Origin of the sequence: Cohnella endophytica, from assembly GCF_003628305.1 — a bacterium.
Classification (GTDB): Bacteria; Bacillota; Bacilli; order Paenibacillales; family Paenibacillaceae; genus Cohnella; species Cohnella endophytica.
Genome location: NZ_RBZM01000002.1, coordinates 633822 through 691492, shown reverse-complemented (window position 1 = coordinate 691492; position 57671 = coordinate 633822). Strand labels below are relative to the sequence as shown.

Sequence of the window (57671 nt, the reverse complement as noted above, 5' to 3'; positions counted from 1 at the left end):
GCTATTATCACTCTTTTCCCTGCTTGCGATTGCGATAGGTTCGGTCTCTATTCATCCCGCCCATTCCCATGCGGCCGAGCCGACACCGATCAGCGAGGCCACGAACAGCATTTTTGGTCCCAACGTGTATGTCTTTGACCCTTCCATGCCGACTGCCGACATTCAGGCGGCTACCGATTCCGTATTCAACGCCCAGGAAAAGTCGGAATTCGGCAGCAATCGTTACGCGCTTTTGTTCAAACCGGGAACTTACGATAAGCTGAACGTTAAAGTCGGCTTTTACACGCAAGTATCCGGATTAGGACAGAACCCGGACGATGTCAAAATCAACGGCGGAGTCAACGCGGATGCCAAATGGGATAACGGCAACGCCACCAGGAATTTCTGGCGTTCGATCGAAAACCTGTCCGTCAATCCGCTAGACCTTACCAAAAACCCTCCTACTAAGACGGACGCGAAATTCGCGGTATCTCAAGCGGCGCCGATGCGCCGCGTCCATATCGGCGGGAATCTCCTTCTGTTCGATTTCGATCCTAATTGGAATGCCGGCTGGGCAAGCGGAGGTTACATTGCCGATTCGATTATTGACGGTCAAATTATTCCCGCCTCTCAGCAACAGTTTTTCTCCCGCAACGATAAATACGGATCTTGGTCGAACGGCGTGTGGAACATGATGTTCGTCGGGGATACGAATCCGCCGGCAGGGAAGTTTCCCGACTCGCCTTATACGGTAATCGACAAAACACCGGTCATGAAAGAAAAGCCTTACCTCTATATGAACGATTCCGGCGAATATCGCGTTTTCGTTCCGTCATTACAGAAGAATACGAAAGGGGTAAGTTGGGCGAACGGCTCAACGCCTGGCAACTCGATTTCGATCGATCAGTTCTACATCGCGAAGCCGAATGCATCGTCGGCTTCGGATATTAACAATGCTCTGAGCCAAGGAAAGAACGTGATTTTTACTCCGGGCATCTACCATACGAGCGATACGATTCGAATCACGAGACCCGACACGATCATCATGGGGCTCGGTTATGCCTCCATCGTGCCGGATAACGGGCAAACGGCAATGACGGTGGCCGATGTAGACGGCGTAAGCGTTTCGGGACTGCTTTTTATCGCCGGTCAGACGAAATCTTCGGCTTTACTGGAAGTCGGAACCGTGGGAAGTACGATCAATCATGCGGCAAATCCGATTCTTCTATCTGATCTTTTCTTCGGAATCGGCGGAATGGCAGCCGGAACTGCGGATGTCGGCCTGCAAATCAACAGCAACGACGTCATCGGGGACCATTTTTGGATTTGGCGAGCGGACCATGGCGCCGGGGCAGGCTGGAACAACAATATCAGTAAAAACGGGCTGGTCGTAAACGGAAACGACGTCACGATCTACGGCTTGTTTAACGAGCATCACGAGGAGTATCAGACGCTTTGGAACGGCAACGGCGGACGGTTGTATTTCTATCAATCGGAGATTCCTTACGATCCGCAGAGACAAGAGGACTGGATGAGCCACAACGGAACGGTTAATGGGTACGCTTCCTATAAGGTAGCAGACAACGTAACGACCCATGAAGCTTGGGCACTTGGCATTTATTCCTATTTTAGAGACGCGGCGGTCAAACTGAACAACGCCATTGAAGTCCCTAAAGTGGAAGGCGTGAAAATTCACCATATCACGACGATCTGGCTGAACGGAGTCGCCGGAAGCGAAATCACCCATATTATCAACGACGCCGGAGGAAAAGTTTATGCCAGCTCGCCGGCAAGCGCGATGCGGCAAACCCTTACGGACTACGTTTCCGGGGACAACGAACCGCCGACCGTACCTACGAATCTAACGGCAACGGCGGTGTCGAGCAAGCAAATCAATCTTACCTGGACCGAGTCAACGGACAACGTAGGCGTCGATGGTTACGATATTTACCGCAACGGTACGATGATCGGCGCTTCGAATACGGCTTCGTACAACGATTCGGGTCTTAAAGCGAGCACGACGTATACTTACACGGCCGTGGCGAGGGATTCTTCCGGCAATCGGTCCGCGCACAGCGATCCCGCTAGCGCAACGACGACTAAAGAATATATTTCGTATAACCAAAACAAATGGATGGTGGAAGCCCCGTTGCGCAGCACGGATGCCTATAAATTGATCGACGGCACTACGGGCACCGTTTGGCAGACGGGTACGCCGATGAAACCCGATGCGAACCAGTACTTTATCGTAGATATGAAGGAAGCCAAGAACGTCTCCAGAGTCGTCATCAATTCGCCGGGCACCGATTATGCTCGCGGTTATAAACTGTACGTTTCGAATGACGGCGCGAATTGGGGAGATCCGGTATTCTCCAACGATGCGAACAGTTCAGCTGTATTAACCTTGGATTTTGCCCAGACGATCAAGACCCGGTACATCAAAGTGCAGCAGACGGGAACATCGACGAGCTGGTGGACGGTCAGCGAATTCAATGTATCTACGGATACGGAAAAGTCGCTGGATCGGACCGGTTGGACGGCAACGACCAGTCCGGTTAACGACAATCCGGCCAACTTGTTCGACGGCAACATGTCCTCACGCTGGTCCGTGGGTACGCCGATGGTTCCTGGTCAATCCATCGTCGTCGACATGAAGAAAGTTCAATCCCTCAACAAGCTCGTGATGGATTCGGGCACCAGCGCCGACTATGCGCGCAGCTATGAAATCTATGTCTCGAACGACGGCGCGAATTGGGGCAGCGCGATCGTCAGCGATACGGCCGCGGGACCGTTTGTCGTCGCGGATTTCGCGGATCGGACCGCCCGATACATCAAGATCGTGCAGACAGGCACGAATTCGAGCTGGTGGTCGATTTACGAGATTTACGTCTACGCGGATAGCACAAGTTTGATACCGGTAACAAGTGTCGTCGTTTCCGGAGCGAACGGCGCGAGTACGATAACGACCAAGGGCGGAACATTGCAAATGTCCGCGGAAGTATTGCCGGACGACGCGGCCGATAAAACCGTGACCTGGTCCGTCGCGAACGCCGACGGTACGGCAACGGATTTGGCGACCATCGGCGCCGGAGGTTTGTTAACCGCCGCGAAGGACGGAACGGTGAAGGTCATTGCGACGGCCAACGACGGCTCCGGCGTGAAAGGTGAAGCCTTGATCGCCATCAGCGGACAAAACGTCAATGCGACCGTTGCCACGATAAACGGTCCCGACGCAGTCTATCGGCAACAGCCGTTCGACTTGACCGTTGGCGTAAGCAGCCTGCTCTCAAGCTTCACGACTCTGAACGTCGTCGTGAACTACGACCCGAACGTGCTGGAATTTAACACGATAACCGGCAGCAACGGCTCCCTCTCCTTGGCGGACGATGCTTTAAGCTCGCTGAGAAACCATTTCAACGTGCTGGGGACGGCGATCAAAGCCGATAAAGGGCAAATTCTGATCCTCATGGCCAGCGAGGGGAACGACTACGCGATTAGCACGGTCGGAGATCTGTTGACCGTACATGCCAAAACCAAAGCAGGGGCCGCGGCGGACGAAACGACGGTATCGTTATCCGACATCAAAGTATCCTTCGAGGGTTCCGGTACGCCGTTAGACGGAGTCTCTCTCCGCCTACAAATTAAAGAAGCGGATAAAGCGGAATTGAGCGCCGCGATTATCGCCGCCCAGAAGAAGCACGACGAAGCAACAGAAGGAAACAACATTGGCCAGTATCCGATCGGATCGAAAGCGATCTTGCAGACCGCCATTAACGACGCGAAAGCGGTGCGCGATAACGCGGCAGCTACCCAAGCGGAAGTCGCGAATGCACTCAGCGCGCTGAACACTGCGGTAACGGCGTTCATCAACTCGGTGCACACCGATCCGGGCGTCGTAGACAAAACGTCGCTGAGATCGGCGATCGCGGCCGCGCAAGCCAAGTACGACGCATCGGCCGAAGGGACCAAAATCGGTCAATATCCGGCGGCTGCGAAAGCGGCGCTGCAGGCGTCCATTACGAGCGCCAATGTGGTACTCGGCAGTTCGGCGGCAACGCAAACGCAAGTGAACGCGGCGACTGCGACCGTGAACACTGCACTGCAAACCTTCATGACGAAGATCGTGACTCTAGTTCCAGGCGAAACGAGCGTCACCATTAACGATCTGTCCGTCATCGCCAAGTATTACGGAACGAAGAAAACGGATGCGAACTGGAGCAAGATCGAAGCTGCCGACCTGTTCGACAGCGGCAAAATCGACATCCAAGTGCTCGCGGCCGTCGCAAGAATGATTCTCGACAATTGGCTTTCGGATAATTAATTTCGGTACCTTATCGACCTTAGGATCGACGCTCACGTACATGGACGGGGGGAAACCTCCTTCAATGACGTGAGCGTCTGTCCTTTAAACACGATTCTTTGTAGGCGCCGGATGCCGAATTCGATAGGTACAAATATTTTCGAAATCGGTCAAATCCGTTTCTTTCTTTTTCGAACGTAAAACGATGTAATTAAAGTGGCGTATAATCATCCTTTTTACTCTGAGAGGTGTTTGGATCATGAAACCTGCAAAAAACTACGACGATGCGATACACAATCAATCGTATGAAGCGCAATATTTGGCGAAAAGAATTACGAACGAAAGCATGATTTACGATGCGGGCCGAACGAAAGAATCTTTGAGCGGCTATTGGGGCTTCGGAATCGACCAATACGATACGTGCCTTCGGGCGAAATGGTTCGAAGAAAAGTACGTCGATCAAGACGGAAGGTATAATCCGATGGATTTCAGTTTCGACGAATGGGAGAAAATGCTTGTCCCTTCCAGCTGGAATACGCAAAAAGAAAAGTATTTCTTATATGAGGGCAGCGCGGTTTACACGAGGACATTCCTTTATAAAAATAACGGCGAAGAAAGAGTTTATTTGAAATTCGGCGCCGTCAATTACGATGCCAAAGTGTTCCTGAACAAAGAGTATCTCGGCTGCCACAAAGGCGGATCCACGCCGTTTTTCATGGAAGTCACGGAATTGCTGATGGAGCAAAACCGGATTCTCGTCGTCGCGAACAACACGCGCCATAAAGACAACGTTCCTACGGACAACACCGACTGGTTCAATTACGGCGGCATTTATCGGGACGTAGAACTGATTCGCTTGCCGAAGACGTTCATCAAGGACTTCACGATCGGTCTCGTACCGGACGGCGGCTTTAACAAAATCCGCGTCGAGGTGAAAACCGAAGGACCTGCGGCCAATGGCAGCGCATCGCTCACGATCGGCGAACTGGGCATCCGACAATCGATCGAGATCCGCGACGGCCAAGGCTCCGTCGTAATCGAGGTGCGGCCGGAGTTATGGAGCCCCGACAGCCCGAAACTGTACGAAACGAACATCGAGTACGGCGAAGATCTCATTCGCGAGAAAATCGGTTTCCGGGAAATCCGCGTCGACGGGCAAGAAATCGTTCTTAACGGGAAGCCGATTTTTCTTAAAGGCATCAGCGCGCACGAAGAAAGCGTGAAGAACGGGAAAGCCGTAACGGATGCCGAGATTGTCGAGAATTTCATGCTGGCAAAAGAAATGAACTGCAACTACATGCGCCTCGCCCACTATCCGCACACGGAGCGCGCGGCCCAAATCGCCGACGAAATGGGTATTCTTCTCTGGGAAGAAATCCCCGTTTATTGGTCGATTAATTTCAACAATCCGGAAACGTATCGGGACGCGGAAAACCAACTGACGGAGTTGATCCGCCGCGACCGCAACAGAGCGAGCGTCATCGTGTGGGCGGTCGGCAACGAAAACCCGGATACGGATGCTCGGGTTACGTTCATGAGTTCGTTGGCGCGCAAGGCGAAGGAGCTTGATCCGTCTCGTCTCGTGTCCGCGGCGTGCATGCTCGACCACGTTAACCACATCATTAACGACAGACTTGCGGATTCGTTGGACATCATCGGAGCGAACGAATATTACGGCTGGTACCAAACGAATTTCGACAACCTGGTCAAGCTGTTCGAGAACAGCAAGCCGACGAAGCCGGTCGTCATTACGGAATTCGGAGCCGATGCGAAAGCGGGGCATAGAGGAACCGTCGACGAAAAAGGAACGGAAGATTGCCAGGTCGATATTTACCGGAAGCAAGTCGCGGTGTTCAAGCGCATTCCGTACGTGAAAGGCACGAGCCCTTGGATCTTGTACGATTTCCGTTGCCCTCGCAGACTTCATCCGGTTACTCAAAACTACTACAACACGAAAGGTCTTCTCTCCGAGGATAAGTCGCGCAAGAAGCTGGCGTTCTACGTCATGCAGCAATTTTACAAGGATCTTCCCGATTGATCCGCTTTTTCCGTATGTGTACGAGCCACCAAAAAACACGCTAACACTGCGTGTTTTTTTTATTTCCATATATGGAATCAATCTTGGAGCAATCCGAAATGTTCCTCCTTGCGACGTACTCCAATGGATCCAATGCATGAATTTACCATTTTCGGGCAATCTACCGACATGGTTTGCGATCCAATAATCGGGGGGATAGCGATGGAGACGACCTTTTCTAGGCCCCAGATCGTGTTTCTGCTGCTCTTGTCGCTCGGCATCTCGAATCACGTGTTCATTATCCCTCATCTCATCCAAGCTGCGGGACGGGACGCCTGGATCAGCGTTTTGTTCGGGTACGCGGTTCTGATCGGTTGGAGTTTGATACTATTCCTAGTTCTTAAGTCAATGCGCGCTTCATCGTTTAATGATTGGCTTGACATGCGAATCGGTAAACCCTGGCGTTGGCTCGTGTGCGGCGCATTAGTCTTATACATCCTGATCTTAGGGATTTTGATCGTCTTCGATACGACACGAAACATAAACATTTATTTATTGCCCAGAACATCGAACGTCGTCGTCGTCCTTTGTTTCGTGCTCATTTCCTTCGGAGCGGCAAGAACGGGACTTAAAACGATCGTTCATATGTCTACCGTCTTATTGCCGATCGTATGGTTGCTCGGAATCGGAGTTTCCACTTTTACGATGAGCAGCAAGGATTACGGAATCCTACATCCCTTTTTCGCGGAAGGGATAGGACCGGACGTGCACGGAGGAGTCGTCGTGGTCGGCGGAAGTATCGAGTTGCTCGTATTGCTCCTGTTGCAGCCCAAAATGAGTAAACCGATGAATTACGGTACGATATTCATACTGCTCACGCTGCTGGTAGGTCTAATCATAGGGCCGACTTTAGGGTCTTTGTCCGCGTTCGGTCCTTCCGAAGCCGGCAATATGCGATTCCCGGCCTTCGAACAATGGAGACTGCTCATGCTCGGCGACTATATCTCGCATCTCGATTTTTTGGCGGCTTTCCAATTGATGGCCGGTAGCGTGACCAGAACCGCCCTGCTTATGTATTTGCTGTCCGAACTGATTCTCGGACGCTTCCCGAAATATCGCCAAATCGTAATCGGTTGCGGTACGGCGCTTGTCTCCGTCCCTTCGCTCTTACAGCTCAGCGACATCGCGATGCAGGCAGCGATCCACCACTATTTTTACATGATCTCGCTATTATTCGGTTGCGGGATATTGGCGGCTCTTTTTGCGTTTTCCTTTTTCCCGGTAAGGAAAGGAGGTTATTGAATACAAGATACGAAACGGCTCTGCCACCCAAGAGGGGACAGAGCCGTTTCGTTATTGCATTGACGACAAGCGATTACATACGGCCTTCAGTAAAGATTTGGAAGGTTATGCCGAACTTGTCCGTTACTTGGCCATATGCTGGGCTGAAAGAGGTTTCCGTAAGCGGCAAGACCACGTGCCCGTCTTGCTGCAAAGCCTCGAAAATTTGTTTCGCTTCGCTTGCGTCATTCGTCGAGATGCAGATCGTTACATTGCTTCCCTTTTGAATGGGCTGGCCCGGAAACGCATCCGAAAACATAAGGTCGGATTCTCCGATCTTAATCAAAGCGTGACCGATCAGTCCCTTGGCTTCGGGTGGCAACGGGAACTCGGGGTTTTCAGGCATCTCTCCGAATGTTTGGGAAAAGAGGACCTTGGCATCTAATGCCGATTCATAAAACCGGATCGCTTCGCTAGCAGTTCCTTCCATGACAAGATAAGGCGTCAAACGCGTTGTCATTTTAATTCATCTCCTCGGATTCACATTGATTAACACTAAAGGCAATTCGGATCGGTTTGCGGAGAACGTCCACATCCCAGTATTGCCCATGCGTCTATTATAAAATACCGAACGTTTGTTCGCAACTACATAATTAAATCATCGTTTAGGCCTTCGAAAGGTTTTCATACATGCTTTTACCATTTTTGGGCAATATACCGACAGGCTTTGCGATCCGATAATCGGGGGATAGCGTTGTTCCTAGGTTGGGGGAGGTAATTGAATGCAACTATCGCCGGAGGAAGCTGCGCTCTATGCGGAGCTTGAAGATCGTCTGAGTAAAGGGACATTGCAGAATGAGGAGTTGAAACGGGGGTTCTCGCGGCATGCGGATATTTTTTTTCCGCCGTTGCCGCAGCCGGAGTCTTCGGATAGGTTAACGGCTTTTTATTGCGAAAGCATGATCGATAAAAATCAATTGAACGGATATTTCGCCAGAGTGTGCCAATTTGCGTACGAAGGGGCGTCCAATTCCGAAGAGACTCCGGATCAATCGGATAGATTGCCGGTAATGAAGCTAAAAAAGACGATCGAAGACATGGCCGAAGCGCTGTTCGGCGGACAACTGATCCTGTATCTCGCCGGAAATACCGACTTCTGGGCAGTCGACATTTCCGATGTTCCGAAACGAGCGTTGCAAGAATCCAATACGGAAATATCGATAAAAGGACCTAAGGATGCGTTTACGGAAGAATTGTTCACGAATATGGGACTGATTCGGAAGCGTCTGCGTACCGGCTTGTTATTCAGTGAATTGTTCGTCATCGGCAGCTTAAGCAAAACCCGCGTATCGCTGCTCTATTTAAGCCACAAAGCGAATCCGGATATGATCGCCGAGGCACGCGAAAGATTGAATTCGTTACGAACGGAAAGCGTGCTGAGTAGCGGCCAGCTTGAACAATGGCTGTCGAATCGGACGTTTTCGCTGTTTCCTCTGATCGATTATATCGGTCGGCCCGACTATGTCATCGAAACGATGTTGCGCGGAAGATTCATCGTTCTAGTAGACGGATCTCCAATGGCCTTGATCGGGCCGAGTAATTTTACGGAATTGCTGAAGACGCCTGAGGACGTGCATTTTCCTTATTATTACGTAATGTTTCAACGGGCGCTTCGACTCATCGGCTTGTTTCTAAGCATATATTTGCCGGGCTTCTGGCTCGCGATCGCGACCGTGAATTTGGATCAAATTCCGTTGACGTTGTTGTCGACGGTCGTCGTTTCCCGAAACGGAGTTCCGTTCCCGATGATCCTTGAGTCGCTGTTACTGCTTTTTTTGTTCGAATTGCTTCGTGAAGCCGGAATTAGGCTGCCTAAAGCCGTAGGGCAGACGGTTGGGATCGTCGGCGGCCTGATCATCGGAGAATCCCTCATCCAGGCTGGCCTCGCTTCTCCCACGCTGCTCGTCGTTGTAGCTATATCGGCGGTAGCTACGTTTTCTTTGGTTAATCAGTCCTTATCGGGAACGGTTAGTCTTCTCCGAATATTCATCGTCTTGGCATCTGCTTTCCTCGGGATTTACGGATTCCTACTGGCCATGTTCGTCATCCTGATTTACTTGTGCCGGCTCGAAAGTTTCGGAGTGGCTTTTCTCGATCCGATCACCTCCTTACGATTTAAAGAGTGGCTGGCCGCGTTTTTGGTCAATCCGTTTAGAAGATCCCGTTTCTCGACTTCGATGATAAAAAAACCGAAAAAGTGAGAACGCCGATGCGCAAATCGTTAAGCATGCTTGGCTTGATCGTTGGGTGGCTTCTCGTGTCGGGTTGCGACAACGACATGAAAAACATTGAAAAATTGAGTTACGCGAACGCCGTAGGAGTCGATTTCAAAGACGGAAAGTATTACGGGTACATCCAGATGGCGGATTTCCAGAATGTCGCGAAAACATCGACCGGCACGAGGGGCCCTTCGAAAATATGGATCGGAGAAGGAAGCGGAGATACCTTTGAAGAAGCTTTGTTCCAAGTTTACGAAACAGCTCAAGAGCGAATCATTTGGGGGCATGTATCGGCATTAGTGATCAGCGAAAGCGCCATGAAGGAAGGCATAATCTCCATTTACGAAAGCTTCAGCCGTTATCACGAATTTCGCTTGACGCCCTGGGTATACGCTACGAGAGGATCGGTAAAGGATATTTTTTCCGTAACCGGATTTTTCGAACGGTCTCCGCTCGATACGATGCTTCACGAACCGGAAGCGATCCATTCCCAATCTTCTTTCGTCAGTCCGATTAAGCTTCATGAAGTGATCAGACAGATCAATGAACCGGGATTTACTTTGTGCATTCCGTCGCTCGCCGCTAACAAAACGCAGTGGTCGGAAAAAGAGAAGCCGGAGCTCAAATTGAAAATTAACGGCGCGATATTTCTCAAAAACGATTCGTTCAAAAGCTTCATTCCGTTGGAAGAACTATCCGGGCTTCGATGGGTTCAGAGCGGCATCGTACGCGCGGGAATTCCGGTGCCGGATCCCAAAGATCCGTCGGTGCAAATCGTTATCGATAATCCGAAATCCAAAGTGAAAACGATAAGCCGCGGGGATCGGCCGCAATTCGACATCAAAGTAAAAGCGACGGGAAGCGTCGTCTCACGGACCAAAAACGACTTGTTGGACTATCGGCAATTAACCGACGCGACGGCGAAGGCGATCGAAGACGAAATCCGCAAAGTGTTTCGGACAGGGATCGATCACAAGACGGATATCTTGAATCTGGAATATCAATTATTCCGATATCATTACGGTCTATGGAAGTCCATGTCCCCGGCAGAGGATCGGCTGTTGACCGACGATGCCATCCATGATATCCGGATAAAGCTCAACATCGTGCATACCAGTTCGGAAAAAAACAAAAAAAACATAGGAGCAGAATAAACGTAAAAACATGGAAGCCTGCCCTCCGTTCTTGCAAGATATCGGAGGGCAGGCTTCTTTTTGAGAGGAAATCGTAAAGTACTTGAATTATACTTAAGCGATAGAATACCAGCGCGGCATATTCATTTCCATGAAACGAGCATGGTGCGCGTCAAGGAGGGGACCTGATGGAACAATCGCCCATTCAACGGCTGGAATTGCTGCGCGAGATCGCCGAGACGATCAACGAAGCCTACGAGATGGAGCCAATGCTTGACAGCGTTTTGCAGAAGCTGCTTGCGTTGACGGGGCTGAAGACGGGGTGGATTTTCCTCTTGAAACCGGGAGACAGACACTACAAGTTCGCGGCGGAAAACCAGCTACCTTACGCGCTGCAAGTAACGGACAGAAAGCCGATGAAAAGCGGAAGTTGCTGGTGCATCGACCGCTTTCGGGACGGCCGGCTCCATCATGCCGTTAACATCCTGAATTGCAAGCGCATCGAAGACGCGATCCGTCTAAGGCGTGGCGATACGGACGGCATTACTCATCACGCTTCCATTCCGCTTCGCGCCGGCGAGGAATTGTTCGGCATTCTCAATGTCGCTTCTCCGGGCAAGACCCGCTTTACGGATGAAGAGCTTGCGCTCCTTCAAAGCATCGCTTATCAGATCGGCACGGCTTCGCATCGGATACAGCTATTCCGGATGGAAAGAAAAAGGGCCGACTTGTTGTCAAGACTAGGCACTGTAGCTCGTCATCTCGGTTCGACTAGGGCAAAGGAAAGCTTAGATGCGGAGATCGTTAGGCTTGCCGGAGAACAGATGGCTTGGCCAAGTCTGGCGCTTTACGTTCAACGATCCTCCGAGAGCTTTTTCCGGACGTCGTATGCCGAAGGAAAGATCGACGCACGAGGAGAAACCGATATCAACGCGCAGGAAGATCGGATTATTCGGACGCTCGCGGATCAACGGCCGGCGCTATGGCGGGACGTTCCTACGAGAGAAGAACGGGGCCGGGGCATGTGGCGAAGCGGTTGCGCGGCGCCCGTGCAGATGAACGGCAAGAATTGGGGCTTTCTCGTCGCGGGGAGCACGGAACCCGACGGCATGGACGAGATCGATCTGGAAGCGTTGGAAGCGCTGGCTTCGCACGTCGCGCTTGCCTTCGAAACGATTTCCCTGAACGAGAAAAGCCACGAGCTTACAAGATGGGAAGAGCGCAATCGGATCGCGCGCGATCTTCACGATTCGGTATCGCAAATGCTGTTCTCCCTGAGCTTGAACGCGAAAGGGCTGTCGCAAGCATTGCCCGACGTGACGGAAGCGACCAAAGAAGCGCTTGGACGAATTCAACGGCTCTCGCAATCCGCGATCGGAGAGATGCGGGCGATGATTCGCCAATTAAGGCCTGCTGGGCTGGAAGAAGGTTTGCTGACAGGCTTGCAGCGGTACGGCGAACAGATCGGATTGCGCGTTAAGTTGCGTTCCGGTGACCCGACCGAATTGTCGGAAAGACTGCAGAACGTTTTCTGGCGGATCGGTCAAGAAGCGTTAAACAACGTTAGCAAGCATGCGGGTACGGCCGAAGCGTCGATCTTGTTGTCGTATACCGAATGGGAAGCGTGTCTGACGATTTCCGATAACGGTCCGGGGATCGAATCGGATTCGTCGACGGGATCGAACAAATTCGGAATGGCGACGATGCGGGAGAGGGCCGAATCGGTAGGCGGCTCCGTAACGGTCAAGAGCAATGCGGCGAACGGTACACGAGTCGTCGTACGGCTACCGATATGATCGAAGAGGGGAAGGACATTAGAAACATGGCGAAATGGAGAATTTTATTGGCCGACGATCATGCGATCGTTCGTCAAGGCTTGAACTATTTTCTCGGCCTGCAGCATGATCTCGAGGTTGTCGGCGAAGCCTCCAACGGGGAAGAAGCCGTGAAGCTCGCGCAGGAGCTTAAACCCGATATCGTCCTGATGGACTTGATCATGCCGGTCATGAACGGAATCGAAGCGACCGTGCATCTGAGGCGCGACCATCCGAACTTGACGATTCTCGTTTTGACGACCTTCTCCGATAAAGATTCCGTCGTCTCGGCCATCAAGGCAGGGGCGAACGGCTATTTGTTGAAGGAGATCGATCCGGAACGGATCGCGGAGGCTATTCGTCAATCGGTTCAAGGCGTTCCCCAATTGGACCCCAAAGTCGCCAGTCAATTAATGTCCCACGTGGCCGCTCCGGCGACGACGGCTTCCGATTCGACGGAACGGCTCACCGAAAGGGAAAAGGAAGTGCTGCGCCTCATCGCGCAAGGAAATTCGAATAAGGAGCTAGCCGCCGCGTGCGGTATCACCGAGAAAACCGTGAAGACGCATGTGAGCAACATTTTGTCGAAGCTGGGTTTGGCCGATCGGACGCAAGCGGCGCTATACGCCGTCAAGAACGGTCTCGATTAAGGCGACCGCTTCGGCTTGTCTACGACTAAAGTCTTACGACCGATTAGCGAGGCGAAGTCCCTCCGATCTGCCGATGGACCGAACCGCCCTCCATGTTAAGCTAAAAGCAACAAATACAACAAGCTGGCTTAGGAGAGGGTTCGAGATGAAAATCGTATTGATCGCGGGGAGCAACCGCCGAAACGCGACAAGCACGCAATTGCTCAAATATATGGCGGATACGTTAGGAAGTCAGGGTGCGGATACAGCGCTCATCAACCTTTACGATCACCCGCTGCCGTTATACGCGCCGGACGACGAGACGTTGGATGAGAACGCGGCTTTCCTGATCCGTTCCGTCGACGAGGCGGATGCCATCGTGTTAGGGACGCCGGAATATCATGGTTCGATCTCGGGGGCGTTGAAGAATGCTTTGGATTACTTGGGATCGAATGAATTCCTCGGCAAACCGGTTCTTTCCGTCAGCTCGTCCGGAGGAGCGGTGGGGGTTAGCTCGTTGACGCATCTTCAAGCTATCGTCCGCAACCTCCACGGCCTCAACAGCCCGGAGTGGTTGTCGCTTGGCGGCAACGCGCGCCAATTCGCGGCCGACGGTTCCCCCGCGGATTCGGGCGTCAAGCAACGCGTCGCGCGCGCATTGGATACTCTGGTCTCTTTGACACGCGTGCTTCGACCGACGAGCAACGTCAAGTCGTCGGAGGTTCGCGTATGATCACCCGTTTTTCTCGACTTGTCTTAAATACGGTTTCCCTGCAAGGAACGAAGCAATTTTATGAAGAATTGCTCGGGTTCGAAGTCGCGTTCGAATCGGATGACGAGATTCGCTTCCGGCCGACGCCCGATTTCGAATTGGTTTTTCTGGAGAAGGAAGAGCCATTGACGCCTGCTCATATAGCCTTCGAGGTACCGTACTCCGCCTTCGATGAAGTCGTCGCGCTGATGCGGGAACGGGGCATCCCATTGTCGAAATGGCCGGACGGCAGAACGATGGACCGATACGAGACGGGTCAGAACGTCTACTTTCGCGACGATAACGGCAACTTGTTGGAGATGATCTCGCACCTCTACGTCAACGAAGACGGCTGGCAGAGCTCTGGCCCTCTGCAAATCATGTATGTTCGGGAAATCGGATTTCCCGTAGAGAACGTCGCCGCTTTTCGGGAGAGTTTGGTAGATTTGTTCGGAATGCGGTTGACTATGGTATCAGACGCGTTTACGTTTGCGATCGGAGGGACAGCCCATGCCGTTATCGCTTCCGTTCGCCGGAGATGGATCCCCATCTCCATGGTCGCATTGCCGCCGAAGATGGAAGTCGAATTCCAAGCGAGCGACTCCGCTTTCGTCGGTCGCGTTCGAGAGAAGCTTTCCGCGAGGGGGATTCCGTTCTCGTTCGAGGAGGGCGGCGCGCTTGCATTTACGCTGGAAGGCTATCCGATGCGTTTATTAATTGGAGGGCGTTATGAATAAGATTGCATTCGGGTACCTATAGCCAGGACACTTCGCAAAAAGTGTTCACGCTTAGGTACCTTTTTGTATCGAGCAGTCGAAGAGGTAAGTGGGCATTCGGTGGTTCGCCAACGTTTAGTATTTTACAAAAACAACATTAAGCTTTTACACACCATGAATTGAAACTATTGGAGGGCTTAAATAAAATGGAGATGTCAGACAGCTTAATAAAACATTAAATGGAGGGAAATTAATGTTGAAGAAAAAAGCGTTAAGTTTTTTGTCTGTATCGATGCTCGCCGCTACTTTGTTTAACAGCTCGGTCACGACAACGCATGCTGCCGTGAGCAATTCGGATCTGGCTGCGTATTGGGCCCCTCAGATCTATCAGGACGTGAACGCGGATCTAAACGTCAGGGCGGATTTTATTACCAGCTTCAATTACGACGGCGATTATCTGGCTCTTAACAATTGGGATAATCTCAATAATTACCAAGAGAAGGGTTATGTCTATTACAAAGTATCCGAAACGGTCACCCATTACTTCATAGAATACGACTTGTTTCATGCAAGAGACGATGCTTACACGAGACCGCTTGATGCGCATGAAAACGATCTGGAAGGATTATTCCTCGTAATCAGGAAGGATGGATCGACCTACGGGAAGTTTCAGTTGATGGAAACGATGGCTCACAATCAGTGGTATGACTATACCAACGATAAGAGCATTACATCTGGTTCGGACAATGTAGACGGCGGAGTCCTGTTTAATGGAAGCCATCCGAAGGTATTCTGCCAAGCTAACGGACAGAGCCCGAGCGGCGGTCACGGCGTGCACGCCTATGATGGGTCCAGCGCTCCCGGTGGCGACGGTATCGTATATGATTTCACGGGCACGGCCGAATTTCCGACCAACACTTCGGGAAGCTATGTAAACCATTACGGTTATGATCTGATCGAATGGGGCGACTTGTGGAACAGGAGAACCGATCCGAATATTTTCTCTTCATGGGGAACTTTTGCAGGCAACGATCATACGCCGAATTCAGCCAATGCACCATGGAACTGGGATGACAAAGATGACGGCCCGACGTTGCAAGGAATGAACTGGTCCGATCCGGCGCATCAGGTAGATGTACATCTGAATGGCCTCGGTACCTTTTCGCACAGTTATGTTAGCAATCCGTATTACTCACATAAGATCGTGCTTGTAAATACGCAGAGTATGGCCGATCGCGACCCTTTTGGAGGTAAAAGCGATATTTACATCAAGGCTTACGTAAATGGTCAAGGCCAGACGGACGCTAGGTTCTGGAAGAAAAACGATGCGCCTATGTATCAGAATTACAATATCGTATTTGGCGCAAACGACGCGGAATTCGGACCTAATTTCTCGGAAAGCTATAATACCGTATTCGTTGCCAAACCGTCCAATACGAATGTTGAAATCCACGTGTACGATTCGGACGGAACCTCGGGCGACGATGACATGGGCTATGTATCGGCAATAGTGGCTCCCGGTAGCTCGATGACATGGAACAATGTCGTGACCAGCAATGGTCAAGCGAAAGTTTCCGCTTACGTCGAAGCTAAGTAATTAACAACAACCGCGCCAATCCATTCTAACGATCAGGGGACTCTCATTTGAGGGTACCCTGATTTTATTGGCTTTGACGAAGCATTCTCGCATATCGGCAACCGTGCGCCAAGGTTGGCATAGCAGGCGTTTTTTTGTTAGTCTGAAAACAATGCCCCACCCGATACCTGAGAGGATAAATCCAATGGGAAAAAAGCTGCTGTATATCCGTATTAAGGAAGAGATCGAACGCAGAATTAATGCGGGTCTGATCGGCCCGGGAGAGAAGTTGCCTTCCGAACCCGAGTTGGCCAAGGAGTTCGACGTAAGTCGTCCGACGCTGAGAGAGTCTTTGAAAATGCTTCAAAGAGAAGGGACTTTGATAAGCAAGAACGGTGTGGGTACTTACGTAAACGATCGTTCCTCCTTGATCGTAAATCCTTTGAACAAGCTGCGAAGCCTCGGCGAAATGATTAAAGACGTCGGTTTCAAAGAAAGCGAGACGGACGTGAAAATATACACCCGAAATGCCGAGCCCGAATGGCTGGAGAAGCTTCGGACGGAAGATTCGGTTATTGTATTAGAACGAATCCGTACCGCCGACGATCATAAGGTGGCTTTTTATTACAATATTTTTCCGCGGGAGATCGGAGCAGAACATTTCGAAGATGGGTTTACCGGAGCTATTTTCGATTTCCTTCGAGTCAAGCTCGGCATCCGCATCTCCTACGCCGTGACGGAAATATGCGCTGTCGGGAACTCGGAAGAACGGGACCGCAAAGCAGTGGAAGTTCTTGGCGATGAACTCATCTTGCTGAAGCAGCTTCATTTCGATGAGGATGACAGGCCTGTGTTCTATTCCTTGGATTATTTAAAGAGCCGAGTCTTCAAATTGTTCGTCAAACGGGACTGACAAACGATCGAAAAATGTTGAATCCTAGCAAAAGGAAAATAGTCCCTTCAACACTTCCAATATTAACCAAGAAAAATATAATGAGAATACAACTTGTAAGTGGTGAATTCGGCACTCATAAAAAGGAGGAACATGTAATGGATGTTTTTCAATCTCTTACGATAATGTTTGCCTTCGGAGTATTTATCCTCACATTGTTAAGCTACATGGATAAGAGGAAATAGTCCATCACTCTGATCTAATTTGAGTTCGCAATAAGCATCAATCACCAGTTACAAGTTGTGCTTTTTATTTCGTTTACCTAAAGTTATTCAAGATAATCGTAACCTTCTCCGGGATGCAAAGTCTCGAATTTGTTCTATGATGTTGTTGCAGGAACGAGATGGAGAGGGGTTTCTTTCATGAAAAACTACCGGATTGCGGTCATAGACGATCAAAAACATATTTTCTCGGGTCATATCAACCTTGGCGGCACTAATCCCTCAGGAGAGCATATTAGCTTTACGAACTATTTCATGGAAAAAGACGGGACACCGTTCTTCGGTATTTGCGGCGAGTTTCACTACTCCCGGTACGACGAACGTTACTGGGAAGACGAGATTATCAAGATGAAAATGGGCGGCGTCAATATCGTCGCGACTTATATTTTCTGGAACTTGCATGAAGAAGTCGAAGGGGTTTTCGAATGGGGCGGCAACAAGAATTTGCGCCGGTTCATCGAGCTGTGCGGCAAGCATGACGTATACGTCATCATCCGAATCGGTCCTTTCGATCACGGGGAAATCCGTAACGGCGGCCTTCCGGATTGGCTATTCGGACGTCCGTTCGAGGTTCGCTCCAACGATGAAGGTTACTTAGCCTACGCACGCACTTTATACAATGAAATCGGGCACCAGGTGCAGGGGTTACTCTTCAAAGACGGCGGACCGATCATCGGAACCCAGATCGAGAACGAACACAACCATTCGTCCGCGCAATGGGGATTAACGGTGGGCATTAACAATATGTGGCTGAACGGCGGCAGCGACGGCAACGAGCATATGTTAAAGCTGAAAGAGATGGCGTTGGAAGCCGGGATCGACACCCCGATCTACACGTGCACGGGATGGGGAGGCGCGACGACGCCGGTGCCGGACATGCTTCCTCTATGGGGCGGTTACGCTTATTGGCCATGGATTTACTACGAGGAAGACCGCTTCGCCGGCGTGAAGGAACATCCGGCGACACCCGAGTATATTTTCCGGGACAAGCACAATAACGACATTCCGAAGAGCTATAATTTCGAGCCTTTTTATAAACCCGAGGACTATCCGTATGCCTGCTGCGAGATGGGCGGGGGCATGACGCAATTTTACAAATACCGTTTCGAATTCCCGTACAAGAGCGTTCCGGCTATGACGGTCATGAAAGCGGCGGAAGGCTGCAACTTGCTCGGATACTACATGTATCACGGCGGTACGAACCCGAAGGGCAAGGTTAATCCGTACACGAACGATTTGGCTACCCCGAAAATGTCGTACGATTTCGATGCGCTCATCGGGGAATTCGGTCAGGTAAGGGAGTCGTACAAGCGGACGAAGCTGCAGCATTATTTTTTCGCGGGTTTCCAAAGCCTGTTTTCCGCGACCAAGACGATCTTGCCCGGCGATACGTCCCGGATGGATCCGTATGACGTGGATACGTTACGTTACGCGGTTCGTGCGCATGAGGGGGCGGGATTCCTGTTCCTGAACAATTTCCAAGATCATGTCGACAATCATGACCTGAACGATTTTAACGTGAGTATCGACCTCCCTGAGGAAACGATCGCGATTCCTAGCCAAGGAGATTTGACGCTCGGCAGCGAAAGCTTCGCCATCTTGCCTTTTAACTTCGATTTGGATGGAATCAAGTTGAAATACGCGACGGCGCAACTCGTGACGAAGATCGATGTCGAGGGTGAAGCGTACTACTTCTTCTTCATTCCGCAGGGGATGAAAGGCGAATACGCGATGCTGTCCGGGAATCTGGTAAGTGCCGAGGTGGATAAGGGTTCCGTGGAGCATTCCGAGGGAATGACGGTCATTCGCGTTGATCATGAGGGCGCGAGCCTCATCCGCCTTGTTTCCGCGGAAGGCAAGAAAATCGCGATTTACACGATGACGGACGATCAAAGTCTTGATTTCTGGAAGGTCGACGTTCGTGGCAGAGAGCGGGTTATATTGACGAATGCGAATCTGCTTATATCGGGCGATGTAATCAAGCTAGAGTCCACGGATCAAGAAAACGTAAAGCTGAGCGTGTTCCCTGATTTCGAGTCTTCGCCGGGAGAAGTATCGGGCGGGGAATTGGTCGACGTCGCGGAGGAAGGCCTATTTACGACTTACGGATTACGGGCGCCTAAGAAAGAGATTGCTTTCGGATATACGAAGGTTAAGAACGAACGAGCCGTGCTAGAATTCGAGACAGGAGCGTTCGACGGCATCAAGGAAGCGCTGCTGCGCATCGATTATTGCGGCGATATCGGTTATGCTTTCATAGACGGCGAGCTCATCAACGATAACTTCTGCAACGACACGACTTGGGAAATCGGATTAAAGCGGTTCGAGGAGCGATTGGTCGCAAAAGGGATGTACGTATACGTTTCCCCGATTCGCAGAGGCACGGTCGTCAACAGCAATACGACGATGGCGGGCTGGAGCGAATCCGCCAAGGAATCGATCGCCGATATCGTTTCCGTTAGCGCCGTACCCGTGTACGAAATCGTAATCCAAGCGTAAGGGGTATGAAAGGCGGTAAAAGCATGATTTTTTATTTGATAGCCATTCTGGTCGTATTAGTCGATCAGATCGCGAAGATAATCATTCGCGCAAATCTGGATCTCAATGAGCCCTATTCTTTCTGGGGAATTCAAATGACTCACATCGAGAACAGCGGCATGGCCGGAAGCTTATTTCAAGGATATGGACGACTTTTCGGAGTCTTTGCCATCTTGTTTGTCGCGGTAGTGATCTATTATCGTAAAAATGGCCAGATAAAGGGTAAATGGAGCGAGATTAGCGCTGCATTCCTAGTCGGGGGCGCTGTCGGAAACGGGATTGACCGCTTACTTTTCGGTCGGGTTACGGACTTCTTAGTCTCGCGTTCCGGCGATGGCGTGCTTAATATCGCGGATCATGCGATCGAGATCGGAGTTTTATTTTTATTGATCGGGCTTGTGTTCCGGTTTGTCAGTACTCGAAAATATAGACGATGTTCCGCGTAACGATAGTTTCGAAGACGGCTGTAAAGTTAGGAAAATCGCGTTGTTTGGCCCCGAATCTTCAGGTCGGGGTTATTTTTTTTACATTTTCGCCATTGGACGATGCTATCGATTTCTGTTATTTTATATTCCATGCTTTTAATAAAGGGGAGGCTTCCAAAATGATCCTAGAAGTCATTGCAACAAGCGTACTGGATGCTAAGCTGGCTCAGGAGCATGGCGCTGCCCGGATTGAACTCATTTCCGGCATCGCCGAGGGCGGGGTAACGCCTAGTTATGGATTGATAGAGCAGGTAGTGAAAGCGGTCGACATCCCCGTCAACATAATGCTGCGACCGCACGCGAACAGCTTCCTCTACGATGCCGACGACTTGGCCGTCATGTTAAGGGATGTTCGGGTCATCCGGGAAAGCGGGGCAGCGGGAATCGTGATGGGCATGCTGGATCGGGATAATCGGATCGATACCGCGGCCTTGGAGATTCTCCTGAACGAAACGGGAGCTTTAGCGGTAACATTTCATCGCGCGTTCGACGAACTCGAAGACCAGGTCGCGGCATTGCGGTTGCTAAGCGGTTATCCGTCGATCCGCAAGATTCTGACCTCGGGCGGTAAGCCCAACGTTCTCGATGCCATACCAGAAATCGCGGAGTTGGTCAGGCTTAGTGAGGGACATCCTGTCGAGATCGTTGCGGGAAGCGGGCTGAACGTGGAAACGCTGGACGACTTCATCAAGACGACTAAGGTCAAGGAAGTTCATTTGGGCACGGGAGTAAGAGTAAACGGCCGAAGCCTTGAACCGCTTGATCCGATTAAGCTGCAAGCAGCAGCCGCAATCGTTAACCAATATTAATAATAACGAACATAGACGGAGGGATTCGGATGAATAAATTGTTGGTTCAAGAGTCTAGAGGCGAATTGGTCGAATGCGAATACGAAGGACACATTTGCGGAATTTCCTACTCGGGAGAGGTGTTATATAAATTCGGCAATCCCGAGCATGTGACGTTCATGCGGTCGGCCGCCAAACCGATTCAAGCGATTCCGGCATTCAGGCAGCAGATCGGCGAGCGCTACCCGTTTACCGACAAGGAGCTAACGATCATGACCGCGTCTCATCGCGCGGAAGCTTACCAGGTTCAAGCATTGGAGTCCATGTTGGGCAAGATCGGAATCGGCGAGGATGAATTGGTTTGCCATTCGACATATCCGCTTAACGCGCAAGCAAGACACGAGTTGGTCGCGCAAGGCAAACCGGAACGCCACCTTTACCACAATTGCTCGGGCAAGCACCTCGGCATATTGGCGTATTGCAAGAGCAAAGGGTATAGCACGGAGGGATACGCCGAGCCGAATCACCCGGTTCAGCAGGAGATATTGGCAACGCTAGCGATGTTGGCCGAGTATCCTGCTGATCAAATCGTGATCGCAATAGACGGATGCGGATTTCCCGTCTTCGGATTGCCGCTACATGATATGGCTAAAGCTTACCTGAAGTTCGCATGTCCGGAACTGATCGAGGACGACGCAACTCGCGCGGCCGTCGAGCAAATCGGGAAGCTGATGAACGAGAACTCCGAGATGGTGTCGGGTACGGGGCTCATTTGCTCGACTTTGCTCAGGGATTCGAATATCGTGGCCAAAGGCGGAGCCAAGGGAGTATATTGCTTCGGGCTGCGCAAGGAAAAGCAGGCATTCGCCCTTAAGGTGATGGACGGTTCGGAAGAGAAATGGCCGTTGATCGTGGCATCTATTCTGGAACAAATCGGCTATGACCGCCAGGAGACGATTGACAGCATGTACGAACTCTGCCCTAGACAGTTTACGAACGGCAATGGCACGATCGTAGGTACGAATAAAGCCGTATTCGAATTGGAGTTGCTAAGTTAAGCGGCTCTTATCGCAAAAGACGCACCCGCGAAAACAGCCGTGGGTGCGTCTTTTTCAAGTTCTATTCAGGTTTCGGGAGCTTGTAAGTAACTTTAGTTCCCTTGCCAGGCTCGCTATTCAGCGAGATTCCATAATCGGTACCGTAATGTAATTCAATTCTCTCTTGTACGTTGGCAAGTCCGATATGTTCCGTGAGAGAACCGGTATCGCGAAGCTGCAAGTGAAGTTGAATTGCGGCCAGATCGGCCGGGGAAATGCCTTGACCGTTGTCAGATACCTCGATGATCATATAAGCGTCCTTCTCGCAGCCGGAAATCTCGATGCGGCCCTCGCCGGGAATCATCTCCAGACCATGGTAAATCGCGTTTTCTACGATCGGCTGAATGATCAGCTTCGGAATGCGGTAGTCGAGCAATCGATCCGGAATGGAGACTAGCAAGCTGAATTTATCGTCGTAACGGATTTGCTGAATTTCCACGTATCGGACGATCTGTTTCAATTCATCTCGCATGGGAACGACTTGTTCGCCTGCCGATATGCTGTAACGGAACATTTCGGATAACATTTTGGCCATTCGGGACAGCAACGGAACTTCTTCGATGACGGCGATCGCATTCATGGAATCGAGCGTGTTATACAAGAAATGCGGATTGATCTGCGAATGAAGGGCTTTTAGCTGCGCCTCCTTGCGGGTAATTTCCGACTTGTAGACATTGTTTACGAGCGTATGGATTTCTTCAGTCATCCGGTTGAAGCTCCGGGTTAATTGTCCGACTTCGTCCGTGCTTTGTACGTCCAGCTGAATGTTGAAGTCGCCGGACTGCACCTTCTTCATTTTCTCCTGTAGCGTACGGAGAGGCTTGATGATCCGCTTTGAAACGTAGTTGGAAATGATCAGGGCGATGATCAGAGCAAGGAATCCGATCCCGATCGTAATATCCCGGTACTTGTTGGAATTGCTTTGAATGCTGCTCAGAGGATCAAGCGTTACGAATCGCCAGCCGGTAGCATCCGAATAGGTGGAGCTAACGAACATGCGCTGGCCGTCGATATCCATCCAACCCGAGGAATCTCCGCGTATTCTTTCTCCGTCTTTCCATTCTTGCCCGATTCGTTCGATAGCGCTGCTATAGACGATCTCGTTATCCGCGTTCAGGATGATGACGTCGTTCAGCTTGAGGCCTCCCAAAAGCCTGTAGATGTCCATAACGCTAACATCGATGACGATACCGCCAAGATTGGCGCTTCCTAACGTGTTATTGATTTTCCTGACGAGAGAAAACGTATACGGGCTGGCGGCGGAAGAAGGAATGAAGTAAGAGCGCTTGAAAGGACCGGCGACGCGTACTTCGCCCTGAAGTGCAAGCGTTTGGACGTACCAGGGCTTATCGCCGAAGGACTCCCCGACATATAGCGGATCTCGCTGAATCATCGTTCCGTCCGAAGTAACGATCGTTACGTTATGGATTTCTCCCTTGATGCCCATATATCCGTACCACTCCGCGAATTGCTGGAATAGACTCGTTTTCCAATGGATTTGTTCGATTATGTCGGTCGGCATGCCCTTGTTCAAGAGTTGCTGAATTTCACCCGTATAGATCGCCCTGCTATACAACTCTATCGAATTGAAATATTCCTGCAAATTCTGGGATAGCACCTTCATCTCCAGCAGCCGATTTTCCTGCGTCTGCTTTTTGGTGATGCTTATGGTGGAAACATAAAGTATGCTGCCCAGGATGAGCAAGGGGATCAGGATGACGACGGAGTAAGAGAACAGGAGCTTGCTCTGCAAGCTATTGTTCAACCCGGCAAGCTTCGACTTAATCAAGTTTCGAATCCTCCTTGTACTGAAGAGGGGTGACGCCGGTATAGCGCTTGAATAGCTTACGGAAATATTTCAGGTCTTGATAGCCGCATTGTATCGCGATATCGCTGATCTTACCGTTCGTGTTGGAGGCGATCAGCCATTTCGCATGCTCCATTCGCAGCTGGGTCAAATATTCAAGGAAATTACGGCCGGTATGTTGTCGGAATAACGTACTGAAGTAGCCGGGGCTCATGTAATAGGTGAGAGCGAGATCCGTTAAGTTGATCGTTTGGCGGAAGTTCGCGTCAACGAACGTTTTCGCTTTTTCGATGGCTTCTTTGACCTTCTTGATTTGAGACTGCGGCTCCATGTCCAGGCTACGGCTGAAATAATCGCCGACGATCTCTCGTCTAGCCTCGATTCCGGCGACGTACGGAAGCTTCTTAGCGATCTGGAATGCATCCAAGTAAGCTTGCTCGTTAATCAAGCCGGTCTCGAACATTTCCTTGGCGCCCCGTAATAGGACATAGGGATAGATGCTTTCGATCCAATCGGTCTCGCCTGTTGACCGGCCTTGATAGCTGCCAAGCTCTTCAATTTTGCTCAAAATCGCCGATCGGTTTCCTTGCTTCATCAGGATGAACCATTCGCGCTCCCAGGTCGCGTTCAAGGGGAGAACGGAGGGATTCGAGGAAGCATGCGCTGCCGGTATATTCTCCTGTCCGGTTATGTTCTCGGGCAAGCTGGCCTGAAGCGTGTAAGCGTCGTAAGCTTTGGCTAACGACTCTTTCAGCCGATCGATCCCAAAAACGACCGTTCCGATTCCGGCTAGCTGGTAGATTTCCCGATCCGATAACATCGTCCGGAGAATACAATCGACTTCGCTCACAACCCCTTCGGATCCCGCCGCGACTAGCGAGTAACAATTGCCTCTCGTACGAAACAGGAATATCTCGCATCGGTCAGAGAGGAATCGAAACCACCCGTTTACTTTGTTCTTGTCCGCTTCGCAGTCGAACATCGCCGCGAAAAAGCAATTTTCCTGGTCGGGAAGACGAATGTCCGACCAATCCTCAATCATTTGTTTTTCCTCGTCGTAAGCGCCTTCAATCAGCAAGTGAAGAAATTGCTCACGAGTCTTATGCAATTGAGTGGCAGCGAGATTTCGGGCGTCTTGGGTTTTCTCGATCAATTCTCTTAGCAACGTATTAAGCTCCAGCTTATCGACGGGCTTCAGCATATAATCCGCGACGGAAAGATGAATGGATTTGCGCACGTAAGCATAGTCATCGAAGCCGCTTATGACGAGAAACGCGATGTGAGGATACAATTCCTTGGCCTGCTCGATGAGCTGCAACCCGTCTAACACAGGCATCCTCACGTCCGTGATGACGACGTCGACTTCAAGCTCGTTCATCGTTTCAAGAGCTTCATACCCGTTCGAGCACTCCCCGGCCAATCGTAAACCGAGCTTTTCCCACTCGATCATTTTGATTATCCCCGCACGGGATAACCTTTGGTCGTCCACGACTAATACTTTCAAGAATCCTCACCCTCAGTTCTTGTTGTGTCCTGTCCCTTAAAAATATGGACTAGTATATCACAACTTTTCGGGCAGGTACGAGAGAGATAACCGCTTGCAAAAAATGTCCCCCTTTAAGTTCAAAGATCGTCTCCTATACTCGTAAAGCGTTTTCACTTAAAGTTTAGAGTATCGATTGGAGGTCACAACATGACAAATTCAGCAGGGTTTCTCCGCAAGCATTGGAAGGGTTACGCGTTTTTGATTCCGATATTCCTCGTTCTCGGAACCTTCAAATACATTCCTTTTTTTAACGCGGTGAAGATGTCGTTCTACGACTGGAACGGGGCTAACGTGAAGGAGTTCATCGGTTTCGACAACTTCGCGCGCTTGTTTCGGGACGAGACGTTCTATGCCTCGTTGAAGAACATCGGAATATTCACGGCGAGCGGAATAATCATCCAGCTAACGGTACCGCTCATCGCGGCAGTCCTCGTTTTCCACGTGAAGAACATGAAGCTGCAAAACTTGCTCAAGGTTTGGTTCGTCATCCCGCTGGTTATTCCAAGCATCGTAATTTATCTGACCTGGCAATGGATTTTCGCGGGGGAGTACGGCGTGCTTAACCAACTTCTCGAAGCGATCGGACTCGAGTCTTGGACGCACGCTTGGTTAGGAGAAAGCAAGACAGCAATCTGGTCGATTATCTTCGTGAATTTCCCATGGATCGGCGGAATTACGTTCTTGCTTTATTTAGCGGGTTTGATGTCGATTTCCAGCGAGCTTTTCGAGGTCGCCAGGCTGGACGGCATGAACGCATGGCAACGGTTTATCCGCTTGGAGCTTCCGCTCGTTCGCAGCCAAATTAAGCTCGTTATGGTATTAACGATCATCCAACAAATTCAAAGCTTCGAGAACATTCTCGTATTAACGAACGGAGGACCGGGCGATAAAACGATATCTCCGGCATTGTACCTCTATACGAAAGGCTTCTCTTACAGCGAGATGGGTTATGCATCCGCGATCGGGCTCGTCCTGTTCATTCTTTTGCTTCTTCTGACTTTGATTAACAACAAGTTCGTCAAAAACACAGATAAAATCGACTAAGAAGGTGGAAAATATATGAACAAGAAGCTATTGGCAGCGCCGCATTTCGGTTCCCTGGCTATCTTGCTAGCGTTGACGCTTTTCCCGTTTTATATGCTCATCGTCAGTTCGCTCAAATACACGCAACAAGCGATTCATAATTTCTGGGGCGTCTCGTTTCCTCTGCATATGGACAACTACTCGGTTGCTTTCAAGCAGATCGGACCTTTCATAGGCAACACGGTGCTGATTTCTAGCACGATCGTCATAGGCGTCGTTTTGATTTCTTCGCTAGCCGCTTATTCGTTCGTTCGGTTCGACTATCCGGGCAAGCAACTGTTCTTCGTGCTTATCCTTTCGCTCATGATGATTCCGGGTTACTTGATCCTCATTCCACAATTTTTGCTCGTTCAAAAGCTGGATATGTTGAATACGTACCAAGGCCAGATTTTCCCGCCGATGGCTTTCGGAGCCGCGATGGCGACCTTTCTGATGAAAACCTTCTTCGAAGGCATTCCCAAAAGCTTGATCGAGGCGGCCGACATGGAAGGGGCCGGCGAGCGGCAAATTTTCATCAAGATCGTCATACCGCTTTCGCTGCCGATTATCGCGACCGTAGCCATCATCAATTTCCTCGCCGGATGGAACAACTATATTTGGCCGCTCGTCGCGACGAACGGAGATTCCGTAAAGCCGGTTATTCTTGCGCTCAGCACGATTACGGGGAACATGGATCAAGGCGTGGGAGTTAAACTCGCGGGATATATTATTTCTTCGATTCCGCTGCTATTGCTTTTCGTCGTCGCTACCAAACCTTTCATTTCCGGGGTAACATCCGGAGCCGTAAAGGGTTAGGATAGAAAAACAGAAGAAAAAGAGGTGGTTTGCATGTTTAAGAAGAAAAACGCTCTACTATCGTCGGGTCTCGTCTTGAGTATGGCTCTGTCGATATTGAGCGGATGCGCTTCGGGAAAATCCGGCGCAAACCAAGATTCGGATTCGTCAGCAGGAACTGCAGCCAAGTCCGTGAATCTGACGTTCGCGGTCGAAACTCCCAAAGACGAAGAAACGAAGCAAGTATGGCAGGAAATTATCGACGGCTATACGAGCAAACACGACAATGTCAAAATCAAGCTCGACTATGCGCCGAACGATGGGGATTCCTTCAGAACTTGGCTAACGACGGGTTTGATCGGCGGCACGTCACCTGATATTATTCCTAGCCGTTATACTTGGACGCACGAAGATTTGAATAAGGATCTGCTCGTCGATCTGACGCCGGAGTATGACAAACCGAACCCATATGCGGGCGACAAAATTTGGAAGGACACTTTTAACCCATCCATTCTGAACGAAATGAAAAACCCGACTTCGGGCAGCATTGCGGGCATTACGCTTCAAACTTTGTCCATTCGCGTGTTCTATAACCAGGATCTGTTCGCGAAAAACAATCTCGCCATTCCAAAAACATGGACGGAATTCCTCGACGTTCAAGCCAAACTGAAAGCCTCCGGAGTAACGCCGTTCGCCTTCGCGAACTCGAAACCGGGCGATAACCATTATTTGTGGGCCGTCAACATGATGACGAATCAGATCGCGGCGGAGAAGGTCAGAAAATACGACTTCAATAATAATAGACAGCTAGAATTGAACGAAATCGCGGCAGCGGTAGACGAAGGCGCCGTTAACCTGGAGTCCTCGGATTGGACAGGCTACATGCCGATCATGAAGGATTGGTCCCAGTATTGGGCGAAAGGCTACAACGCCATGAACGGCGACGCGGCGAAAGAAATGTTCCTAAGAGGCGACGCCGCAATGGTGATGGCCGGCAACTTCGAATTGAAAACGATTCAAGATTCCAAAGCCCGCAATTTCGAATACGGCACGTTCGCATTGCCGTATTTGACCAAAGAGCAAAATCCGAACGCGGCCGAGAAGAACTACGAGCTTGGCGGATATCCGGACCTCGTGTTCGCGATTCCCAAAAAAGTAACGGGCGACAAGTACGCCGCGGCAGTAGACTTCTTCATGTACTTATCGTCTCCGGAAGTGGCAACGATCATGGGCAACAAAATGTACGTCGCGACGACGCTTGCCAACGTCGACTTGCCGGCGAATCTAGACGGATTCAAATTCGTGGGCGATCGCATTTTGGTTAACTTCTACGCGGCTCACATCGATAAGAAGCTGAACGAAGACTTGGTGAAAATCGGCCAATTGTACTTGGAAGGAACGATTTCGGAAGAGAAATATAAAGCGGAATTGCAAAAAACGCTTAAAGCGGATATGAAAACCGTTCTGGGTACGAACAATTGGAGCAAGGAAAACGGCTACGGTACCAAATAAGGATAGGTTAACGGACTAACGGACAACGAGAAGATCATAGGAGGGAGGAGCGTCCTTCAGGGCTGTTCCTCCTTCCCTATATCGGACCCCCATGAGAAGGAGCTTATCATGACTACGAATAATAACTGGTTTCGCGAGAATATCAGACAGGTTCATATAGATTTTCATATGCCGGAGTTTCCGCGCGACGCAATCAACAACTTTAACGCTCGTGAGTTCGTCTCGCATTTCGTCAAAGCGAAAGCGAACGTGATCGGAGTATTTACGAAATGCCACTTCGGCAACGCGTTCTATGATAATTCGGTAGGACATAAGCACAGCGGACTGAAGGAAGATTTCTTCGGGGAAGTTCTGGCGGAAGCGAAGAAGCACGATATCAGGGTAATCGCGTATTATTCGCTCGGGACGGACGCGCATGCCGTGCTTCACAATCCGGATTGGTATCAGGTCGATGAGCACGGCAAAGTACGGGGAAGCGAAGGCACCGTGTGGGAATTGCCATGCATTAACAGCCCTTACCGCGAAGAGCTTGTCATCCCTCAGGTGAAGGAAATTACCGAAAAATACGAGATGGACGGATATCTCTTCGATATTCCTTATCTCCATAATCACTTTTGTTTTTGTACTTACTGCAAGAAAAAATTTCTCGAGGAGCACGGTCAAGAATTGACGCCGGAGCTTCTGCGGACGAATCGCGAGCTCGTCATCGGCTTCGGTATCGATTCCGCCGCCCGGTGCATGAAGGAAATCCACGACGCGATCAAGAAAATCCGTCCGGAGGTGCTCGTCAATTGCAACGGAGCTTGGCGCATGGGAGAACCGGCCTCGGTTAACGAGACCAGCGATTACGGTTTATGGGAGTCGCAGCCGTCGGCCACCGGTTCGTTCTTGGGACACTCCATCCGCGCCCGTCACATTCGGACGTTGGATGTTCCCGTGCAGATCATGACCGTCCGTTTCACGGAAGGATGGGGCCTTATGTCTTGCAAGACGGCCGAACAATTGAAGTTCGAGTTCGCCTGCATTATGGCAAACGGCGGAATCATTAATATCGGCGACCAGGTCATGCCGGACGGATCGCTGCAGAGCGGAGTATACGATATCATAGGCGAAGCGTTTTCCTTCGTGAAAGAAAGAGAAGCGTATTGCATCGGAGCGAAGAGCGTTCGCGGTATCGCCGTCATCGCCGACAATACAAGCAATTGGTATCACGACAAGGACGACTCGGCGACATTCGGTTCGGCGAAAATGCTGATCGAAGGGCATCATCAATTCGACATCTATTATAACGACGATTTCCCGGATTTGACGGGTTATCGCGCGGTTGTTCTTCCCGAGAACGTAAAGTTAACTCAAGAATCGATCGATCGTTTGGATGCGTTCGTTCGCGACGGCGGATTGCTTTTAGCCGAAGGAGCCGCAACTTATTCCAAGGAAGCGAAGGATTTCGGACTTGCCGAGGCTCTGGGCTTGCATTATTTGGAGCGCACGCCGTATCCTTTCGCCTATTTCACGGAAAACGAAGAACTATGGAAGGGCGTCGCGAGAATTCCTCAGCTCGTGGAAGGGGAGTTCATCAAGACGATTCCGACGACGGCCGAAACGTTAAGCCTGATCCAATGGCCGCTAACCGTGCCGGACGTTAATCGCGCATTCCGACATCCGATGCCGCCGGCGGGAACGATTAGCGACTTCCCGGGAATCAGCGTGAACCGTTATGGAAAGGGCACTGCCCTATACGTGGCAGCTCCGGTATTCCGTACCTATTGGAATAGCAACCACTTCTGGGTAAGACGTATCATAACGAATTTGTTGGATAAATACGATACGAATAAATATTTCGAAGTAACCGCTCCCGTACATGTCGAAGCGAATCTGATGGAGAAGGACAGCAAGAAGATCCTGCATTTGATTAATTTCCAGAACATTCATGCGGGCGAGAAGAGCAGCTCGTTCTACGATCCAATCGAATGCATTACGCCGGTGCACGACATCAAGGTAAGCATAAACGATAAGCGTATTCGGTCGGTTACGCTGCACCCGGATAACAAGCGGTTGGTTACGGAAGCGACGGAGAAAGGGATTCGCTTTACGGTTCCCAAAGTCCATATTCACGCAATGATAGAATTAAGCGAAGCGTAATCCAGATTAGAAGACGGAGGCGATTGTTTCATGAACAGTATCGTTATCGTATGCGACACGTTAAGGAGGGATCACTGCGGTCCTTATCATCAAGGACGCCCTCTGAATCAGGTGTCGAGCGCGGAGCAGCAAGAATGGGTCGTTCCTACGCCGAACATGGATCGCCTAGCGAAGAAGGGGATCGTATTCGACAACGCTTATTGCGGTTCGACGCCATGCATGCCGGCGCGAAGAGACATTTATACGGGGCGTTACGAGTTTCTAGAACGAGGGTGGGGCCCGCTCGAAGAAGAGGACCTGGATTTGCCTAGGCAAATCTCGGGTCCGCCTAACCAGTCCCTTTCCGAACAATTGAACAACGGGAATCCCGTCAGCTACTTCATCACGGATCATTTTCACATGTGGGAGCAAGGTGCGGGTAACTATCATATGGGGTATACCGGCTTCGAGTTTATTCGCGGGCATGAAGCAGATGCATGGAGGACGGACCCCGTCGATTTTCCTTGTCCCGATTCCGAGCGGCAAACGAAATTGGAAAGACATTTCCGTAACGTACATCTCACGCGCAAGACCGAGGAAGATTATTTCTGCGCCCAGATGTTCACGAAAGCCTCGGAGTGGCTGGAAGCGAACCATACGCATAAGGACTTCTATCTGCACTTGGATTGCTTCGATCCGCATGAGCCGTGGGATCCGCCGGAGGAATACGTCAAGATGTTCGATCCGAGAGGTTACGACGTCGAGCGGTTTATCCCGCAAGCTCCTTACGATGAATGGCACAAGCACATGACCGAGGAGCAGAAAAACCATGTGCAAGCCTGTTACGCGGCTAACGTAGTTCTAGTGGACAAGTGGCTGGGCAAGCTACTCGATAAGATGGACGAGCTCGATCTATGGAGCAATACGATGTTTATATTTACGACCGATCACGGCACGTATAACGGCGATCTTGGCCGTACGGGGAAGCTGCAGACGCATCAATACGACGCCGTTTCCCACATTCCCTTCATTGTAGCTTACCCATACGCGGGACATGGTACGAGAAGAGATCAATTAGCTCAGCTCGTCGATATATACCCGACCGTATTAAGGGCAACGGGCAAGACTTGCCCTCCCGATCGGCACGGGCTCGATCTGACTCCCGTATTCGAGGACGAGCGTGCGCCTTTACGGGATTACGCGATCAGCGGCATGTTCGGCAAGAGCGTCACCGTCACGGACGGACGCTGGGCGCTCCATCAATCTCCTAATGCGGACAACCAGCCGTTGTATTGGCACGGCGCGTGTTTGGCCAAATTCATCCCTTACGATCTTGGACCCTACCAAGACGGGACAAGAGCGGTTAACGATTGCGCCTCATGGCCGACTCCGACATGGTTAAGCGATAAGAACGTCGATCCAAGCGAACGTCTTAATTTGATCGACCGGCAGCCGGAACAGGCTAAGAAGCTGCGACAAGCTTTGAAAGAAACGTTAATCGCGCTTAAAGCGCCGCCCGAGCAATTCGAAAGATTGGGACTAGGGGATTAAACCGAATTAAACGAACAAGACGAGCGACCGCCCTTGCGGTTGCTTCGTTGCGGTTCACGACGGCAAGAGGAAGGTGATCATCTCGTGATTAAGCAGCTTAGAGCAAAATTTTCCGAACTCGCGCAAATATTTTGGGTGTTTTTCCGAATCGGCCCGTCGAGTTTCGGCGGAGGCTACGCGATGATTCCCGTTATCGAGAGGGAAGTCGTTCAAAAGCGGGGATGGCTGGAGCAGGAGGAGATCGCCGATCTGGTGTCGGTGGCGGGCACTGCTCCCGGCGGGGTAGGCGTCAATTCGGCGGTGTTCATCGGTTACCGTAAATCCGGTATTGCGGGGGCATGCATGGCCGTTCTCGGCATTACGCTGCCGACGTTCGCGATCGTCTATCTGTTAAGCGTGTTCTATCTCAATTTCGATAACAATCCTAAAATAATCGCAGCTCTCAAAGGTATTCATGGAGCGATCATCGCTTTGATTCTGTTAGCTGCCTTCAAAATGGTCAAAACGTCGCTCATCGACGTCTCGACGACGGTAATCGTCGCGGCTGCCCTTGCCGTAATGCTCTTCACATCGATCCATCCGCTCTTTATTATCGCAAGCGGGATCGTGGCCGGCATCCTTCTAGTGAACGGAAAAGAACTGTTGGGGATGAAGGTTCGGACGGAGCCGGAGACGTCCAGGCCTTCCGATCAGCAGTTGTTTCCGGAATATTACATCTAGAACGGGGGGGTTGAGATGCTGGGCCAGTTGTTTATCGTATTCTTAAAAATCGGGTTCATCTCGTTCGGAGGCGGCTACGCCGTCATTCCGATGATCGAACGCGAAATGAACCGCCTGGGCTGGATCGACGCGCATGCCTTCCAGAAGATCGTTTCGCTGGCGGGGATGTCCCCGGGGCCGATCGCTACCAATAGCGCGACGTTAATCGGTTTTAATCTGGCCGGTTTTCCCGGAGCGATCGCGGCGACCCTAGGCATGGTATTGCCATCCTTGATTCTCGTTATTGTCATTGTTGCCTTCTGCATGCGTTATCACCGCAGCAAGCAGGTGAAAGCTTCCTTCTACGGACTTCGACCGATCGTTACGGGTCTGATCCTATACGCGGCGCTGCATTTCGGCTTCTTATCGCATTCCGAAACATTATTTACATGGTCGACGCTTATGACGATGCTAATTTGTACGGGTTGTCTTTATGCCATTCTTAAATATAAACTTCATCCTATCGTCGTTATCGTCGCTTCTGGGTTCGCCGGAATCGTTTTATTCTAAATGAGGGGGCGCGACATGCGAACGAAAATCGAGATTCCATCCTGCTGCTCGGCCAGAAGGGATACGGTCGATTCGCTACGGGTTACGCAGTCAGCAGAATCCGAAGCCGTCCGGATAAATCCGGCGCGTCCGAATAGGGACTCATCCATAAATAATAATGAAGGAATGGTTCACATTGCGGGCGGTACTTTCTTGATGGGCACTTCCGATCGGGAGGGATTTCCCGAGGATGGAGAGGGGCCGGTAAGACACGTATCGGTATCTTCCTTCTATATGGATGAAACGGCGGTTACGAACGCCCAATTCGCTAAGTTCGTGGCGGCTTCGGGGTATAAAACCGAAGCCGAATCATACGGCTGGTCCTATGTCTTTCATTCGTTCGTGACGCCGCAATCGCGAGAACGAGGACATCGCGTCGTCTCGCATACGCCATGGTGGTGGGCCGTGCCGGGCGCGGATTGGTCGCATCCCGAAGGTCTGCAATCCGATGTCGGGGATCGCGATGACCACCCGGTCGTTCACGTCACTTGGAACGATGCCTCCGCTTATTGCCGTTGGGCGGGCAAACGTCTGCCGACGGAGGCCGAATGGGAGTTCGCCGCCCGCGGAGGGCTGATCCAGAAACGATATCCTTGGGGAGACATGCTTAAGCCTGGCGGCGAACACCGCTGCAACATCTGGCAAGGGAAGTTTCCGGAAGTTAATCATGCCAGCGACGGTTACGAGGGAACCGCTCCGGTCCGATCTTACTTGCCTAACGGATATGGCTTGTACAATATGGCCGGCAACGTATGGGAATGGTGCGCGGATTGGTTCGATCGGAATTATCATTCGTCCGGCGAAGCGGTTAATCCGCGGGGGCGAAGAGCAAGCGATATGAGGTCGATGCGGGGAGGCTCGTATTTATGCCACCAATCTTACTGCAATCGTTACCGAGTCGCGGCGAGGAACAAAAACACGCCGGACAGCTCATCCGGGAATACCGGTTTCCGTTGCGTGAAGGATGATAAGGCCGAACGGGAATCGTCGAGTTAGGCGAGCTTGAACCGATGGATTGCGCGAATAGACCGGGCAGGAATAGAGGCTGCCCGGTCTATTCGCGTGCTTTGTTTTGTCTACCTCTCGATTAACCGATAGGCTCTCGGCGTCATTCCGGTCAACTTCTTGAAAGTCAGATAGAAATGCGGAAGACCTTGAAACCCGCAAGCGAGCGCGATCGATTCAACGTTATCGTCCGTGGAGAGCAGCAGCTCTTTTGCCAGGACGAGCCTTTTGGCGTTGACGTAATCGGTCACGTTCATTCCCGTAAGCTGCTTGAACACGCGGGAGAAGTGGGACGCGCTTACGCAAGCTTTCGCGGCAAGCTCGGCCAATCCTCCGGATTGACCCGGATCGTTATCGATGGATCTCAAAGCGTCCATGATCCATTGCGGACCGATTCTCTTGTCCATGCTGCCGTCCTCCCGGGTGAAGGGCAGACGGCCTAAGGTCAGAAGCAAGCGCTGCAACCCCAACCGAACGGCATGCCGGTACCCGGGTTCCTTGTTCCGCAGCTCATCAGCAATCTCGTCAAGCGTTTCGCGAGTCCGTTGCTTGAATTCCTCCGTCAGTTCGATTTTGTACTGTTTTTTCTTGCGCGCGATGTCGAAGCATCTAAGCGGGACGTAGGCGTCATCGAGCGAGCTCGATTCTACGAACGCAGGCGCGAAAAATACGGCCGTCGAAAGGATCGGCCGGTCGGCATCCGGGAAAGAACGGTGGATCGTATTGCCGGGAATGAGGAACAAGTCTCCCTCTTCCTTCTCGTAGAACGCGTTATCGATAAAAAAAGTACCTTTGCCTTCATACACGTAGACCAGTTCGTAAAGGTCGTGCAAGTGATCGGGCAACTCGGTTCTCGAGTTCTTTCTATCTTTGAATACGATATCGAACGGGAATATCGGATCAAGCCGGAAGGGTTTGCGGATCGGATTCATCAGGGATTCTCCTTCTGAATGTATTATGAATCTAACAATATCAAAATTCGGCATAAAAAAGCAATGTAAGGGGATTATCACATCTGATTATGCGCGTAAAATAAAGAGATAAACAAGAACGGGGAGTGAATGTCGCCTATGCGCATCGATGCCCATCAGCATTATTGGAAATTAGACCGCGACGATTACGGTTGGATCACGCCGGAGCTGCAAGTCTTATATCGCGATTTTATGCCGGCGGATCTCGAGAAGCACCTACGGGACAATGACATCTCGGGGACGATAACTGTGCAAGCCGCTCCCACGATCGAAGAGACGGATTATTTATTGACGCTCGCCGAAGGGGCCGACTCGATTCTCGGGGTCGTAGGTTGGCTCGACCTGTTCGATCCCGGTCAGCGCGGACATTTTCAGCGGTTCCGGCAACATCCGAAATTCGTTGGATTTCGAATTATGATACAAGATATGCCCGATGCGAACCGTATTCTCGAACCCGCTTTCGTGGAAGCTCTTCGAGAATATGCGGAGGAGGACGTTCCGGTCGATCTGCTCGTAAAGGCCGATCAATTGGGCGCATTGAACCTGCTGTTGGAACAGGTGCCGGGGTTAAGGAGCGTCATCGACCATATCGCGAAGCCGAAAATCGCCGAAGGGTTATTCGAACCGTGGGCGGAACAGTTGAAGAGGGCGGCAAGCCATCCGAATATTTGCTGCAAATTATCCGGCATGGTCACCGAAGCCGATCATCGGACGTGGAAGAAGGAGCATTTTACCCGCTATGTTAGGCACGTTCTCGAGGCGTTCGGCCCGCGGAGAGTTCTGTTCGGCACCGACTGGCCGGTCTGCTTGCTTGCCGCCGGGTATGACGATGTCGTGGACATTTTGGAGCAAGCGCTTCCCGACACGTGGGGTAAGCATGAGCGAGCCAGATTATACGGCGATAACGCGAAGGAGTTCTATAAGTTATGAGTTCGCTGCGACTGGGGCGCGATGCGCTGACGGAGGAACGGAAATCTAAGTTCGACAGGATGAAGAATGCTCCGGTTACGGTTCTTCAGATCGGGGAAGGCAATTTTTTGAGGGGCTTCACGGATTGGATGCTTCACGTCAGCCGAGAGCAAGGTTTGTTTCATGGAAGCGTGGCGGTTACACAACCAAGACCTTCTGGCAAACCTAAGATCGAACAACTTAACGCGCAGGACGGGCTTTACACGCTTGTTGTTCGGGGGCTCGAGGGTGGCGAGGAGGTAGAACGGAGCAACGTAATATCCGTATTCTCCCAAGTATTCGATCCCTACGAGAATTGGAACAGGCTGATAGAGATTGCGCAAAGCGAAGATTTGCGGTTCGTGATTTCGAATACGACGGAAGCGGGCTTGACCTATAAGCCCGAGCCGCTGACGAATGAACCGATCATATCGTTCCCGGGAAAAATCGCCTATCTGCTCTATCGTCGTTATGAAGCTTTCGGAGGCGCTGCGGATAAAGGCCTTCTATTTCTCCCTTGCGAACTGCTGGAGAGGAACGGGGATACGCTTCTGGAGTTAGTCTTGCGTTATAGCTCGGATTGGGGATTGCCCGAAGCCTATCGCGATTGGGTGCTAGCAAGCAATCGATTCTTGAACACGTTAGTTGACCGGATCGTGACCGGATATCCGGAGGAAGCCCAGGCGGATGCTTGGTTCTCGGAATGGGGTTACTCGGATCCGATGCTGACTACCGCGGAGCCTTACCATCTATGGGCGATCGAGGGAGAAGCGGAGTTGGACGACTTATTGCCGCTGAAGAAAGCGGACTTGAACGTGCAATGGACGGACGATCTGTCCCCGTTCCAGCAGCGCAAGGTCAGAATCCTGAATGCGGCCCATACGTGGATGGCTCCGCTTGGTCTACTGCATGGCATCGAACAGGTTCGTGAATTCATGGAACATCCTTCGCTCGGACAGTCGATCAAATCGCTGATCTTGCATGATGTGGTTCCGGCGTTGCCTTATCCGCAACGGGAAATGACCGATTACGCAAATACCGTTTTCGAGAGGTTTGCCAATCCTTATATTCGGCATCGGCTCGCGGATATCGCGATGAACAGCCTAAGTAAATTCAAGGCGCGTCTGCTGCCTTCGCTGCGCTATTACGCGAATTTGGGACAGCCGATACCCGAGCGACTCGCGGTCGGACTGGCCGGATTGTTGAGATATACTCGCGTACGACGCATAGGCGACGGGTACGGAGGGATAGACCTGCAAGGAAAGGCTTATTCGGTAAGGGATGATGAGGAGTTGCTAGGCTTATGCTCCGAGATCTGGCAGAACGCGGAGCAAACCCAAGAGAAACTCTTGGAAACGGTGAAGCGGCTTCTTAGTGAAGAGACGGTCTGGGACATGGATTTGTCCGCATGGGACGGATTGGCCGAAGCCATCATTACGCGGCGGGAGTTATGGGAAGAGGGGGATTCGAGATGAGAAACTGGATTCGATTATCGCCGAAAGATCAGGTAATCGTTGCCTTAGACGCCATCCCGGCAGGAAAGGCATTGATTCTGGAGGATGGATCGACGTTAACGTTGGAAGAAGAAGTACAACGAGGCCATAAAATCGCAACGACATTCGTTCCGTCGGGCAACGATGTCAATAAGTTCGGGTATTCCATCGGCAAAGCCAAACAGGATATTACGCCGGGGACTTGGGTGCATACGCATAATCTAGGCACGGGTTTGAAGGGCATAGAGGAATATCGTTACGAGCCGTCAAATGAAATGGCTGCTCCTCCCGCGACCGTCGCGGGTCAACGGATTGACGACAATCGAACGTTCCAGGGTTACGTCCGAGCGAACGGAGACGTCGGTATCCGCAACGAAATCTGGATCATTAATACGGTCGGATGCATTAACAAAACTTGCGAACTAATCGCGAGACGGGGAAATTCCGCATACGAGAACGAAGTGGACGGAGTATTCCACTTTGCCCATCCCTACGGTTGTTCCCAGCTAGGCGATGACCTTAAGCATACGCAGAAGCTGCTCGCCTCCCTCGTCAATCATCCGAATGCCGCCGGCATACTCGTCGTAGGGCTCGGCTGCGAAAATAATCAGATTGATTTGTTTAAGAACGCGATCGGCGAATACGATCCGCGCCGGGTGAAATTCCTGAAGTCGCAAGAAGCGGAAGACGAATTGGAAGAAGGGCTGGAGCTGATCGGCGAGCTCGTCGAATTCGCCCGTACGTTCGAACGTCAGCCCGTGCCCGTATCCAAACTCAAAATCGGATTGAAATGCGGCGGCTCGGACGGGTTATCCGGGATTACCGCGAATCCGCTTGTCGGAGCCGTATCCGATCGACTGATCGCCGCGGGCGGGACCGCGATTCTGACGGAAGTGCCCGAAATGTTCGGCGCGGAGAAGATCTTGATGAACCGGGCGGAGGACGAAGACGTGTTCGGCCGTATCGTCACATTAATCAATGACTTCAAGCAGTATTTCATCCGCCATGGACAGGAAATCTACGAGAACCCTTCGCCCGGCAACAAATCGGGAGGCATCAGTACGCTGGAGGAGAAGTCGCTTGGTTGCACGCAGAAGGGCGGCCACGCGATCGTCACCGATGTCCTGCCGTATGGTGAAAGGGTCGCGAAGACGGGGCTGAATTTGATCGAAGCGCCGGGTAACGATCTCGTTTCCGTGACCGCGCTCTCCGCGGCGGGCGCGCATATCGTGCTCTTCACCACCGGGAGAGGGACGCCGTTCGGCGGTCCGGTGCCGACGGTCAAGATCGCGACGAATACCGAGTTAGCCGAGCGCAAGAAGAACTGGATCGACTTTAACGCCGGGCAATTGCTCGAAGGCAAGGGGATGGAGCAACTGACGGACGATCTATGGGAGCGGATTCTCTCTCTGGCTTCCGGCGAGACGTATACGAATAACGAAAACAACGGATTCAGGGAAATCGCCATTTTCAAAGACGGGGTGATCCTATAATGAAGTATCGCGCTTTAGGCAGAACCGGACTGGAAGTATCCGCGCTTAGCTTCGGCGCCTCCTCGCTCGGCTCCGTGTTCCGGCCGACGGATGACGGAGAGGCCGTACGGACCGTCCATGCAGCGCTTGATTCGGGCATTAACTACATCGATGTTTCGCCCTATTACGGAGCCACCAAAGCGGAAGCCGTCTTGGGCAAAGCGATCGGCGAAATTTCGCGCAGCCGATTCTACCTTTCCACGAAAGCCGGCCGTTACGGGATGGACGAGTTCGATTTCTCGAGAGCGAAAATCGAAGCGAGCTTGGAAGAGAGCCTGAAAAGGTTGAAGACGGACTACGTCGATATTTTGTTCCTGCACGATATCGAGTTCGTACCTCCCGAGATCATCCTGGAGGAAGCGGTACCCGCCTTGAACCGCTTAAAGGAACAAGGGAAAATACGCTTCACCGGCATATGCGGCCTGCCGCTTGAACTATTCGAACGGATGATTCCGCAAGCGGATGTCGACGCGATTATTTCCTATTGCCACTACTCTTTGAACGATACGTCCTTGCTGGATCTGCTTCCGTTGCTGGCGACGAAGGAAATCGGACTCGTGAATGCGTCTCCGTTATCGATGGGACTGCTCGGCACGCGCGGAACGCCGGATTGGCATCCCGCCAGCGAGCGACTGAAAGAAACGTGCTTACGCGCTGCCAGATTGTGCGTTGAACGGGGAGAGGACATCGCCAAGCTTGCGGTTCAGTTCTCGACGAGCAACGAGCGGGTTCCGACTACGCTCGTCAGTACGGCCAATCCGGATAACATCGTCAAGAACGCGGCGTGGACGGACGAACCGATCGATGAGGAGTTATTATCTGACGTGCTGCGAGTACTGGCACCGCTCCGTAACGAAACATGGAAGAGCGGATTGCGGGAGTACAACACGAAAATCGATCTATAAGAGAGATTGGGGAGTGTAACGGGCATGAAAGGAATCGTGTGCGAGAAGATTGAATCGTTCCGTCTGGTAGACGATCTGCCGGAACCGGTATTATCGGAGGGCAACGCGCTCGTAAGCGTGCGGCGGGTCGGTATTTGCGGTACGGATCTGCACGCTTATAAGGGGAATCAGCCTTTTTTTGATTACCCGCGAATTCTGGGACATGAGTTATCCGGCATCATCGAGCGGATAGAAGATAATTCCGAAGGCCTCAAGGCGGGAGATCAAGTGTCGATCATCCCTTATCTTCATTGCGGAACGTGCGTGGCGTGCAGAAGAGGGAAAACCAATTGCTGCACGGACATGAAGGTGTTAGGCGTTCATGCCGACGGGGGGATGCGCGAACGGATTTCCGTTCCGATCTCGCACCTGCTCCGCGCGGACGGATTAACGTTGGACGAGGCGGCGATCGTGGAACCGCTGGCGATCGGCGCGCATGCCGTTCGCAGGGCCGATCTTGCTCCCGGCGACGCGGTTCTCGTTATCGGTTCCGGACCGATCGGCCTCGGCGTCATGGCTTTTGCCAAGCAAACCGGCGCGACGGTCATCGCGATGGATATTAACGACGAGAGGCTTGACTTCTGTCGGTCATGGGCGCAAGTCGACCATACGATCAATGCCCAAGAAGCCGATGCGAAGTCGAAGCTGGCAGAGCTAACGGCAGGAGAGTTCCCGGTAGCCGTATTCGACGCGACGGGCAATGCCAAGTCGATGACGAACGCGTTCGAGCTCGTCGCGCACGGAGGCAAGCTGATATTCGTCGGGCTTATTAAAGGAGACATTACGTTCTCCGATCCGGATTTCCATAAACGAGAGCTCACGCTCATGGGGAGCAGGAATGCGACGAAGGCCGATTTCTATCATGTCATGGACATCCTTGGTAACTACCAACTAGACATCGGCCGGTACATAACCCATCGTTCCTCGTTCGACGGTATGATAGACGAGTTCGAGACGTGGTTGAAACCGGAGTCTAAAGTGATTAAAGCAATCGTAGAGTTGTAGAGGTCCGGGTTGCGAAAATCCTGATCTATTCCTTTCGGTTCCGGAATACGGAAGGAGCAACGCCGTAGTAACCCGTGAATTGCTTGGTGAAGTGATGAATGGACGAATACCCTAAGCCGTATGCCAGTTCTGTGATCGAGCGATTGCTCTCCCGCAGGGCGGCAGCGGCTTGTTTCATTATGGCCCGTGTCCAATAGGCTTTGGGCGAGAGCCCCGTCGCGTTCTTGAACAAGGCATGAAATTGCGTTTTCTTGAGGCCGCTTAGCTCAAGCCAAGCTTCGTAATGCCTTTCGGCATTTGCTTCTTGGTCGATGAGATCCATGATCGGCTTAATTCGATAATCGGTTAATAACGGAGTCGCGGAGAGCTGGATTATTTCTAATACGAATGCCTTAAGCAAGCAACGGACGATCTCGTCGGATAACAGATGGGGGCTCTGAAATTGATTCACGATATGTTCGAATAACGAGACGGTCGTCTCGTGATGTTGAAGGGGGACGTAGTTGGGAAGCCGTTCGATTGCGGCATCTTCTTTCATTTCGGTTAAGAAGGAGGAGTTGAAATCGGCGGCGTCCCAGACTAAATGTTGTTGCGTAGCAATGGGGACGGGTGACCATAATTCGCAATAAATATTATAACTGGATAGCGGTTGCTCCGGGTCGGAGTAGAAGGAATGGCAAACACGCGGCGGAAAGTAAAGGAGATCACCTTTGCGTACGTGAAACGTTCGCCCTTGTACAGCGATTTTTCCTTTGCCGCTTTTGATGAGATGGAAGGCATAACAATAGCCGATTCTCGTAGATTCGAATTCGTTATTTCCCTTGGGGAAGTCGTAGAGATGGGCGACACGAATCGAAGGCTGAAGCTCGGAGACAAGCTGCATATTAGCAAAACACCTTTCTATGTTCTCAATCTCTTCTCCTGAAAGAATAACACATACCTTGGACGATGGCTCTAAATTTACCGGAGAAATTGATCAATATCCGAAATTCGATCTAAATACTGATTATCGCATTAATACTACAATTAATTTGTATTCAAAGTGAATTTCGGGAGTTGACCATGATGTATCATCAATCGGAAAACGGAAGTTTGACTAAGGAGCAGATTGATTTCTATAACTCGGAAGGTTACCTGGTCTTGCCTCGCTTACTGTCGCACGAAGAGCTTGCACCGGCAAGGGAAGCGATGAACCAAAAAGTATCCGAGATCGCGGATGAACTCAATGCGGCGGGTTTAGTAGAGGACAAACTGGAGGATCGGCCTTTCAAGTATCGCCTAGCAGAGCTGTTTAAGGATTTAACGCCGGAGGACTTCCTGAAATACGGAAGAAGCTGGAGAGACCGTATTCCGGGCTATTTTCATTTGATGAGCGCGCCCAAAATCCTGGACGCGGTCGAATCGTTGATCGGGGGAGAATTGTTCTCCAATCCGGTCTATAACGTAAGACCCAAAATACCGAAGGTTGCCGCGGGAGCCGTTCCTTGGCATCAAGACAAGTCCTATTGGCCGGACGCCAACTCTAACCCCGTCATTACGGTTTGGATTCCGTTGGTCGACGCCAACGAAGTGAACGGTTGCTTGCACATTAAGCCGAGAACCCACCGAACGCGCTTGTTGGATTGGCATGCGGAGCAACTAACGGGAACTCAGTATACCGCGCTTCGTGAAGACCAATTGGGCAGAACGCAAACCGTCGTATTACCCGTGCCCGCAGGAAGCGCAATCCTCTTCAATGATCGCGCTTTGCATATGTCTACGCCGAATCTTTCGGACGAAGTCCGGTGGAGCGTGGATTTGCGCTACCAGCCGACCGATCAAGATCCCATGCCCGGGCATGGCGCCGGCTTTCTAGCGCGCAGTTACAAGTACCCGGAGAAGGTCGCAACGCTAGCGGATTGGCTAGCCGAAAGACCGGAGCATGCTTAATATCGCAAAGATTTATCCAATCATTACTATTCGAAGAAAATCGCAAGTTTTGGGGCTTAATCCAACAATGAAAGCGCAATATAATAGGTTTGCAATCGATGTGAAAGGAGTTTAATCAACCGGGAAAGGAGAGTTGCAAGGCAGACAGGAAAGGAAGATTCGTCATCATCCCAATATGGAAGGATGTTAAAGATGAGAAATGGATTTAGACGCTTGAGCGTAATCCAATGCTTCCTGCTACTTCTGACGGTTGCTCTTTCTTTCGGCTCAATTAGCGCAAGCGCTTCAAGCCAGACGCTCACCAACGACGTGTTCTGGAAAGATACCTCGAACAATCCGATCTACTCCCAAGGAGGCGGGGTGCTGAAGGTAGGCAGTACTTATTATTGGTATGGCGTAAAGTACGGAGGAGCGGTAACTTATTACAATAATCCGACTTCCAAGAACAGCGATACGAGCTTTAGCGCGGTTACCTGTTATTCGTCTACGGATCTCGTCCATTGGACGTTCCAAGGCAACGTCATTACCGGTGCGACGGACGGCTCGACATGGAATGCCGATTGGTTAGGCAGACTTGGCGTCGTCTATAACAGCACTACGCATAAGTACGTGTTGATTACGCAATATGTCGGACCGGCCGGTAGCGGAATCGCATTCGCCACAAGCAGCACGCCAACGGGGACTTTTACCTTCGATCACGTTCAAACCACGATTACGAATGTCGTTAACAATATGTCGGGTGATCAGTCGATCTTCATCGACGACGATGGCAAACCTTATTTGGTATTCAGCAACACGAACGGACGAAGTCATCTTTACGTATCCCCGCTTCGTGCCTCGGACTATTTGAACGTCGAGCCCGCCACGAATGTATACAATAGTTCCTCGGGAGGACGCGAAGGCAACGCCATGTTCAAGTATAACGGCGTCTATTATCTCGCTTCTTCCGATTTGCACGGCTGGAACGCTTCTCACACGTACTATATAACGGCAACGAATATACTGGGCCCTTATTCTAGCGAGTCAATCCTAAACAATACGGATTCGGATTTCTCGCACGTCACGCAGACCGGATTGTTCGTAAGCGTCCAAGGCTCTTCCGGTACGACCGTATTGTTCGGCGGAGACCGTTGGAGCGATTTCGCCGGCAATGGCATCGGCTACAATCAATGGATGCCGATTTCTTTCAGCGGTACGACGCCGACGCTCAACTCTTTAAGTCAGTTTAATCTCGACGCCGCGGCGGGTACGTGGAGCGTTGGCAGCGGTAACAACTACGCCTTGAACCCTAGCTACGAGGCGGATCGAGTCTCGCAGAACGCGTTGGCGGGTTGGACCACTTGGAATAACGTAACGACGGATCCCAATAGCAACGTAGCGGGCGGTCATACCGGCAGATGGGCCGCGCAGCAATCGGGTTCGGCGGCCTACAGCGCCAGCCGTTATCAGAATCTCTCGAATCTGCCGAACGGAACGTATACGTTAAAAGTTTGGGTTCAGAGCAGCGGGGGTCAATCGACCGCTCAAATCTATGTAAAAAACTATGGAGGAACGGAGAAGGACTACGCGATCAGCAACGCTATCGGCAGTTGGACACAGATTACGATCTCGAATATCGCCGTGACGAACGGCTCCGCCCAGATCGGCGTGTACTCCGTCGCGAACGCGAACAATTGGGTGAAAGTGGACGACTGGTCGTTTACGAAGAACTAAACCGATGTTAACGCGAATAGGAAAGCCTGTCCGGACAAGAGATGCCGGGCAGGTTTTCTTGTTTTTCCTATTGCCGTTATCGTAACTTCTCGAAGGAAAACGAAACTTTTGCAGGGGCTACTCGACGTGAAAGCGTTCTATAGTTGATAATATTAATAAATAATAGGAGGGATCCCATGAAGCTGCTTATCGTTGACGACGAGGAAAGAACACGGGAACTGCTCAGGAAACACGTGCCTTGGGACGAGCTCGGAATCGCCGAGGTACGGACGGCGCGCAATGGACAAGTGGCGCTTGAACTTGCCGTGGAATGGGTTCCCGATATTATTCTTTGCGACGTGAGGATGCCTAAGATGAACGGGATCGAATTCGCCCAGCAATATCGGGCAATCGACTCCGCCTGCCAAATCATCTTCTTGAGCGGATTCTCGGATAAACAATATTTGAAATCGGCCATTCAGCTTAAAGCCCTTAATTATATCGAGAAACCGGTAAATCTGGACGAGGTGCGCGAGGTCGTGCAACTTGCGGTTCAATTAAAGTTCGACGAGCGGAGGAAGCAATCCGAAGACCAGCGTCTTCAAGCGGGATTCGACCGCAGCTTGCCCTTCCTCAGGCAGGAAATGGTGCGCAAGTTAATCACGGATCCGACTTCCAACCATGTAAGACCGGCGCTGGAGAACGAGGCGACCTTTTTGCTTCCGAACAATGGACCTTATACGGTAGCCGCGGCACCGCTTTATTGGGATGCCGTTCAACTGCCCGAAGACCCGACTTCCATTCAAGAAGCCTTGCTCTATGCGTTGAACACTCATCCGCGCATCGCGAAACTCCGGCTGATCTGCGGCTTTGATTCCCGCAATTGGCTTATTCTAGTGCTTCCAGGCGCCTTCGGCAGCACCTATCGGGAGCGTCGCGAGGTCATCGAGGAGCTATACGTCGCTCTCCGAAAAATCGTAGGCGATTTCATCAATCTCCGATTGGGCGTCGGCGAGCCCGTACCTACCCTCGAAGAAATTCCGTATTCCTATCGAACGGCCGTGAATATGAGTATCATGCAGTACTATGGCGATGGAAATAAACCGTTGTTTCAGTCGGAATTCAGCGGCGGGAATAAACCGCTGGAGACGGATTGGGACGAAATTCGCGGCATTCGGGATACGCTGCGCAAGGGAGATCTCGAGGAAGTCAAGCGAGCGGTTCGCCGATTGACGGAACGCGCCCGCAAGCATCGCGATCTGGACATTCTTCGACTGAAGGATAACTACTTCCAATACCTTCTGGTTATTCTTGAGGTTGCCGTTCAGCAAGGGATAACGGAACAATCCGAGGATGCGGAACGAAGGTATATATGGAAGGAAGTAGACCGAATACCTAGCTTGGATAGGCTGGAGGATTACGTGTTATCTTTCCTTCAGCCGTTCGCGGAAAACACCGGTACGGAGGATCAGGGCAGCGGGAAAATCAGGGAAATCGTGAAGTACATTCATGCTCATTTTCAGGACAAGGGATTTACGATACAAGCGATCGCCAATCACGTGAATTTAAGCGAAACTTATTTATGCTCCTACTTTAAGAAGCAGCGCGGCGAAACCGTTAAAGAATTCATTACGCTGACTCGGACGGAAAAAGCAAAGGAGCTGCTAAGGGACAAAAACATGAAGCTGTTCGAGGTCGCGGTACGCGTCGGTTTTAACGATGCCAATTATTTCACTACGTTCTTTAAGCGATACGTAGGGTGCACGCCATCCGAATACCGGGAGAGAATGTGGAGATGAAGTTAACCGATTTCAAGGCATTGAGATGGTTCAACAACCTGAGTATTAGCTTTAAGCTATTTGCTTCCTATTTGCTAGTCATCTGCATTCCGTTTTTATTGCTGTTGTTTATTCATCTTAATCTCACGCAGAGGGAGAACAAGGAGCAGATGCTCTATTCCTCGCACAAGATGCTTGACGAGACGAAGTCTTATTTAGAATATAAATCCCAAGCGGTGACGGAAGTGCTTAACTTCATCGCGTTTAACGATTTGGTGCAGACCAGCGTAGCCTCCGATGCCGCTCAATACGAGGACGTAAACCTGTGGGGAACCGACGCCAACAAATTGGCAAAGGTTCTTAACCAGTTCAGGAATAACGAAGACATCGACACGATTCAATTATATATGAAGCAAGGCTTGGCTGGGGCGACGGAAAATACGGATTATTTACGAATGGGGAGCATTGAATCAACGGATTGGTTCCAGAGATTTACTTCCTCCAAATCCTCGTCGGCTTGGCTGCCCTCCTCCGCGTTAGACGGTCCTTCCGACAGCGACCGTATTTCGGTATTGCGCAAAATCCCGAACTACCATAATATTCAACAATTCGATGGCATCGTACGGGCTCAGATCAAACAAAGCGCCTTGCAATCCGTTCTTGAACATGCCGTCATTACGCCTTCCACCTCTGCGGTACTCCTGAACAATAGAAGCGAAATCCTCAGCTCCACGTCGAAGTTCGTCTATACGCCAGATCAATTGAAGCAGCTTCTTCTGATGCATCCCGCCAAAACGGACAAGGATAATTATTGGAACGATAACCTCGTCTACGAAGGGACGAGGTTATCGTTCGGCATTCAGGAAATTCCTCATACGGATATGAAAATCGCCATGATCGTGCCTTATTCGGATATTTTGAAGTCTACTACGAAAGCTCGCAACCGGCTGATCTCCATATTTCTGATCGTGATTCCTTTGACACTTCCGCTTTCTTTTTTCGTGGCGGCATCCGCTACGAAGCGTTTAAGGCGGTTGATCGTGCACGTGCGCAAAGTCAAGAACGGCAACTTTCAGGTTGCGCCGCTACCGACGAACGAAGACGAAATCGGCGAATTGACGCGCAATTTTAACGTGATGGTACAGAACGTTTCAAGGCTGGTGGATGAAACCTATACGCTTGGACGCGAGGTTAAGAATAAGGAGCTTAAAGCGTTGCAAGCGCAGATTAATCCTCATTTTTTGTACAATACGCTGGATCTGATCAATGTCATGGCGATAGAAAACGGTTCGAAAGAGATATCCAAGGTCGTCGACGAGCTGGCGATTTTCTATAAATTAAGCTTGTCCAACGGCAGGGAAAGGGTAACGCTCGAGAACGAAATCAAGCATGTTGCCTCTTACGTACACATCCAGAACATGAGGTTCGGCGAGTGCATTACGCTAATCGTCGAAGTTCCAAGGGAGCTTAATGACTGCATGGTGCCCAAAATCATTTTGCAGCCGATTATCGAGAACGCGATCCTTCATGGAATCATGGAAAAGGACTCCGAGGAAGGCACGATACGGATCAGCGCGCGTGTGGTTAAAGGCGATATTCTGATCGAAGTCGAGGATGACGGCGTCGGAATCGAACAGGATAAGCTCGATGCGCTCTTCAAAGAGAAAAGCGGCGAACAGCTGGGCGGCTTCGGCGTCCTTAATATCCAAGAGCGCCTTCAAATCTCTTACGGATCCGCCTATGGAATGGAATTCGAAAGCCATATTCATAGAGGTACGATCGTAAGATTGCTGCTTCCAGATCAAAGAGATTACAAAAGATAACGAAACTTTTCGAAGTAAACCGTAACTTTATCCGATATGTCCGCTTATGAAAACGCTATACAATATGAAATATAGCATTAGCAGAGAGAACAGATACGGATGGTGATGGACTTGGCAACTGAAACTCGGAAACAAACTCGGATAGTCCCTCGCGACGATGAAAGACTCAAGACAGGCGGCTTCATCAGGGAGTTAATAAGGAATCGGATACTCTACCTGATGTTTGTTCCGATCGCGGTATACTTCATTATTTTCGCTTATATTCCGATGGCCGGAATCGTCATGGCATTCAAGGATTTCAACTATCGCAGCGGGATTTTCGGAAGTCCTTGGAACGGCTTCGATAATTTTCACTACTTCTTCGTTTCGGGTAAAGCGCTGCTCGTTACGCGCAATACCGTCATCTATAACGTCATTTTCCTAACGTGCTATACGGCGTTTTCGATCACGGCTGCGATATTCATCGCGGAGATCCAGAAGAAATGGTTCAAGAAAATGGCCCAATCGATGATGTTTCTTCCTTATTTCATTTCATGGGTCACGGTTACCGCATTCGTCTACAACTTCTTGAATTACGAGTATGGAATCGTCAACAAAATCCTCGATGCATTCCATCTGTCGGCTATCGACATCTATTCTACGACCTGGTATTGGTATTTCATTCTTCCGTTCCTTTACGTATGGAAATGGGTGGGCTATGGCAGCGTGCTCTATCTGGCCGCAATCGTAGGCATCGATCAGGAAATCTACGAGGCGGCTACTATCGATGGAGCGAATAGATTGCAAAGAATAACTCGGATAACGATTCCTCTGCTTAAACCTACGATGATCATCCTCATCTTGCTCGGCCTTGGCCGGATCATGCGCGGAGAATTCGACATGTTCTACCAACTGATCGGGAATAACGGAACGTTGATGGATACGACGGACATTATCGATACGCTTGTCTTCCGGTCTTTGCAAGGGAGCTTGGATTTCGGTATGGCTTCCTCGGTCGGATTCTATCAATCCGTCTTGACGCTTGCGATTATCCTCTTCGCCAATTATTTGGTGAGACGGTACGACAAAGAACAAGCCTTGTTCTAATTCCCAGGAAAAGCAGGTGAAGTCCTCATGAAAGACATGACGGCACGCAATAGTAAATTGGATCGCTCTCCGTTGTTTACGACGGTTACTTATCTCATCGTCGGGATTATCGCATTTGTCTGCTTAGTCCCTTTTATCGTGCTCATTGCCGGCTCCTTCTCCTCGGAGAGCTCCGTGCTTAAAGAAGGATTCTGGTTCTGGCCGCGGGAACTGTCATTGGATGCTTATCGCGCGATTTTCCGATATCCGCACGACATCCTTTCCGGTTACCGCGTGTCCATCTTGTTGACCGTAGTGGGAACTTCAGTATCCTTATTCATTTCGACGATGACGGCTTACGTGCTCTACCGCAAAGAAGTCAAGTATCGCAGCGCGCTAGCCTTCTTCCTGTTCTTCACGACGTTATTCAATGGGGGATTAGCGCCTTACTACTTGTGGCTAAGCAAAAACCTCCACCTTCAGAATACGTATTCCGTGTTAATTCTTGGTCCAATGTTCAACGTGTTGTTCATTTTGATTCTTCGCAGCTTTATCCGGGGTTCCGTTCCCGAGCCGCTCGTAGAATCGGCCAAAATCGACGGCGCGGGCGACTTAAGAATATTCCTGCAGATGGTTCTCCCTCTTTCCAAGCCGGCGCTAGCTTCCATCGGAGTCTTCACGGCGTTGGCGTATTGGAATGACTGGTGGACGGCGCTCATGTTCACGAATAAAGATTATTTGATCCCCCTGCAATATTTGCTGTACAAAATGTTATCGTCTATTAATTTATCCGCTGCCATGTCGCAGCACGTGACGAATCTCGATCAGCCCAAAGAAACGTTTAAGCTGGCGATGACGGTCGTCGCGACGGGACCGATTATCGTGCTATTCCCGTTCGTGCAGAAGTATTTCGTCAGCGGAATTACGATCGGCGCCGTGAAGGGTTAATCCAGCGAGCGATCGCGATCGGTAAGCTTACTTTCGATATAAGTTCCCTCGGGCCCGGGGGATTTGTATATAGAGAAAACGCAAGAAGCGTCATTGAAAAGTATACATTCATGGGAGGGTTTCATTTGAAAACGATTAGAAAAAAAATGCTGCCGATTCTGACTCTTATGCTTGTACTTTCCGTAATCCTGTCAGCTTGCAGTAAAAACGACAACAAAGCGAGCAACTCTCCCAGCGAGAGCGCCAAAGCTACGGATTCCGCTTCACCATCCGCTTCTGAATCTGCCTCTGCTCCTGCGGATGATAAGCCCGATAATTCCAAGGAAGTCAAATTGGTAGGTTACTTGCTGGGCGAAGCCCCGAAGGGAATGCCGGATGTACTTTCGGCTCTTAACGTGAAGCTGAAAGCGGACATTAACGCAACTCTTGAATTGAACTATATCGGCTGGGGAGACGTAGCTTCGAAATATCCGCTTATTCTCGCTTCCGGAGAAGACGTCGACTTCGTCTTCGCAGCCGACTGGAATTTCTATGTTTCCGAAGCCACGAAAGGCGCATTCTTGCCGATCGATTCCTCGATGCTGGCTAAGTATATGCCTAAGCACAACGCAAAGCTTCCGCCGGAGGCGATGCAAGCGGCTATCGTAAACGGGAAGTCCTATATGATCCCGACGTCGACGCCGGATCGCAAAGTTAACGCGGCCGTCGTTCGCAAAGATATTTTGGCCAAAGCCGGATTAACCAACGTAACTAAATTTTCCGAGCTCGAGCCGTACTTTGCGGAAATCAAAAAGGATTATAAAGACATGATTCCGCTGAACTTGGATTCCCAATACGATCTGCCTACGCCTTGGGGTTACTTGCTGCAAGAAAAAATCGCCTATCCGGGCGCGCCGATCGATTCCGGAGATCCAATGGCGGTTGGCGTGTCTACGGACAATGAAGATCCTTCCGGCAAAATCGTCAGCATGATGGATGAACCGTTCATCAGCGCCGAGAAATACGCGACCGGATTGATGAAGAAATGGTATGATGCCGGTTATGTGAACAAAAACCCATATGCCAACAAAGTGCGCTCCAAGGATAACTTCTGCGAAGGTAAATCCGGAGTCGCGTTCGGGAATTCCATCGACCTTCAAGGTACGCTTAGCGCTTGCGCTGCCAAGGGCATCGACGTTCAATTGATTCCGGGCTTGTCCCCGACGGGGCATGCGCCATCGAACAGCTGGTTGAACAACGGGATCGCCATTGCCGCCAACTCCAAAAATCCGGAGCGCGCTTTGCAAGCACTGGATCTAATCATGGAAGACGAAGCTTACGTGAACCTCGTCTACTTCGGCATCGAAGGCAAGAACTACGCGGTTACCGCGGACGGCAAGCTGACGCTTCCGGAAGGAACGACGGCCGAGAATAACACGTATCCGCCGGATGCCGCGGGCTTCTGGTTCGTGAACAAAGACTTCTTCAAGCCTTGGGACACATGGTCCGATTCCTATGTCGAGCTTAATAAAAAAGTTAAAGATTATTTGCTTCCTCCTACTTATCTGGGCTTCAGCTTTAACTCGGAGAGCGTCAAATCCGAGATCGCGAATTTGAAGAACGTATCGACGCAATACGCTAGCCCGCTCTTCATCGGAGTCGTGAAGGACGTGGATGCCGGATACGCTACGCTGGCTTCGAAATTAAAAGCCGCCGGCATCGATAAAGTGAAAGCAGAAGTCGAGACGCAAGCGGCTGCCTTCTTGGCCGCGAAGGGGAAATAAGAGGTTAAAGCGGAATAAAATCAGTGCGATCATGAAGAAGCGTTGGTCCAGGCGAATGCCCGGGCCAACGCTTTTTTGAAAGCTCCGCCCGATAATGGAATATCGGGATGCTAGCGAGGGGGTTGTTCGGCGGTCCGAAGCTTGTTCGGAGACATTCCCCGATGCTGCTTGAACAGCTTGGAGAAACCGTTGATGCTTGCGCAACCGATTCGGTCGGCGATTTCCGTAACGGATAGACTCGTATTCCGAAGCAGCTTTTCCGCTTCCTGAACCCGATATTGGTTAACGAATTGAACGAAGGTAAGCCCCGTCATTTTCTTGAATGCTTTGCAGAAATGATAAGGACTGAGATGCACGATGGAAGCTGCTTGCTCCAACGTGATTTTATTGGCGTAGTGCACTTCGATGTGCCGAAGCAGATCCTTGAAACGGGCTGCTTTTTGTTTGTACGCGCCCATTTGGTTGTCCGGGTAGAGCTCCATCGCATACCAACGAAGGCTCCATGTGAACAACAATCGCACGAGCGCTTTAACGGCTTGCTCATAACCCGTTTCCTTCAACTGAAACTCCATGATCAGGGAGTTCAACGTTTGGAGAAACAATGCGAAGTGTGCGTCGTTCGGGTCCGGGCGGTTGACGAACGCGCGGTTGCCGTTCGAATATGAAGAAACGAGATCCGTTTCTAAGAGATCCGAAGTTTGCAAGCCGATGAGGGAGGGATGGAAGACGATGGCGTAAAAAGTAAAGGAATCGCCGGGCTGGTAAATGGCATGTAACTCCCCGCTATTAATAAGGAACACATCGCCCGCCTTGGCATCGAATGGTTTGCCGCCGATATGTAAAGTGGCGAAACCCCGTTCGACGAGGATCATTTCGAAGTGTTCGTGCCAATGCAGTTGAAGAAAGTCTTGTTCCTGGAATCGGGTATGGAATACGTTGAAGGGGAAGGCCTTGTCCGCGAGTTGCGTGTTTTCCCATAAATCTTTTCTCATTCGCGCGCCCTCCATAATCGCAAGATCGGACAAATCAATGACAATAAGCGCTAAGACAAATCGGTCCCAACCTACTATGATGTTAGCGTAGCATAGATCGTCGCGTCCGAACACATCTATGTGGATGACAAGATGAGGAGAGTTTCGAAATGCAAGACCCTACGCAGCGAGATGAACGGAATAGATTGAGTTTATGGCATCTGTCATGGCCGATTGGCATTGAAATGTTACTTCAGTTTTTGATGGGAGCCGTGGATACGGTCATGGTCAGCCGTCTCGGGGACGACTCGGTATCCGCCGTCGGCGTCTCCAACCAAGTGATCGTATCGGGGATCACGATATTCGCCCTGATTAATGCGGGAATCGGCGTCGTCGTCGCAAGAAAATGGGGAGGCGGGCTCAAGGATCAGGCTCGCCGCACGGCGGTGCTTGCGGTTCAAGCGAATTTCGTAATGGGACTCGTGGCGAGCTTGGCATTTCTGTTCGGATCATCGGCTATTCTCGGGTACATGCATACGCCTGATTCGGTGGTACCTCTCGCGGAGTCTTATTTAACCGTAGTCGGAGCGAATACGATCATCGTTCTGCTGCATACCGTTATCAATGCGGTCGTTCGCAGCACCGGGAATACGAAAAGCCCGATGTATATTACGCTCGGCATGAACGGGCTTCATCTCGTTCTCAATTATGCGCTTATCTTCGGGATAGGTTTTTTTCCCGAGATGGGTATCCAAGGTACGGCTTTATCGACGACAATAAGTCGGATCGCGGCTCTGGCGATTTCGGGCTGGTTGTTGTGGCGGACTTTCCGTCCTCATTGGGTCGCGAAGGAATGGTTTGCGATCGATCGGGGGTTGCTTCGCGAAGTGATGCGGATCGGCGTACCAGTATCCGTAACCGCAATATCCTGGGGCTATTCGCAAGTCATCTTGATCTCTATCGTTTCCCGGATGGGGGCGACATCGCTTGCTTCGTTTACTTATATTCAGACGACTCAGCAATTCATATGGGTGATTGCTTCGGCTATCGGAGGCGGCTTGCAGATTCGGGTCGGACAGCTGTTTGGAGCCGGCAGACACGACGAGGTGGAACGAAGCCTGGGCAAAGCCATTCGTATCGGGACGGGATTGTGCTTGCTCGTCTCGGCGGCGGTTTATTTGTTAGGGACGCCGATTCTTTCCCTGTTCACCTCTAATTCGGAAATCAAGGAAATTTCCCTGCCTATCCTGGCTCTTTTCGTCGGCTATCAACCGTTAAGGGTGATCGGGTACTGCATTTCCGGATCGCTGAACGTCGTCGGGGAAGCCAGATTCGTGGCGGCATTTTCCGTGCTCGGGATGTGGGTATTTTCCGCAGGCGGCGCTTACGTGTTGGGAGAAATGGCGGGATGGGGATTAATGGGGGTGTTTCTCGCCCTGCTGGCGGACGAAGCCGTTCGTAGCGGCGCATTCCTGTTTCGATGGAAACAACGAAATAAATCGCTTTATTATAGTCGGAAACAATTGTCTTCTTGAAAGATCATATCGGCGCGAACGAAGGGAGAAGCCATGTCGAAAGGGCTTCTCCCTTTGTTTCGTTGAAAGGAACGTATTATGAATTCGTTCGGCTCAAGCGATATAGAACAGCCCCATGCGGTGCGACATAAGCGGATAGCTTGTCATCAACAAGTCCGAGATCCTTCCCCGTCCACAGTTCCTTCGCCGTAACAGAACCCTCAAGCTTAAGCTCCGAAAGCGCTACGGAAACTTCTAATTCTGATTCCCCCGTATTAAACAAAGCGACATATCTTTCGCCGTCCGGACCGTCAGCTGCCCATACGACTCGGTCGCCTTCCCGGCTGACGAGCCGAGCTCCGAAGCTGTTCCTATGCATGCCCAGCACGTCGTGGTTCGTAAGCAACGAATTCGTCCATTCGTCGTTATCCCTTAGTTCTCCGCCGAAGAATAGGGGAGAACGGAATATTCCCCACAGCGTCATCATGGTCACTTGTTCGTCACGGGTAAACCGGGTCCAACGATCCGCTCCGCCGCCATCCACGGACCGGATGCCGATATGACCAAGGGGAAGCATGTCGCAATCCGGCCAAGCTCCGTTCCCCGCCTTGCCTTGCCATTTCTCGCAACGATCGAACATGTCCAGGAGCAATTCCCACAAATCCCAGAAATCGTCCGTCATGCGCCACATGTTCGCGTTCTCCTTCAGGAATTCACCGAACTGCACGGGCGCGGGTCCCGGCGAGAGACTAAGCACGATCGGACGTCCGCAACGGTCGATTGCCTTGCGAATGAGCTCGATCTCCGGTTGATGCGTATCGTACAGCTTGGACGCCGCGATATCGTCGACCTTGATGAAATCGACGCCCCACTCCGCATAGAGCTCGAATAGGGAGTCGTAATAAGCTTGCGCACCTTCTTGCGCAGCCTCGATTCCGTACATGTCCGTATTCCACGGGCAAATCGAATTCGGATGGGCAATATCCCTTGCGGTGGCCGTTGAATTCTTGATCGGTGTACCGGCATGAGCGGCTTGTCTTGGAATTCCCCGCATAATATGGATGCCGAATTTAAGGCCTAAGCTATGAACGTAGTCGGACAAAGGACGGAAGCCCTTTCCGTCCGCGGCGGAAGGAAATCGGTTAACGGCTGGCATCAACCGGGAATACTCGTCCATCTCCAGCGGAACGTATTTACGGTATAGCGAGGAGTTGGCCCCTGGCTCATACCATTGGATATCGACGATAACGTACTCCCAACTATACTCTTTCAAATGGGCCGCCATATACTCGGCATTCCCTCTAATCTCATCCTCCGTTACCGCTGCTCCGTAACAATCCCAGCTATTCCAGCCCATCGGCGGCGTTGGCGCATAATGTAGATGGCTCATAAGACGCTCCTTATTGGATAAAGTTGCTTTTCTGTTCTCATCATAGTTCGTTATTATATTAATTTTCTACCGTAATTTAGATTGCTGGATAACACAAAATTGCTCTATAAATACAATCGGAATAGCTGAAGACATGACGGTGTGCGCGATGAAAGGGGAAAAGGAGTAGTTAAAAAGCATCGACCAACGAAGTTTCTACTTTCTGTTCGGTGCTTTTAATATTTGGGTATTATTGCGGAGTTTAATCCAATCTATGTCTTGAGCAATTTAGTTCAATCAATAGCACTAAATTGCTCTATGATTAATGAATATAATTACGATATGATATTAATCGAAGAACAGTCGATTGTAGTGAAGGCTATGATTTCCGGACCGGAATGAACCAGGCGTCTGCCCGGTGAACTTGTGAAAGACTTTGATAAAATAACTGCCGGTAGAATAACCGACAGCCGTACCGATTCGCTCGATGCTCCAATCCGTCGTCCGAAGAAGTTCAATGGATTTCTCCATTCGAATTCGGTTCAAATAATCGTTGGGCGTTACGCCGACGTATTTTGTAAACGTTCGCAACAAATGAAATTTGGATAGCTTTAGTTTTTCCGCCAGCTGATCTTGTCCGATCATACGGAAATAGTTGGCATC

General features: G+C 50.9%; 45 protein-coding genes (2 of these 45 cut by a window edge). 37 read left to right on the top strand and 8 right to left on the bottom strand.

Going from position 1 to position 57671, the window contains the following annotated elements; all coding sequences use genetic code 11:
• From D7Z26_RS05205 to D7Z26_RS05195, 3 genes are all read left to right on the top strand, one after another.
• Nucleotides 1-4300: the 3' portion of a discoidin domain-containing protein gene (locus D7Z26_RS05205; protein WP_120974988.1), read on the top strand. The gene continues 26 nt to the left of window position 1, outside the view; only the last 4300 of its 4326 coding nucleotides appear in the window; its start codon lies beyond the left edge, outside the window; its stop codon occupies nt 4298-4300.
• A gap of 238 nt (nt 4301-4538) precedes the next feature.
• The gene (locus D7Z26_RS05200; protein ID WP_120974987.1) at nt 4539-6317 is read left to right on the top strand and encodes a glycoside hydrolase family 2 protein; all 1779 of its coding nucleotides are present in this window, start codon (nt 4539-4541) and stop codon (nt 6315-6317) included.
• A gap of 201 nt (nt 6318-6518) precedes the next feature.
• Nucleotides 6519-7598, top strand: a complete 1080-nt coding sequence (locus tag D7Z26_RS05195; RefSeq protein ID WP_158602200.1) for an endospore germination permease — start codon at nt 6519-6521, stop codon at nt 7596-7598.
• 73 nt (nt 7599-7671) lie between these two features.
• On the opposite strand, the gene D7Z26_RS05190 is transcribed toward D7Z26_RS05195, so the two are convergent.
• Nucleotides 7672-8097: a VOC family protein gene (locus D7Z26_RS05190; RefSeq protein ID WP_120974985.1), complete on the bottom strand. Its 426-nt coding sequence runs from the start codon at nt 8095-8097 to the stop codon at nt 7672-7674.
• 262 nt (nt 8098-8359) lie between these two features.
• On the opposite strand from D7Z26_RS05190, the gene D7Z26_RS05185 reads away from it, so the two are divergent.
• The 13 genes from D7Z26_RS05185 to D7Z26_RS05130 all read left to right on the top strand — a co-directional run bounded on the left by D7Z26_RS05185 (nt 8360) and on the right by D7Z26_RS05130 (nt 22517).
• Nucleotides 8360-9838 (top strand): spore germination protein, encoded by a 1479-nt coding sequence (locus D7Z26_RS05185; protein WP_120974984.1) that lies wholly within the window; start codon nt 8360-8362, stop codon nt 9836-9838.
• 8 nt (nt 9839-9846) lie between these two features.
• Nucleotides 9847-11010, top strand: coding sequence for a Ger(x)C family spore germination protein (locus D7Z26_RS05180; RefSeq protein ID WP_120974983.1), 1164 nt, complete (start codon nt 9847-9849; stop codon nt 11008-11010).
• 167 nt (nt 11011-11177) lie between these two features.
• Nucleotides 11178-12785, top strand: a complete 1608-nt coding sequence (locus D7Z26_RS05175) for a GAF domain-containing sensor histidine kinase (protein ID WP_120974982.1) — start codon at nt 11178-11180, stop codon at nt 12783-12785.
• 26 nt (nt 12786-12811) lie between these two features.
• Nucleotides 12812-13453 carry a response regulator gene (locus D7Z26_RS05170; protein WP_120974981.1) on the top strand — a complete coding sequence of 214 codons (642 nt, stop codon included), beginning with the start codon at nt 12812-12814 and terminating at the stop codon, nt 13451-13453.
• Between the two features lie 145 nt (nt 13454-13598).
• Nucleotides 13599-14165, top strand: coding sequence for an NADPH-dependent FMN reductase (locus tag D7Z26_RS05165; RefSeq protein WP_120974980.1), 567 nt, complete (start codon nt 13599-13601; stop codon nt 14163-14165).
• Nucleotides 14162-14920 (top strand): VOC family protein, encoded by a 759-nt coding sequence (locus D7Z26_RS05160; RefSeq protein ID WP_120974979.1) that lies wholly within the window; start codon nt 14162-14164, stop codon nt 14918-14920. The genes D7Z26_RS05165 and D7Z26_RS05160 overlap by 4 nt, the downstream gene beginning before the upstream one ends.
• 232 nt (nt 14921-15152) lie before the next feature.
• Nucleotides 15153-16496, top strand: coding sequence for a hypothetical protein (locus tag D7Z26_RS05155; RefSeq protein ID WP_120974978.1), 1344 nt, complete (start codon nt 15153-15155; stop codon nt 16494-16496).
• Nucleotides 16497-16680: 184 nt separating this feature from the next.
• Nucleotides 16681-17388 (top strand): GntR family transcriptional regulator, encoded by a 708-nt coding sequence (locus D7Z26_RS05150; protein WP_158602199.1) that lies wholly within the window; start codon nt 16681-16683, stop codon nt 17386-17388.
• 14 nt (nt 17389-17402) lie between these two features.
• Entirely contained in the window at nt 17403-17612 is a 210-nt protein-coding gene (locus D7Z26_RS27985) for a putative holin-like toxin (protein WP_325050426.1), read from the top strand.
• Between the two features lie 177 nt (nt 17613-17789).
• Nucleotides 17790-20147 carry a beta-galactosidase gene (locus D7Z26_RS05145; RefSeq protein WP_120974976.1) on the top strand — a complete coding sequence of 786 codons (2358 nt, stop codon included), beginning with the start codon at nt 17790-17792 and terminating at the stop codon, nt 20145-20147.
• A gap of 23 nt (nt 20148-20170) precedes the next feature.
• On the top strand, nt 20171-20632 hold the full coding sequence (gene lspA / locus D7Z26_RS05140) for a signal peptidase II (protein WP_120974975.1): 462 nt from the start codon (nt 20171-20173) through the stop codon (nt 20630-20632).
• 158 nt (nt 20633-20790) lie between these two features.
• Entirely contained in the window at nt 20791-21480 is a 690-nt protein-coding gene (locus tag D7Z26_RS05135) for a copper homeostasis protein CutC (RefSeq protein ID WP_120974974.1), read from the top strand.
• 29 nt (nt 21481-21509) lie between these two features.
• Nucleotides 21510-22517, top strand: coding sequence for an asparaginase (locus D7Z26_RS05130; protein WP_120974973.1), 1008 nt, complete (start codon nt 21510-21512; stop codon nt 22515-22517).
• Nucleotides 22518-22578: 61 nt separating this feature from the next.
• On the opposite strand, the gene D7Z26_RS05125 is transcribed toward D7Z26_RS05130, so the two are convergent.
• A complete protein-coding gene (locus D7Z26_RS05125) occupies nt 22579-24345 on the bottom strand; it encodes a sensor histidine kinase (RefSeq protein WP_120974972.1) in 1767 nt (588 codons plus the stop codon).
• Nucleotides 24338-25867: a response regulator transcription factor gene (locus D7Z26_RS05120; protein WP_120974971.1), complete on the bottom strand. Its 1530-nt coding sequence runs from the start codon at nt 25865-25867 to the stop codon at nt 24338-24340. The genes D7Z26_RS05125 and D7Z26_RS05120 overlap by 8 nt, the downstream gene beginning before the upstream one ends.
• Nucleotides 25868-26056: 189 nt before the next feature.
• On the opposite strand from D7Z26_RS05120, the gene D7Z26_RS05115 reads away from it, so the two are divergent.
• The 8 genes from D7Z26_RS05115 (at nt 26057) to D7Z26_RS05080 (ending at nt 35254) form a co-directional block, all read left to right on the top strand.
• On the top strand, nt 26057-26953 hold the full coding sequence (locus D7Z26_RS05115; protein WP_120974970.1) for a carbohydrate ABC transporter permease: 897 nt from the start codon (nt 26057-26059) through the stop codon (nt 26951-26953).
• 15 nt (nt 26954-26968) lie between these two features.
• Complete coding sequence (locus D7Z26_RS05110; protein ID WP_120974969.1) at nt 26969-27787, top strand: carbohydrate ABC transporter permease; 819 nt, start codon at nt 26969-26971, stop codon at nt 27785-27787.
• Nucleotides 27788-27820: 33 nt separating this feature from the next.
• The gene (locus tag D7Z26_RS05105; protein ID WP_120974968.1) at nt 27821-29278 is read left to right on the top strand and encodes an ABC transporter substrate-binding protein; all 1458 of its coding nucleotides are present in this window, start codon (nt 27821-27823) and stop codon (nt 29276-29278) included.
• Between the two features lie 108 nt (nt 29279-29386).
• Nucleotides 29387-31420, top strand: coding sequence for an alpha-L-fucosidase (locus D7Z26_RS05100; RefSeq protein ID WP_120974967.1), 2034 nt, complete (start codon nt 29387-29389; stop codon nt 31418-31420).
• 30 nt (nt 31421-31450) lie between these two features.
• Nucleotides 31451-32950: a sulfatase-like hydrolase/transferase gene (locus D7Z26_RS05095; protein ID WP_120974966.1), complete on the top strand. Its 1500-nt coding sequence runs from the start codon at nt 31451-31453 to the stop codon at nt 32948-32950.
• Between the two features lie 84 nt (nt 32951-33034).
• Nucleotides 33035-33670, top strand: coding sequence for a chromate transporter (locus D7Z26_RS05090; RefSeq protein WP_325050425.1), 636 nt, complete (start codon nt 33035-33037; stop codon nt 33668-33670).
• Nucleotides 33671-33685: 15 nt separating this feature from the next.
• Complete coding sequence (locus D7Z26_RS05085) at nt 33686-34219, top strand: chromate transporter (RefSeq protein WP_120974965.1); 534 nt, start codon at nt 33686-33688, stop codon at nt 34217-34219.
• 15 nt (nt 34220-34234) lie between these two features.
• Complete coding sequence (locus D7Z26_RS05080) at nt 34235-35254, top strand: formylglycine-generating enzyme family protein (protein WP_120974964.1); 1020 nt, start codon at nt 34235-34237, stop codon at nt 35252-35254.
• A gap of 80 nt (nt 35255-35334) precedes the next feature.
• Here the strand turns inward: D7Z26_RS05080 and D7Z26_RS05075 are convergent, their stop codons facing one another.
• Nucleotides 35335-36195 carry an AraC family transcriptional regulator gene (locus tag D7Z26_RS05075; protein WP_120974963.1) on the bottom strand — a complete coding sequence of 287 codons (861 nt, stop codon included), beginning with the start codon at nt 36193-36195 and terminating at the stop codon, nt 35335-35337.
• Nucleotides 36196-36333: 138 nt separating this feature from the next.
• Between D7Z26_RS05075 and D7Z26_RS05070 the strand changes: the two genes are divergently transcribed.
• Genes D7Z26_RS05070 through D7Z26_RS05050 form a run of 5 tightly spaced genes read left to right on the top strand, consistent with a single transcriptional unit; the run spans nt 36334 to nt 42156 of the window.
• Entirely contained in the window at nt 36334-37164 is an 831-nt protein-coding gene (locus D7Z26_RS05070; protein ID WP_120974962.1) for an amidohydrolase family protein, read from the top strand.
• Nucleotides 37161-38657, top strand: a complete 1497-nt coding sequence (locus D7Z26_RS05065; RefSeq protein ID WP_120974961.1) for a tagaturonate reductase — start codon at nt 37161-37163, stop codon at nt 38655-38657. The genes D7Z26_RS05070 and D7Z26_RS05065 overlap by 4 nt, the downstream gene beginning before the upstream one ends.
• A complete protein-coding gene (locus D7Z26_RS05060; RefSeq protein ID WP_120974960.1) occupies nt 38654-40168 on the top strand; it encodes a UxaA family hydrolase in 1515 nt (504 codons plus the stop codon). The genes D7Z26_RS05065 and D7Z26_RS05060 overlap by 4 nt, the downstream gene beginning before the upstream one ends.
• Entirely contained in the window at nt 40168-41112 is a 945-nt protein-coding gene (locus D7Z26_RS05055; RefSeq protein ID WP_120974959.1) for an aldo/keto reductase, read from the top strand. The genes D7Z26_RS05060 and D7Z26_RS05055 overlap by 1 nt, the downstream gene beginning before the upstream one ends.
• A 24-nt stretch (nt 41113-41136) precedes the next feature.
• On the top strand, nt 41137-42156 hold the full coding sequence (locus tag D7Z26_RS05050; protein WP_120974958.1) for a zinc-binding alcohol dehydrogenase family protein: 1020 nt from the start codon (nt 41137-41139) through the stop codon (nt 42154-42156).
• Between the two features lie 25 nt (nt 42157-42181).
• Here the strand turns inward: D7Z26_RS05050 and D7Z26_RS05045 are convergent, their stop codons facing one another.
• Nucleotides 42182-43039 carry a helix-turn-helix domain-containing protein gene (locus tag D7Z26_RS05045; RefSeq protein ID WP_120974957.1) on the bottom strand — a complete coding sequence of 286 codons (858 nt, stop codon included), beginning with the start codon at nt 43037-43039 and terminating at the stop codon, nt 42182-42184.
• Between the two features lie 182 nt (nt 43040-43221).
• Here D7Z26_RS05045 and D7Z26_RS05040 point away from each other — a divergent pair, with 182 nt between their 5' ends.
• The 7 genes from D7Z26_RS05040 to D7Z26_RS05010 all read left to right on the top strand — a co-directional run bounded on the left by D7Z26_RS05040 (nt 43222) and on the right by D7Z26_RS05010 (nt 53154).
• Nucleotides 43222-44085 (top strand): phytanoyl-CoA dioxygenase family protein, encoded by an 864-nt coding sequence (locus D7Z26_RS05040; RefSeq protein WP_158602198.1) that lies wholly within the window; start codon nt 43222-43224, stop codon nt 44083-44085.
• Nucleotides 44086-44277: 192 nt separating this feature from the next.
• Nucleotides 44278-45798 (top strand): family 43 glycosylhydrolase, encoded by a 1521-nt coding sequence (locus tag D7Z26_RS05035; RefSeq protein WP_120974955.1) that lies wholly within the window; start codon nt 44278-44280, stop codon nt 45796-45798.
• A gap of 176 nt (nt 45799-45974) precedes the next feature.
• Nucleotides 45975-47576, top strand: coding sequence for a response regulator (locus D7Z26_RS05030; RefSeq protein WP_120974954.1), 1602 nt, complete (start codon nt 45975-45977; stop codon nt 47574-47576).
• The gene (locus D7Z26_RS05025) at nt 47573-49378 is read left to right on the top strand and encodes a cache domain-containing sensor histidine kinase (protein WP_120974953.1); all 1806 of its coding nucleotides are present in this window, start codon (nt 47573-47575) and stop codon (nt 49376-49378) included. The genes D7Z26_RS05030 and D7Z26_RS05025 overlap by 4 nt, the downstream gene beginning before the upstream one ends.
• Nucleotides 49379-49597: 219 nt before the next feature.
• Nucleotides 49598-50464 carry an ABC transporter permease gene (locus D7Z26_RS05020; protein ID WP_233566624.1) on the top strand — a complete coding sequence of 289 codons (867 nt, stop codon included), beginning with the start codon at nt 49598-49600 and terminating at the stop codon, nt 50462-50464.
• A gap of 27 nt (nt 50465-50491) precedes the next feature.
• Nucleotides 50492-51391, top strand: coding sequence for a carbohydrate ABC transporter permease (locus D7Z26_RS05015; RefSeq protein WP_120974952.1), 900 nt, complete (start codon nt 50492-50494; stop codon nt 51389-51391).
• A 125-nt stretch (nt 51392-51516) separates the two neighbouring features.
• Complete coding sequence (locus D7Z26_RS05010; protein ID WP_233566623.1) at nt 51517-53154, top strand: ABC transporter substrate-binding protein; 1638 nt, start codon at nt 51517-51519, stop codon at nt 53152-53154.
• Nucleotides 53155-53264: 110 nt separating this feature from the next.
• Here the strand turns inward: D7Z26_RS05010 and D7Z26_RS05005 are convergent, their stop codons facing one another.
• Complete coding sequence (locus tag D7Z26_RS05005; protein WP_158602197.1) at nt 53265-54146, bottom strand: helix-turn-helix transcriptional regulator; 882 nt, start codon at nt 54144-54146, stop codon at nt 53265-53267.
• Nucleotides 54147-54295: 149 nt separating this feature from the next.
• On the opposite strand from D7Z26_RS05005, the gene D7Z26_RS05000 reads away from it, so the two are divergent.
• The gene (locus D7Z26_RS05000; protein ID WP_120974949.1) at nt 54296-55660 is read left to right on the top strand and encodes an MATE family efflux transporter; all 1365 of its coding nucleotides are present in this window, start codon (nt 54296-54298) and stop codon (nt 55658-55660) included.
• A 76-nt stretch (nt 55661-55736) separates the two neighbouring features.
• Here D7Z26_RS05000 and D7Z26_RS04995 read toward each other — a convergent pair whose 3' ends face one another.
• Together D7Z26_RS04995 and D7Z26_RS04990 are read right to left on the bottom strand one after the other, a co-directional pair.
• Nucleotides 55737-57029, bottom strand: coding sequence for a glycoside hydrolase family 27 protein (locus D7Z26_RS04995; RefSeq protein ID WP_120974948.1), 1293 nt, complete (start codon nt 57027-57029; stop codon nt 55737-55739).
• 327 nt (nt 57030-57356) lie between these two features.
• Nucleotides 57357-57671: the final stretch of an AraC family transcriptional regulator gene (locus D7Z26_RS04990; protein ID WP_120974947.1), read on the bottom strand. Its footprint extends 570 nt past the window's final position; only the last 315 of its 885 coding nucleotides appear in the window; its start codon lies off the right edge, out of view — the gene reads right to left on this strand; its stop codon occupies nt 57357-57359.

Bases quoted from the DNA above. Each gene is read 5' to 3' on its own strand.
- D7Z26_RS05150 (WP_158602199.1), top strand. From the start codon at position 16,681: ATGGGAAAAAAGCTGCTGTATATCCGTATTAAGGAAGAGATCGAACGC.
- D7Z26_RS05170 (WP_120974981.1), top strand. From the start codon at position 12,812: ATGGCGAAATGGAGAATTTTATTGGCCGACGATCATGCGATCGTTCGT.
- D7Z26_RS05060 (WP_120974960.1), top strand. From the start codon at position 38,654: ATGAGAAACTGGATTCGATTATCGCCGAAAGATCAGGTAATCGTTGCC.
- D7Z26_RS05000 (WP_120974949.1), top strand. From the start codon at position 54,296: ATGCAAGACCCTACGCAGCGAGATGAACGGAATAGATTGAGTTTATGG.
- D7Z26_RS05165 (WP_120974980.1), top strand. From the start codon at position 13,599: ATGAAAATCGTATTGATCGCGGGGAGCAACCGCCGAAACGCGACAAGC.
- D7Z26_RS05065 (WP_120974961.1), top strand. From the start codon at position 37,161: ATGAGTTCGCTGCGACTGGGGCGCGATGCGCTGACGGAGGAACGGAAA.
- D7Z26_RS05075 (WP_120974963.1), bottom strand. From the start codon at position 36,195: ATGAATCCGATCCGCAAACCCTTCCGGCTTGATCCGATATTCCCGTTC.
- D7Z26_RS05105 (WP_120974968.1), top strand. From the start codon at position 27,821: ATGTTTAAGAAGAAAAACGCTCTACTATCGTCGGGTCTCGTCTTGAGT.
- D7Z26_RS05190 (WP_120974985.1), bottom strand. From the start codon at position 8,097: ATGACAACGCGTTTGACGCCTTATCTTGTCATGGAAGGAACTGCTAGC.
- D7Z26_RS05100 (WP_120974967.1), top strand. From the start codon at position 29,387: ATGACTACGAATAATAACTGGTTTCGCGAGAATATCAGACAGGTTCAT.
- D7Z26_RS05200 (WP_120974987.1), top strand. From the start codon at position 4,539: ATGAAACCTGCAAAAAACTACGACGATGCGATACACAATCAATCGTAT.
- D7Z26_RS05160 (WP_120974979.1), top strand. From the start codon at position 14,162: ATGATCACCCGTTTTTCTCGACTTGTCTTAAATACGGTTTCCCTGCAA.
- D7Z26_RS05080 (WP_120974964.1), top strand. From the start codon at position 34,235: ATGCGAACGAAAATCGAGATTCCATCCTGCTGCTCGGCCAGAAGGGAT.
- D7Z26_RS05050 (WP_120974958.1), top strand. From the start codon at position 41,137: ATGAAAGGAATCGTGTGCGAGAAGATTGAATCGTTCCGTCTGGTAGAC.
- D7Z26_RS05025 (WP_120974953.1), top strand. From the start codon at position 47,573: ATGAAGTTAACCGATTTCAAGGCATTGAGATGGTTCAACAACCTGAGT.
- D7Z26_RS05015 (WP_120974952.1), top strand. From the start codon at position 50,492: ATGAAAGACATGACGGCACGCAATAGTAAATTGGATCGCTCTCCGTTG.
- D7Z26_RS05110 (WP_120974969.1), top strand. From the start codon at position 26,969: ATGAACAAGAAGCTATTGGCAGCGCCGCATTTCGGTTCCCTGGCTATC.
- D7Z26_RS05085 (WP_120974965.1), top strand. From the start codon at position 33,686: ATGCTGGGCCAGTTGTTTATCGTATTCTTAAAAATCGGGTTCATCTCG.
- D7Z26_RS05175 (WP_120974982.1), top strand. From the start codon at position 11,178: ATGGAACAATCGCCCATTCAACGGCTGGAATTGCTGCGCGAGATCGCC.
- D7Z26_RS05115 (WP_120974970.1), top strand. From the start codon at position 26,057: ATGACAAATTCAGCAGGGTTTCTCCGCAAGCATTGGAAGGGTTACGCG.
- D7Z26_RS05180 (WP_120974983.1), top strand. From the start codon at position 9,847: ATGCGCAAATCGTTAAGCATGCTTGGCTTGATCGTTGGGTGGCTTCTC.
- D7Z26_RS27985 (WP_325050426.1), top strand. From the start codon at position 17,403: ATGTTGAATCCTAGCAAAAGGAAAATAGTCCCTTCAACACTTCCAATA.
- D7Z26_RS05130 (WP_120974973.1), top strand. From the start codon at position 21,510: ATGAATAAATTGTTGGTTCAAGAGTCTAGAGGCGAATTGGTCGAATGC.
- D7Z26_RS05040 (WP_158602198.1), top strand. From the start codon at position 43,222: ATGTATCATCAATCGGAAAACGGAAGTTTGACTAAGGAGCAGATTGAT.
- D7Z26_RS05195 (WP_158602200.1), top strand. From the start codon at position 6,519: ATGGAGACGACCTTTTCTAGGCCCCAGATCGTGTTTCTGCTGCTCTTG.
- D7Z26_RS05055 (WP_120974959.1), top strand. From the start codon at position 40,168: ATGAAGTATCGCGCTTTAGGCAGAACCGGACTGGAAGTATCCGCGCTT.
- D7Z26_RS05005 (WP_158602197.1), bottom strand. From the start codon at position 54,146: ATGAGAAAAGATTTATGGGAAAACACGCAACTCGCGGACAAGGCCTTC.
- lspA (WP_120974975.1), top strand. From the start codon at position 20,171: ATGATTTTTTATTTGATAGCCATTCTGGTCGTATTAGTCGATCAGATC.
- D7Z26_RS05145 (WP_120974976.1), top strand. From the start codon at position 17,790: ATGAAAAACTACCGGATTGCGGTCATAGACGATCAAAAACATATTTTC.
- D7Z26_RS05095 (WP_120974966.1), top strand. From the start codon at position 31,451: ATGAACAGTATCGTTATCGTATGCGACACGTTAAGGAGGGATCACTGC.
- D7Z26_RS05030 (WP_120974954.1), top strand. From the start codon at position 45,975: ATGAAGCTGCTTATCGTTGACGACGAGGAAAGAACACGGGAACTGCTC.
- D7Z26_RS05035 (WP_120974955.1), top strand. From the start codon at position 44,278: ATGAGAAATGGATTTAGACGCTTGAGCGTAATCCAATGCTTCCTGCTA.
- D7Z26_RS05020 (WP_233566624.1), top strand. From the start codon at position 49,598: ATGTTTGTTCCGATCGCGGTATACTTCATTATTTTCGCTTATATTCCG.
- D7Z26_RS05185 (WP_120974984.1), top strand. From the start codon at position 8,360: ATGCAACTATCGCCGGAGGAAGCTGCGCTCTATGCGGAGCTTGAAGAT.
- D7Z26_RS05135 (WP_120974974.1), top strand. From the start codon at position 20,791: ATGATCCTAGAAGTCATTGCAACAAGCGTACTGGATGCTAAGCTGGCT.
- D7Z26_RS05070 (WP_120974962.1), top strand. From the start codon at position 36,334: ATGCGCATCGATGCCCATCAGCATTATTGGAAATTAGACCGCGACGAT.
- D7Z26_RS05155 (WP_120974978.1), top strand. From the start codon at position 15,153: ATGTTGAAGAAAAAAGCGTTAAGTTTTTTGTCTGTATCGATGCTCGCC.
- D7Z26_RS05045 (WP_120974957.1), bottom strand. From the start codon at position 43,039: ATGCAGCTTGTCTCCGAGCTTCAGCCTTCGATTCGTGTCGCCCATCTC.
- D7Z26_RS04995 (WP_120974948.1), bottom strand. From the start codon at position 57,029: ATGAGCCATCTACATTATGCGCCAACGCCGCCGATGGGCTGGAATAGC.